We start from the raw sequence: 56612 nt of genomic DNA on the forward strand, positions 1-56612 counted from the left end.
GGCCGTTGGCGCAGTGAGTTCGAAAATGCTGAACGGAATCGGACGAATCGCAATGACCGAACTTGAGGAGCTTCGATACTTCGAGCACCAGTGCCTGGAGATGGCCAAGCAGTCGACACTGCCGGACGCTCGACGTGCGCTCCAGATCCTGGCCCGCAACTACGCTACCGCGGCCGAAATGCTCGAACGGCGTGCGCAATCCGCCAACACGGCGCTCGCCCAATTGTTTCGATGCCTGAGGCTGTGAGCCGCGACGGCCCCTGCGGCTGACGTCGATCAAGGCATGCTCGGCTACCGACACCTCACATCGCCTCAGGGTGTCAAAGAAGAACTCCCGCGCTTTGACACGCGGCCAAATAAAAGGGCCGCGTCACGTCACGGCCCCGACCGGCAAATCTGAAAACCGCGAACTGGATGGAACCAGTCTCGGTTCCGGGCTGGTAGCGTGGTTTGCGATTGAAGTGGGAAACACGCGACCACGGAATGTTCTATCGGTCGCCATCCGGGGATCGGCCCCGTCGTACTCGCCATGATGTTGAACAGGCGTTCACGAAAGTTCCGAACGTGTTCCTGCAACATGCGCGGACGTCAGCCGTTAGCACCGGTACTGGAAAGGAGGATGTCATGACGAAGCTTACTTACGCTCTTGCCGCAGCGGCGGCGCTTTCGATAGCGGCACCCACCATTGCCAGCGCGCAGGGAGTGGGCGTGTATATCGGCAGCAGCCCCGGCTATTACGGCTATCGAGATGACGGCCCGCGCGTATACCGGGAGTACGATCGCGGCTGGCACCACGGCTGGTACCATCATCGCGATTACTACCGCGACCGTGGCGTCGTCATCCGTGGTCGTGACTGGGACGACGACTAGCGAGTGGCCGGACGCATCTCGCTCTATCAAAGGGGGCCTCGCTTCGGCGAGGCCTTTTTTGTCGGCATTGCCGGCGAGCTCCGCGAAGGCACGCGCCGTCGCGCGACAACGGTTCATTAACCCGACTCACGCAACGCTGATGTTGGGCCGTCTGGATGGGCCGCTATGCAGAAGGCCGTCACGAGGTGCTCCGTGGCGGCCTTTTGCGTTCCGAGAGTGCTGAGGGAGACGACCGATGGACTACGGCGCCTTCACCGACGCCAGCCTGAAGATGATGTACGAAGCCATCCGCGGCGCGCTCAAGGCCGACGATGAATTCGAGGCCAGCGGCGAGGAGCCAAAATTCCGCGTCCGCTCGACGCCCGAGTGGAAGCGGCACGCCGGCAGTCTCGAGTCAGAGATGCTGAAGCGAGGGCTCCAGGTCGATATCATCGACTGGACGGGCGGGCAGGGCGAACTGCCGTTGTCATCGTGAACAACGTGAACTTCGATCGACGCTGATCTGGCCGCTGCGCTGGACGCGGCGCTGAAGCCAGCCCGATTGATTCCGCAGCTCTCAGGCTATCCCTTGGGAATCGGTTTCCCTCCCGCAGGGCCTATTGGCTTGGGACCGGCCAGGGGCGGCGGGCTGATGGATGGAAAAGGGATCTGATCTGATTCGTTGGTTGATTTTGCCGGTCGTGTCCTGGGGCGAACCTCATCGTCCAATGACGGACAAATCTTCTCCCAGCCGGGATCATAGGCCGTGTCCAGAAAATCGACCTGATCTGTCGCGAAGGTCTGCACAATCCGCTGCCTGCTGCAGGCGGAGACGATTGCGCTTTTTGGCTCCTTGCCCAGGGGACCTGTCAGCGAATAGCGCAGCGTTACCGGAGCGCCGCAGCGATTGACGACGGTCCACGTCTGCAACGTGCCGTCCTTCGTTTTGATGGGGCCGGTGAAGCAGTTTTGGGCATTGGCCGTTGCGGCAAGTACGCAAGGCGCGAGCCAGACTGCGACGGCCCTGGCAAGTTTCATGTGCTGGCTCCTGGCACCGCATTTTGCAGGATCGTCACGGAAATCCAAGGTTGGCGCACTGTTCACGCACGGAGAACCACGGAAACAATCCGTGTGCGCATATTTGCGCGGATTGCCGGCGCTGTTGCGGCAACGATACAGTGATACAAGCGCAACGATGCTAACCAGCCTGCATCTGAACCAGGATGGGGTGGTGTCGTGTCGGGATCTGATCAGTGGAACGGTACGAATAGTCCTTACTCGCCTGCCCAGGCGCCGCAGCTGCGCGATGAGCAGCAGCAGTTCGACCACTATCACAAGTTCGACGACGCCATCTCGCGATCCACGCAGAGTGGCTCGCGAACCGTCATCTGGGATCGCTACAACCCGCCGGTTCGTTGATCTGGCCAGCGACCGGGTGGTTTGGCGTAAGCTGTCGGAATTTGTTTGGTGAGCGCGGAGGGACTCGAACCCTCGACCCCATGATTAAAAGTCACGTGCTCTACCGCCTGAGCTACGCGCTCACTCACCTGAACATCCGATCCGGACCGAGCGGTGAAACCGCTCCGGATCATGCTCCAGCCCGCGCTGTGTAGGGGGCAGGGCCCATCGGGTCAATAGCCGAGGGGCAGTCAATTGTGCACCGTTGGGGCGGATTTGCCGTTCCGATGCCTGTGTTTAGGGCCGTTTCTTGAAGTAGCTCAGTTGTCGCGGCCGATTTCCGAGCCGACCGGCTGCGAGGGGGCGGTGACCGAGGGCAGGCTGACCGGGCGCAACCCGATCAGTTCCGCGGTGCGGATCGCGCTGTTGCGCCAGAATGCGAACTCGTTGATCCGCGAATTCTCAAGGATCGCGATCGAGACCGCCGCCAGGAACGGCAGACTCTGCAGCACCAGGACGCCGGCGAAGATGTAGATCTCCCGCACCTGCTTGTAGCCGTTGGTGACGACCAGCACGATGGCGCCGATCAGGAGCAGCACGCCGATCACAGCTTCCCAGAACGCCTGGAATTCGATCGACATCCGCGACAGGCCGCCCTTGGAGGTGCGGGCGAAGGCGAGGTGCTCGGTGATCAGGCCCTGCGCCACGGCGCGCGACACCGTCCACTGCACGCTCATCGCCGCGATCATGGCGCCCAGCATCTGGCCGGCCTTAATGTTCACGCGCAGCCGGTAGAGTGCGACGAAATGCACCAGCGAGACGGCGAAGGAGGCGATGATCGGCAGCGTCAGGATCTTGTCGGGGATCGCGATGTCGGCGAAGGCGACGATCGGGACCCAGACCAGATTGAGGATCGCGACCACGACGCCGAGGCTTTCGGCCCCGAGCCAGTTGAGCCAGCCGAGCGAGAATTCGCGGCGCTGATCGGGCGTGAGGCGGCTGGCGCCGGGCAGGAAGCGCCGCCAGTGCTTCTTGACGATCTGGAAGCCGCCATAGGCCCAGCGGTGGCGCTGCTTCTTGAACGCCTCATAGGTGTCGGGCAGCAGGCCTTCGCCGTAGCGCACGTTGGTGTAGTGCGTCAGCCAGCCCTGCTGCTGGATCGAGAGGCCGAGATCGGTGTCCTCGCAGATCGTGTCGCTGGACCAGCCGCCGGCCTTGTCCATCGCCGCGCGGCGGATCAGGCACATCGTGCCGTGCACGATGATGGCGTTGAACTCGTTGCGCTGGACCATGCCGATGTCAAAGAACCCTGCATATTCGCCGTTCATGATGTAGTGCATCAGCGAGCGATCGCCGTCGCGATGCTCCTGCGGCGCCTGCACGAGGCCGACGCGCGGATCGGCAAAGGCCGGCACGAGATCCTTGAGCCAGTCCGGATGCACGACATAGTCGGCGTCGATGATGCCGATGATCTCGGCGTCCGCCGCGGTCCGCTCCATCGCGATCCGCAGCGCGCCGGCCTTGAAGCCCTGCACCTTCTCGGCGTTGATGAACTTGAAGCGCTCGCCGAGCTGCCGGCAATGATCCTGGATCGGCCGCCAGAAGTCGGGATCGGGCGTGTTGTTGATGATGCAGACGCACTCGAAATTCGGATAGTCGAGCCGCGACACCGCATCGAGCGTCTGCTTCAGCATCTCGACCGGTTCGAAATAGGCCGGGATGTGGATCGAGACCTTGGGGAATTTGATGTCCTCGCCGATCGTGGCGGGCGCCAGCGGCTCGCTCCTTGCGATCAGCCGGCGCGGGCCGCGGCCGAACGCCACCGCCGCGATCTCCTCGATCCGCGCCATCGCGATCAGGACCAGCGGAACCAGCAGCACGAGGCCGAGGCTGAGCGCGAAGGCCGAGCCCCAGACGAAATAGTGCGTGGTCCAATACGAAAATACGGTCGCAGCCCAGGCGCCGACGCCGTTGGCCGCGGCCGACAGCAGCAGCGCCTGCATCACGGTCGGCTGGTCCAGCCGCAGGATCGGCAGCGACATGAACAGGCCGACCAGGACTGCGACCAGCGCGATCTTCCAGTAGTTCAGGTCGGTGACCGGGCCGGTCCAGGAGAATTTTGGTTCGCGGTCGGCGTTGAGGATACCCCAATAGGGACCGACGCCGCCTTCGAAGAACTTCCAAGGCTGATCGATGGCTTCGACGATGTTGTAGTCCATGCCGATGGCTTCGGCGCGGGTCACGAAGTTGCGCAGCACGGTCGCCTGCTGGAACGGACCGGGCACGGCGCTGCGCAGATTGTAGCCCTGGCTCGGCCAGCCGAATTCGGCGATCAGGATACGCTTGCCGGGGAAGGAGTCGCGCAACAAATTGTAGCGGTCGACGGCTTGATCCACCGCCTGCTTGTCGGTGAAGTTTTCCCAGTACGGCAGCACGTGCGCGGCGATGAAGTCGGACGAATTCGCAAGTTGCGGATGGTCGCGCCAGATGTTCCAGATTTCACCGGTCGTGACGGGAACGCTGACTGACTTCTTGACGCGCTGGATCACCTTGATCAGCCGGTGCACATTGCTTTCGGCAATCGCCCATTTGACGGCTTCGCCGCGCTTGTCCTCGGGCTGCGTTTCCGCGTCGTGCAGGCGCTGTGCCTCCTCGCGAAGGATCCGTTCGGATTCCTCAGGCGGCACCCCGACCTCCGGAACCGAGCCGAGGTTTTCGAGCGGGACCTGCTCGCTGCGGAACACGGTTTCGTTGCCGACCACGATGCCGATGACGTTGCTGTTGCGCTTGGCAAGGTTGATCGCGGCTTCGAGCTCGCGATTGTTGCGGTTGGCGTCCTTGTCGATCCAGGCGCCGACCGTGACCTTCATGCCGAACTCGGCGGCGACCGGCGGCACCAGTTCGTTGCCTTCGGTCGACGAATAGAGGCGCACGGCCTTTGTCAGGGTGGAGAGCTTGCGCAGGTCGGTGCGCACCTTCTCGGTGTCGGCCGCAACGTCTGCGACGGTGTGGCCTGGCTCGAACGGAGCGTAGGACAGGCTCGGCAGCGTGCCACGGAAATCGGGCGCTGCCTGCTTCTCCTGGAAGAGACCCCACAAGGCGGCGTGAGCGGCGGTGACAAGCAACAGGACGGCGACGACGGCGCGCATCGCGGTTAAACCATACGGGGCCTGAGATTGAGGACTAAGCGAACCCGTCCCCTGGGTTCGACCAACATGGCGACGGAGCGAAAGATATCTCCGCCATCCGATTTAACAACTGGTGTGCCGCGATGGCGTTTTAAGGGCGCAAGCCGTTCCAGCCGCGAAAAAAATCGCGGCCGGACCCGATCGGGCGGGGCGCTTATTTCGAAGCCGGCGCGGGTGATGCCGACGGGGTCGGCGCAGGCGCCGGCGACGCGGCCGGCGCGGGCGCGGCATTGCCGGCCGTCGATGGAGCCGGGTTGGGTGCGGCGGCGGCCGCAGCGGCCTGGGGCTGGGCGCCCGGATTGATCCAGCAGGCGTGGATGCGGCCGTCGAGGCTGCCGCGCACCTTGTCGTCGATCTGGGCGCCGAACCGGGTCAGGCAGCGGAAGGCGGCCTGGACGTGGCCGCCGGGGCAGCCGAACCGGTCGTAGAGGTCGAGATGGCGGAAGGCGGTGTCGAGGTCGTCGTTCCACATCAGGCGGACCACGCGGCGGCCGAGCCAGACGCATTCCGGATTGCCGGCCGGGCCGTTGATGGCCTGCTGGGCCTCGACGAACTCCTCGACCTTGCGCTGGTTGGCCTCCCGCGCGGCATTTGCATTGGCGTCGGCCTGTCCGGGCTGCTGTTTGGCCTGGTCCGGCGGATTCGGCGTGCCGCTCTGGGCGAACGCGCCGCCGGCTCCGGTCAGGAGCGCAAGACCTGTGACAAGGCCCGTTACGGCAAGGTGACGCAAAGCAGTGTTCTTCAACTCAAGCAGCCGTCGACGCATGTATTCCCCGATAATGTTCCTGCCCCCGCGGGATCATCCTAACGGCTCGCGTGATGCCGTCCAAATAGGTCTCCAGTGCGGCGGAGACTCTGGCGGAGTCAGATGACCGGAATTTGGTATTTTGTCCAGCAAACTCACAACTTTATCGATCCAGCGCAAAACTGTCGCAGGACAACCATGGTATTGACCTAATCCTACACTTGGCAGATGGGCTGTGACCGGCTAATTCGACGGTCCCCCGGAGGATGGAACCGATTTCGCTTCGTACGCCGCTGGCGCTTCTCCTGATCTCGCTCGCCGTGATTGCCTCTGTGTGGTGGTGGCTCGCCACGCCGATTACGCTCGCGCGCGCGCCGATCGATCCTGCCGCAAAGTTGCAATGCGTGTCCTACACGCCGTTCCGCGGCGCCCAAACGCCGCTGGACCCCACCACGCAGATTCCGGTCGAGCAGATCGAGCAGGACCTCGCCGATCTCGCCAAGGTCACCGACTGCGTGCGCACCTATTCGATCGAGAACGGGCTCGACCAGGTCCCCGGCGTCGCGGCCAAGGTCGGGTTGAAGGTGATGCAGGGCATCTGGCTTAGCAGTAACCGTTTCAAGAACCTGCAGCAGATCGCGATCGCGGTGCGGCTCGCCAAGGAATATCCGGGCGTGGTCACCTCGCTGATCGTCGGCAACGAGGTGCTGCTGCGCGGCGAGATGACGGCTGCCGATCTTGCCGGCAACATCCGCGCGGTGAAGGCTTCGGCAGGCAATCTCCCTGTCACCTATGCCGACGTCTGGGAATACTGGGTGAAGAACCGCGAGATCTATGACGCGGTCGATTTCATCACCATTCACATCCTGCCGTATTGGGAGGACATCCCGGTCAAGGCGAAGTACGCCGCCGCGCATGTCGACGAGATCCGCAAGCGGATGGCGGTGACGTTCCCCGGCAAGGAGATCCTGATCGGCGAGACCGGCTGGCCGAGCCAGGGGCGGATGCGGGAGGGCGCATTGCCGTCGCGCACCAACCAGGCGCGGGTGGTGTCGGAGATCCTCGACCTCGCCAAGCGCGAGGGTTTTCGCGTCAACCTGATCGAGGCCTATGACCAGCCCTGGAAGCGCATGCTCGAGGGCACCGTCGGCGGCAATTGGGGCCTGTTCGATTCGGTCAAGCGGCAGGTCAAGTACCCGCCGGGCGTTGCGATCACCAATTATCCAGAGTGGAAGCTGCAGATGGCGGGCGGCATGGCGCTGTCGGTCGCGACCTTCCTGGTGGCCTGGCTGACGCTGCGCCGCCGGCCGTGGACGCCGCGGCCGTCAGCCTGGATCGCGGTCGGTATTTCGGCGACCACGGCGGGGACGCTGCTCGGGATCGCCGGCGACAAGATTTACTACGAGAGCTACGGCATCAGCGGCTTTCTGCATTGGGGCGTGCTGCTCGCGGCCGCGATCGTCGCGCCGTTGCTGACCGCGCATGCGCTGATCGCCGGACGCTCGCTGCCGACCTTCCTGGAGCTGATCGGGCCGCGCGACTATCGCGGCAAGGGCGCGATAGGTGCGCTGCTGGCGATCGTGCTGGCGGTCACCACAGTCATCGCCGCCGAGACCGCGCTCGGCTTCGCCTTCGATCCGCGTTATCGCGACTTCCCGTATGCCTCGCTGACCATGGCCGTGGTGCCGTTCGCCCTGCTGACCATGCTCAACCGCCCGAAGGAAGGCATCCGGCCCATCGCGGAATCCGTGTTCGCCGGTCTGCTCGCGATCGCCGCCCTCTACACGATCTACAACGAGGGCACGATCAACTGGCAGTCGGACTGGACCTGCGCGATGTACCTCTTGCTATCAGCTACGCTGTGGCGGGCGCGGGCCGCGCAAAACCCAGGATAAACAGCCCGATCGCAAGCCCGGACAACACGACGTTGTAGAGCACGATCCCGAGCCCGGCGGCGATCAGCCCGCCGGTGAGCAGCACGATCGAGGGCCGCATCAGGTTCAGCAGCGCAATCACCAGCGCGGTGATGCCGAACACCGAGTTCTTGAACAGCACAGTCGAGAGCGCGCGTGCTTTGCAGAGCATGGTCTGCGTGCCGGCGTCGCAGGCCAGCGCGACGGGCGAGAACTCGATGGCCAGATAGCGCACGTAGAGCGCGTAACCGACGGTGACGAAGCCCACGACCATCAGGAACTGGACCTGATAGGGGGAGAGGCGGAACGGAGGTTTTGTCATCGTGGCACTATGGTCGGGAACGGGGGCTGGGACAAGGCTCGGTTGGAGCAGCGAAATCGGTTGAGAATCTGGCCGCAATCGCTTCGCCAGGCATGATTATTGGCTGTTTCGCCGGAACATCGAGGAGATCGTCGCGGGCTCCGGCTTCTTTTCCGCGGCGGCCGGTTGTGGCGGAGCGATGGTGGTGCGCTTCGGCGCCAGCCGCCGGTGCGGCTGCGCCGGCCTGGCTGCGGCGGGCGGCTCGTTCACGGCCAGCCGCTGGCCGTCATAGATCGCCGTCTCGCAGGTCCGCTGCACCAGGCTGAAACTGGCGCAGATCCTGGCGGCGGTGCCGGCGTCGTTCAGCGGTCCGGCGACCAGGCGCAGCTGCATGCCGAGCCCGTTGCTGTTTTCCTTGATGACGATGATCGGCCGCAGCGCGGCCAGCGGCGCGTTGGCCTTCGACTTCAGCAGGCCGCGCCACAGCGCGCGCAGTCCATTGACCGAATTCGCGGTGCCGAGGTCGACGCCGAACTCGGTGCGGTGGATCTGCGCCTTCGGCGCATCGTCTTCAACATCGGAGTCCGGATCCGGCGTGATCACCAGCGGAGGGATCGGCGCGGCGTTGACGTCGTTGGCGGTCGGCGGCTTGACCGCTTCGCTTGCTTTGCTCGTCGCGGGTTCGAACGATGCCAGCAGCGGCTTCTCGGCAGGCTTGTCCGCTACCGGTGCGGCCGTTTTCGTATCCTCGGCACTGGCTGCGGCGGCCGCGGCGCTCATCGGACTGGCAACGGATGGCGCGTTGGGTGAAGCCGGCAGCGGATTGTCGGATGCCGACGGCTTCTCAACGGCAGCCTGTTGCCTGGTCATGGCGGGTGCCGGCTTCTTGTCGGCCACCACGGGCTTTTCGGCCGCAACTACCGGTTTCTCGATCGGTGCCGAGACCTTGCTGTCGGCGGATGCCGGCACCTTGTCGGTCACGACCGGCTTGTCCGATGCTGCCGGCGGCGCGGTTGCGACCGCGGCAACGGCTGGTGCCGAACTGGCGGAGGCTGGCGGCGTGCCGGGCGCGACTGCCGATGGTGCTGGCGCCGGCACGAGTGCTGCCGGTTGCTTGGCGATCGTGCCGGTCACGGAGTCGAGCCCCTGTTCCAGCGTGGTCATACGCGAATAGAGCCGGTCGCGGTCGCCGTTCAGCGTATCGATCGCGGAAGCGAGCCGGCGCGTCTCGTTGTGGCTTTCCTTGGCCAGTGTCTGCAATTGCTGAGCCTGGCGCGCGATATCTGATGCTGCGACCAGGTCGCGCCGCATTGTCAGCGCCGACTGGTTGGCCATCACGGCGACTGCGACGGCGCCGACTGCAGCCACGCCCCACGAGCCGAGCCGCCACAGCATGCGGCGATCGAAAACATCCTCCTCGGCCAAAAAGCCGGAGGTGCTCTCGGTGTCGAAATCCGCCGCCAGATTGTCGCGATCTTTGGCCAAAGCCCGCTTGGCCCTCCTCAAGGCCCGCCGAATCACGAGGCAAAGATTAACAGGAAATGGACCGGGAACTTGAATCCGGAGGACCGTGAGGGCGAAACGGTTTCTTCTGCCGGGGAAAACAATTAAAGACGGCCTCGAACGAGGCGTTGCGCAGCGAGCTGCGCGAGACATCGGGGATTTTCGAATGACTGCGCGAACGAGCCTGACAGTGGTGCTTGCGGCCGGCGAAGGCACGCGGATGCGCTCGTCGCTGCCGAAAGTGCTGCACCCCGTGGCCGGGCAGGCGCTGCTGGCGCATGTGCTCAATGCCGCCGCCTCCGGCGAGGGCTCGCGACTGGCGGTCGTGATCGGCCCCGACCACGAGGCGGTCGCCGCCGAGGCCCGCCGGGTGCGGCCCGACGCGCAGACCTTCGTGCAGCGCGAGCGGCTCGGCACGGCACATGCGGTGCTTGCGACGCGCGAGGCGATCGCCCGCGGCACCGACGACCTGCTGGTCGCGTTCGGCGACACGCCGCTGATCTCGGCCGTGACCTTTGCGCGCCTGCGTGCGCCGCTGCGCGACGGTGCGACGCTTGCGGTGCTCGGCTTTAAGGCCGCCGACCCGACCGGCTACGGCCGGCTGGTGGTCGAGAACGGCAAGCTCGTTGCGATCCGCGAGCAGGCCGACGCCAGCCCCGAAGAGCGCAAGATCACGCTGTGCAATGCCGGTGTGATGGCGTTCGACGGCAGGAAGGCACTCGCGATCATCGAGAAGATCGGCAATGCCAACACCAAGGGCGAATATTACCTCACCGATGCCGTCGGCATCGTCAGGGAATTGGGACTGGAGGCGGTCGTGATCGAAACCAGCGAAGACGAAGTGCGCGGCATCAACACCAAGGCGCAGCTCGCCGAGGCGGAGGCCGTGATGCAGGCGCGGCTGCGCAAGCAGGCGCTCGAGGCCGGCGTGACCCTGATCGCGCCGGACACCGTCCATCTCGCGGCCGACACCAAGTTCGGCAAGGACGTCACGATCGAGCCTTTCGTGGTGATCGGACCGGGCGTCTCGATCGACGACGGCGCCGTGATCCATTCCTTCTCGCACATCGTCGAGGCGAAGGTCGGCAAGAAGGTGTCGGTCGGCCCCTATGCGCGGCTGCGGCCGGGCACCTCGCTCGGCGACGGCGCGCGGATCGGCAATTTCGTCGAGACCAAGGCCGCCGTGCTCGAGGCCGGCGTCAAGGTCAACCATCTCTCCTATGTCGGCGACGCCCATGTCGGCGCCAATTCCAACCTCGGCGCCGGCACCATCACCTGCAACTATGACGGCTTCCTCAAGCACAAGACGCTGATCGGCGAGGGCGCCTTCGTCGGAACCAATTCGTCGCTGGTGGCGCCGGTCACGATCGGCAAGGGCGCCTATATCGGCTCGGGCTCCGTCATCACCAAGGACGTCCCCGACGACGCCATGGCGCTCGAGCGCAGCGAGCAGTCGATCCGCGAAGGCGGCGCCGCACGCTACCGCGCGGCGAAAATGAAAGAGAAGGCGGCGAAGGGGAAGTAGCGCGAGAGCGAGCCGGCCAATCTGTGCTTGGAGACGGCCGCTTCGCGGTCTCGTCAACATGACGGCGATGGGTGTGAGCCCGCGATCTCTCCAATCGTCGTCCTGGCGAAAGCCAGGACCCATAACCACCGCATTTGGTGATGAGCGGGATCGTGGCCCCAGCGTCGCGCAACAATTGAGATTTGGGGTAATGGGTCCTGGCTTTCGCCAGGACGACACTGAGGGTATGGCGCGGCTCGTGAGTCATACGCCCGCATTCTCGCGACACATTCTCCGAGCCTTGCGTTAGGGCAGTCGCCCTGTACGCCGCGGTTCAGGCCGCGCTCTTCGCCCGGGCGGACTCGCTGGTGGTCGGCTGGACCGGTCCGAGCAGGATGCGCCGCTGCATCTCGTCGAAGGCGAGATTTGCGTTCTTCTCCCGGGTGACCAGCGACAGCAGGATCGCGACCGCAAAGGAGAGCGGCATGCTGATGATCGCCGGATTGCGCAGCGACACGAACCACCATTGGTGCTCGATCGCGGCCAGCGGCTTGCCGAGAATGTCGACCTGGATGGTGGGCGACAGATAGATCAGCACCAGCGAGCTCAGCGTGCCGACGAGGATGCTCGCCACCGCCGCGGGCGCGTGAAGCGGCGCCAGGTGATCGAGAGCACGAGCGAGGGGAAGTTCGCGGCGCAGGCGATCGAGAACGCGAGGCCCGCCATGAAGGCGACGTTCTGGCCTTCGAAGGCAATGCCAAGCATGATGGCGAACATGGAAATCACGACGGTTGCGACGCGCGCGACCTTGAGCTGCTCGGCCTCGGAAGCGGCGCCGCTCCGGATCACATTGGTCCAGACGTCGTGACAAAGCGTGGCGACGCCCGACAGCGTCAGCCCTGCGACGACGGCGAGCATGGTCGCGAACGCGACCGCGCAGATGAAGCCGAAGAACGCGTTGCCGCCGACGGTGAGCGCGAGCAGGGGCGCGGCCATGTTGCCGCCACCGCCGGCCTTGGCCACCGCGTCGGCGCCGACCAGGACCATGGCGCCAAAGCCGATGATGAAGACCATGAGATGAAACACGCCGATCAGCCGGTGGCATAGAGGATCGACAGCCGCGCGCCTTGGCATCCTTCACCGTATAGGCCCGCATCAGCACGTGCGGCATCGCGGCGGTCCCGAACATCAGGCCGAGCCCGAGCGAGATGGCATCCCATTGGCCCGAGACCACCTTCGATCCCGGCTGCAGCACCTTGGTGCCGTATTTCTCGGACGCCGCGGCGAACAGCTTCAGCGGGTTCATGTCGAAATGGGTCAACACCAGGAAGGCGAGCAGGATGCCGCCGCCCATCAGCAGCGCAGCCTTCACCACCTGCACCCAGGTCGTCGCCAGCATGCCGCCGAACAGGACGTAGACCAGCATCACGCTGCCGACCACGACGACCGACCAGGTGTAGGGCAGGCCGAACAGCAGCTTGATCAGCGATCCCGTCGCGACCATCTGGGCGATCAGGTAGAACAGGATCACGGCCAGCGTTCCGACGGCGCCGGCGACGCGCACTGGGCGCTGGCGCAGGCGATAGGCCACGACGTCGGCGAAGGTGAAACGGCCGACGTTACGCAGCGGTTCGACGATCAGGAACAGGATGATCGGCCAGCCGACCAGCCACCCGATCGAATAGATCATGCCGTCGAAGCCGTTCGAGGTGACGATCCCCGCGATGCCGAGCAGGGCGGCGGCGCTCAGGAAATCCCCCGCAAGCGCCCAGCCGTTCTGCCACGGCGTGACCTGGCCGCCGGCGGCAAAGAAATGCTCGGTGGTGCGCGTGCGCCGCGCGGCCCAATAGGTGATCCCCAGCGTCAACGCCATGAAGGCGAAGAAGAACCCGATCGAAAGCGTGCTGCTGCCCATCTTTGCCTGCCCCGTTAGCGAAGGTCGCGGATGCCGGCATCGAGCACCCGGTTCGCCCACAGCACATAGACCAGGCAGAGCACGAACGAGGAGATGATGACGAGCGGACCGAGCACGATGCAAAGCGACAGGCCCGGCATCAGGATGGTGCCGAGCAGCGGCTTGTCGAACGCGAATAGCGCCATGAAACCGAAATAGATCACGATCATTGTAACGCTGAGAACGAGCGCGACGGTCAGCCGCGTCTTGGCCAGCTTCCTGGCCAATGCGACGCCGTTCGGCGCCAGACCGGCATTGCCGGGAATAACCCTGTCCATATCGGCCCCTTAAGACTTAAGCGCGCTTTGCCTTGCGCCAATCGGACGAGCTTCAGCCGGGCCCCGACGGAAGGGAATTATGGATTTTTGCAATCTGCTGTGCGCGGCTGCGGCACGGCATCGGCCAGGGTGACCTGCATGTCGGGGTCCTGCTTCAGGGTATTTTTCAGAAAGGCGCGGACGGCGCGGATGCGCGGGGCAAATTGCAGGTCGCTGTGGACGTTGAGCCAGACCTCGCGAACGGTGCCGGCGAGGGCGGGCAGCACCGGGATCAGGTCGGGCCGCTCCCTGGTGGCAAAACTCGGCAGCATCACGATGCCGAGGCCGCCCGCCGCGGCGTTCATCTGCGCGATCATGCTGTTGGAGTGGAAGGCGATCTTCGGCTCCTCGATGACGTCGGCGAGCCAGCGCACCGAATCGACCTGGAGCAAGTCCTCTATATAGGACACGAACCAATGATCCCCGAGGTCGCGCAGGGTTTTGGGCACGCCGTGATTGTCGAGATAGTCCTGGCTCGCGAATAGGCCGAGCCGAAACTTGCCGATACGCTCCGAGATCAGGCCCGGCCCGGGTGGCCGGAAGAAGGACACGAACAGATCAGCTTCACGCTTATGGACATAGACCGTCTGGGCTGACGTGACGAGTTCGACGGAGAGTCGCGGCGCCGTGCGCCGCAGTTTGGCAAACCGCTGCGCCAGATAGAGCGAGGCGATCCCCTCCATGGTCGCGAGGCGCACGGTCCCGGCGAGCTCCTGGGTGTCGCTGGCGCTGGCCTCCTCGCGAATGGCGATCACAGCGCTTTCGACCCGCTCGGCGTGACGCAACAGCCGCTCGCCAACTTCGTTGAGCTTGAGCCCGGTGCGGTGGCGTTCGAACACCGCGATCCCGAGCGAGGCTTCCATCTGCGCGATGCGCCGGCTGACGGTGGAGTGGTCCAGCCGCAGCCGCTTTGCTGTTTGGCTCAGATTCCCGGCGCGCGCGGCACAGAGGAATACCCGCAGATCGTCCCAGTTGATCGTATCGAACATGACCTGCCTCCGGATTGCGGCCGTCGTCAGCAAAGCAATTCCCGTTCCAACGCGCGGCGGCTCCGATCCTTCGCAACCGACCTTGCGACAATTCCCATGCATGCCGGCGAGGCAAGGATGATACCGCTTCGCTCCCCCAATCCTAGCCGGGATTTTTCATATGCTTCCGCGCTTCAAGGCTGCTGCCGTCCACGCCTCGCCGGTGTTCCTCGACAGTCAGGCGACCACCGAGAAGGCGATCTCCATCATGCGCGAGGCGGCCAGGGCCGGCGCCGAGCTGATCGCGTTTCCGGAAACCTATATTCCCGCCTTTCCGGTCTGGGCGGCGCTGTGGCCTCCGATCGACAATCACGACCTGTTCGTGCGCATGGCCGAGCAATCCGTGCTGGTGGACGGGCCGGAAGTGGCGCGGCTTTGCGCCGAGGCGCGCGCCCTCGGCGTCACCTTCTCGATCGGCATCAGCGAGCGCTCGGCCGTCAGCGTTGGGGGGCTGTGGAATTCGAACCTGTTGATCGGCGAGACGGGCGAAATTCTGGTCCATCACCGCAAGCTGGTTCCGACATTCTACGAGAAGCTGGTGTGGTCATCGGGGGATGGAGCGGGCCTTTTGGTCGCACAGACACCGCAGGGCCGCATCGGCGGGTTGATCTGCGGCGAGAACACCAATCCATTGGCCCGCTTCGCGCTGATGGCGCAGGGCGAACAGGTGCACATCTCGAGCTGGCCGCCGATGTGGCCGACCCGACGCCCGGCCGGCGGCGGCAATTTCGACAACGTCGCCGCCAATCGCATCCGGGCCAGCGCCCACTGCTTCGAAGCCAAGGTGTTCGGGATCGTCACCGCCGGCTACATGGATGAGCCGATGCGCGCCTTCCTCATCGAACGCGACAGAGCCATCGCCGACGTGATCGACCGTACGCCACGTGCGGCGAGCTTCTTCGTCGATCCGACGGGGGTCGTGTTTGGCGATGAATTGCAGGATCAGGAGGGGATCGCCTACGCCGAGATCGATCTCGATCGTTGCGTCGAGCCGAAACAGTTTCACGACGTGGTCGGTTACTACAACCGCTTCGACATTTTTGGCGTGACGGTCGACCGCAGCCGGCTGACCCCGGCACGATTTCGCGATGAACAACAGCCAGGAGCGGAAGCGCAGGCGATCCTGTCCGTCGATGCCGACGCCGGATCGAACGGGCAGAGGATCGGTTAGCCCTCGATCCAGTCCTGTTGCCAACGCGCGCATGTCTGACTACGCTTTACCGGAGGTAGGACCCCAAGCGCTCTCGGCCGGACGCTCATGCCCAAATTCCTTCGCATCGGAGTCCATCAGTCGAACGTCTCCGGATACACGTCGAAGGCATGGTGCATTCGGCGGACTGGCTCGACGGTGTTCCTGAAGTGGGGCGCCGTGGAGGTCCAGGGTGCCGGAAGCGGGCGAAAGGTCTACTGGACGTTCCCTCCGCAGGAAAAGACCATTCGCTGCCGTACGGTGCAGCGTGCCCAGGATTACACCAAGGCGGCCGTCGCACGGCGGCGCAGCCATCGCTATGAACCGCTGACAGGAAATATCGCGAACCGGCGCCGAACCGCCGATCGAGGCTCGGAGCTCAAGCAGGCGCTCGCCACGATCCTGTTCGTCGATATCGTTCGATCCACCGAGAAAGCCGCCCGGCTCGGCGATTCGCGCTGGGCGACGGTGATGAACCACTATTATGCCGCCGTCCGCAGGGAGCTGAAGGCCCTGCGCGGCAAGGAAGTGGTGACGACCGGGGATGGCGTGCTGGCGACATTCGGCAAGCCGGCGGCCGGGATCCGTTGCGCGACCGCGATCCGCGAGGCCGTGCGCACGCTGGGGCTTGAGATCAGGATTGGGCTGCACGCGGGGGAGTACAAGGTGAGCGGGGCGGAGGTCATCGGTCTCGCGTTTCACATCGGCGCGCGCGTCGCGGCGAAGGCGCGGGCCGGCGAGGTGCTGGTCTCGAGCGCGGTCAAGGACCTGATGCTGGAGTCCGAAATCCGCTTCAAGGACCGCGGCGCACATCAGCTCAAGGGCGTGCCGGAGCGCTGGCGGCTGTACCGGGTCGAACATTAGGGCGCCGGAGCGACGCGTGCTCTCGTCATTCCGGGGCGCGCCTGTTGGCGCGAGCCCCCAGGTGCGCAAATGCGCACCGGGGAATGACGCTGGAGATTACGCTCAGGTGAAGGCGACCTCGATCCGGTTGTCGGCCTTGGCGGTGATCTTGCAGGCGCGCGACAGCGCGTCGGCGGCGATCGTGAGCTTGAACTGATCGGGAATCCCCGAGGTGGACAGCACCTCGATCGTCGCGGTGTCGCGCGACAGGCCGCGCACCGTGCAGTCGATCGTGGAATGGCCGGCGTTGAAGCTGATCGTGCCGGCCTTGAACACGCGCCGCGCGGTCGGCGCAATCGACGGCGCCCGGTCGACCCAGGCCAGCGCCTGATTGCGGCCGGCCTGCTTGGCGCCATACATCGCAAGGTCGGCGTTGCGCAGCACGTCGTCGAAGCAATTGCCCGGCGAGAGCACGGCGCCGCCGAGGCTGCAGGTCACGCTGACCGTGCCGGCCGGCGTCTCGATCCGTGTCGCCGCAACGGCAGCGCGCACCTTCTCGAGCACGCCCATCGCCTGGTCGAGCTTGGTGTGCGGCAGCAGGATGCCGAACTCTTCGCCGCCGAGCCGGCCGATCAAATCGGAGCCGCGCAGCGCGCCGCGCGCGGCCTCCGCCACTGCCGCCAGCACCATGTCGCCGACCGCATGGCCGTAGGTGTCGTTGACCTGTTTGAAGTGATCGACATCGAGCACCGCGCAGGAGAGCGGGCTGATATGGCGTGTCGCCAGCGCGGTCAGCCGTTCGCCTTCACCGCGGAAGGCACGCCGCGAGGAGCAACCGGTGAGGGCGTCCTGCATGGACAGGTTCCGCAGCTTCAATTCGTCGACCGCGATCTCGGCGAGATCGACCAGCATGCTGGTCGCCTCGGCGCCAAAATCATCGCGAGGGCGCGTGTCGATAGCGCACAGGCTTCCGATCACGACGCCGGACAGCTTGAGCTGTGCGCCGGCATAGAAGCGGACGAACGGTGCCCCGCGGACGAACATGTTGTCCGCGAAGCGGGCGTCGCGCAGCATGTCGGTAACGACCAGCGGCTCGTCCAGCGTGATGGTCACATTGCACGGCGCCGGCCGCCGGTCGGTTTCGCGCAGGTCAAGCCCGTCGGAGGCCTTGAACCATTGCCGGTGGCCGTCGATGAAGGTCAGCGTCGACATCGGCACGCGGAACATCTTGCGGCAAAGCGAGGTTAGCCGGTCAAACGCCTGTTCGCGCGGCGTATCGAGAATGTCGAGTTCCGCAAGCGTATCGAGGCGACGGGCCTCGCGATCATGCGCAGTGTGCATCGGGCTACCTCCGGCGGCGGCACCCTCGCCGAAAGGCGTTAATGCTGCGTTGACGCACTCGGCGGCGTTTGCCGTCGGCAGTTTCATCGCTCTTAGGCGGCGGTGGTGCAAAACACATGATGCGCAAACATGCTGCGACGGTGCTGACCGGAATCTTTTGCAGCCTGGTGACGTATTTCAGCGCCGCACGGCTCTACCAATGGGCCGAAACCGGACAGCTGGCGGTGCTGTCGCGGAAGACGCACGACCAACCCGAGTTTATTTCCTATGCCGACGATCGGCTCGGCTTCGTGCTGCTGTTCGCGCTCTATCTGTTTTTCCTCAAGAACGGACTGCACGGCATGCTGGTGACGTGCCGCGACGTCTGGGTGCGTGGTCGGGGTTGGGAACCGTGAACGACCTGATCCTTGATGTGCTCCAAGCTCTGGTCGAAACCATCTTCACAAGGACCGGTCGCGGGCTGTGGGGCCTCGTCGGCCTGCGGCCGTACAACATCGTGTCGATCATCAGCGGAATGTTATTTTGGGGCGCTGTCTTCCTGTTCGTCTACAGCAAGACTCACGGATAGCTCGCCGCGGCCTGAGCAGCAGAATCGGAGGTCTGAGTGACAAGGAAAGCGTTTCGTCAGAGCCTTGGGTCGCGCACCATCTTCACGCTGTTCGCATGCCTTCTGGCGGGCAACGTGACGATCGTGTCGGCTGCGCGCGGCGATGAAAGTTCAAGCGCTGACGCGCGCCGCGAGGCGCTTCGAGAGTGGGCCAACCTTGCCAATGGGCGTACGGATTTTGAGATCTCCGATCCGGCCATGGTGCCAAGACCGCTTGCGCTTGCGGCCGAACAATCTGGCTGCAAGTACAAGGATGACATCGAAAAGCTACCGGTTCGCTTCATGAAAGTGGCCGGCCGCCGTCTCGTGCTGATGTTCTGTCGCTTTACCGTGACGGGATCGCATCAAGCGTTCGATCTTTCCGACGTCAGCAGACCAAAACCACTGGAGTTCCCCTACATCGCGGAGCAGGGGTTCGGCACGACGGACACCCCGGGTTTCATCACGTGGAAGGATGACGCAGGCTTGTTGCAGGCCGAAACCTCATCGGACGAATGTCCCAGCTCACATCTGCGGCACGTCTATCGGCTGGGCGTGACCAATCGCGAAAGCCTTATCGTGGTTCGCGTCGAGGTCAGCGCGCCTGCGTGTGGCACGGGTCGGGAATGGACCACGATCTGGGAGGCGAAACCGTGGCCTGTGCCGGCGGGGGCTCGCTGACGCACTCTTGCCAAATTGGTTAGCCCCGATTAACCAGCCTTTCGCATCAACCTTGCCGTTTAAGACTGTCGCAATCGGCAATAATTATTGAGTATCTTGCGGCCGGCGATTCCCGTTAAGGGACCGTGTCGCCGCTTTGGCAAATTTTCGGCGATTTTTGGGGACATTGAACCGCATGTGCGGCATCGTCGGCATTCTTGGACGCGCTCCGGTCGCGGAGCAACTGGTGGATTCGCTCAAGCGGCTCGAATATCGCGGCTATGATTCCGCAGGGGTCGCTACGCTCGAGAACGGCGTGGTGGCGCGGCGTCGCGCCGAGGGCAAGCTGAGGAATCTCGAGGCCCGGCTGGAGGCCAAGCCGCTCGGCGGCCACACCGGCATCGGCCACACCCGCTGGGCCACGCACGGCCGGCCGACCGAGAACAACGCGCATCCGCACTCAACGGAACGCGTCGCCGTGGTGCATAACGGCATCATCGAGAATTTCCGCGAGCTGCGCGAGCACCTCGAAGCCAAGGGTGCGGCGTTCTCGACCGAGACCGACACCGAGGTCGTGGTGCATCTGGTCGACAATCTGCTCAAGGGCGGTGTCAAGCCGGTCGAGGCGGTGAGGGCGGTGCTATCGGAACTGCGCGGCGCGTTCGCACTCGGCTTCATCTTCGCCGGCGAGGACGATCTGATGATCGGCGCCCGCAACGGCCCGCCGCTTGCGGTCGGCCATGGCGACGGTGAGATGTATCTCGGCTCCGACGCGATCGCGCTCGGACCGTTCACCGACACGATCAGCTATCTCGAGGACGGCGACTGGGTGGTGCTGAACCGCAAGGGCGCCACCATCTTCGACAAGGACAACGCCATCGTCCATCGCGAGGCGATCAAGCACACGACGGCGACCGCGCTGGTCGACAAGGCGAATTATCGCCACTTCATGGCGAAGGAGATCCACGAGCAGCCGGAAGTGGTCGGGCACACGCTCGCCTGCTACGTCGACCTGGCGGCCGAGCGCGTCACCATGCCGGTCAAGCTGCCGTTCGACTTCAACGCCATCCAGCGCGTTTCGATCACCGCCTGCGGCACCGCGAGCTATGCCGGCTTCGTCGCCAAATACTGGATCGAGCGGCTGGCACGGTTGCCGGTCGAGCTCGATGTCGCCTCCGAGTTCCGCTACCGCGAAGCGCCGCTGCGCAAGGGCGACCTTGCGATCTTCATCTCGCAGTCGGGCGAGACCGCCGACACGCTGGCGGCGCTGCGCTACGCCAAGGCACAGGGCGCGCACACGCTGTCGGTCGTCAACGTGCCGACCTCGACGATCGCGCGCGAGAGCGAGACGGTGTTGCAAACGCTTGCCGGTCCCGAGATCGGCGTCGCTTCGACCAAGGCGTTCACTTGCCAGCTGATGGTGCTGGCCTCGCTCGCGGTTGCCGCCGGCAAGGCACGCGGCGAGCTGTCCGATGCCGACGAGGCCAGGCTGGTGCACAGCCTGGTCGAGATTCCGCGGCTGATGTCGGAAGCGCTGACCACCGAGCCGCAGATCGAGAAGCTGGCGCGCGAGATCTCGAAGTCGCGCGACGTGCTCTATCTCGGCCGCGGCACCAGCTATCCGCTGGCGCTGGAAGGCGCGCTGAAGCTGAAGGAGATCTCCTACATCCATGCCGAGGGCTACGCCGCTGGCGAGCTCAAGCACGGGCCGATCGCGCTGATCGACGAGCACATGCCGGTCGTGGTGATCGCGCCCTATGACAAGGTGTTCGAGAAGACCGTCTCCAACATGCAGGAGGTCGCCGCCCGCGGCGGCAAGATCATCCTGATGACCGACGCCAAGGGCGCCGCGGAGGCGACCATCCAGTCGCTGGTGACGATCGTGATGCCGGACATGGGGGCGACCTTCGCGCCGATGGTCTATGCCGTTCCGGTGCAGCTGCTCGCCTATCATACCGCCGTGGTGATGGGCACCGACGTCGATCAGCCCCGGAATCTGGCCAAATCGGTCACGGTCGAATAGTCGCAAGCCGGGCCGTCACGCGGCTCTTCAAAAATGCGACAGAATGGCTTAGCTGGGTGGTGGACTACGGCCGCTTCGACGACCTTGGAACCGCAATGACTTCCAACCAAGTGCCTCCCGTCACGGGTGATTTGCCCCCGGATGCCCCCCGCGGGCTGATGGCGCGTTTCCGGAACTATTTCCTGACCGGCCTGGTGGTCGCCGGGCCGGTTGCGATCACCCTGTACCTGACCTGGTGGTTCGTGAACTGGGTCGACAACCTGGTCCGACCGTTCGTGCCCACCGCCTACCGGCCGGAGACCTACCTGCCGTTCGGGCTGCCCGGTTCCGGCCTGATCGTCGCGGTCATCGCGCTCACGCTGCTCGGCTTCCTCACTGCCAACCTGATCGGGCGCACGCTGGTCGATCTCGGCGAGCGGCTGCTCGGGCGGATCCCTGCGGTGCGCGCGATCTATCGCGGCCTGAAGCAGGTGTTCGAGACGCTGTTCTCAGGCAACGGCTCGAGCTTCCGCCGCGTCGGCCTGGTCGAGTTTCCCTCGCCCGGGATGTGGTCGATCGTGCTGATCTCGCAGGCGCCGAGCGCCGAGCTGGCCGCGAGCTTCCCGGGAGAGGAGGAGCATATCTCGGTGTTCCTGCCGTGCGCCCCGAACCCGACCACCGGCTTCTTCTTCTACGTGCCGAAGAGCAAGATCATCGAGATCGAGATGAGCACCGAGGATGCCGCGACGCTGATCATGTCGGCCGGCGTGGTGCAGCCCGGCACCAACGACCAGAAGCGCGCCGCGGCGCTTGCCGGCATGGCCAATGCCGCGCGGATCGCCAACCAGGCCTCGTTGCAGCCGGCGGCGCCGGCCAAGGTCGAGGGCTGATGAGTTCCGGCGAGACGCGCGAGCCATCGGGCGAGGGCGCGCGGTTGCTCTCGCCCGACGAAGCCAGCCGCGAGCTGGAGCAAGGCGGCGTGACGCTGATCGATGTCGGCGAGCCCTGGCAGTTGCGCGAGCGCGGCACCATCGCGGGCGCGCGCAATATCAGCCACGAGGAGATCGCGGCCGTCGCGGCTTCAGATTCCGCACTCGGCGATCGCGCGCAGCCGATCATCCTGACCTGCGGCGGTGGCGGCAAGGCCAAGCGCGCCGGGCAGGCGTTGCGCGACATCGGCTTCGAGAATGTCTCAGTGATCCAGGGCGGTTGCCGCGGCTGGCAGGCCGCGGGACACGAGCTGGTGCGTGTTGCGGGGTCCGGCGACGAGACTGCCGGTAGCTCATCGTAATCCTCTCCCCGTCATTGCGAGAAGCGAAGCGACGAAGCAATCCATCGTTCCGCATTTGCGGAGCCATGGATTGCTTCGCTGCGCTCGCAATGACGGTGGGGAGGGGCCGATGATCAAACTATCAGATCAGCGTGTCGTAAAGGTCGTTCCAATCCGGGTTCAGCGCCTCGATGAGAGCGATCTTCTTTGCCCGGCTGCCGGACTTGATCTGCTTTTCCCGTGTGATCGCGTCGTACATCGTTTCGTGCAATTCGTACCACACCAGCAACTTGCAGCCGTACTTCGCCGAGAAGCCCTTCACCAAGCCCTCGCGATGTTCAAACGAACGCTTCGGCGGATTGGCGGTAACGCCCGTGTAAATGGTGCCGTGACGCTTGTTGGCAACAATGTAAACGCACGGTTGCTTCACAGCGTTCTCCCCAGCTGTACCCTATACCGTCATTGCGAGGAGCGATAGCGACGAAGCAATCCATCTGTCCCCGGGTTGAACCATGGATTGCTTCGCTGCGCTCGCAATGACGATGAGGAAGCAGCTCGCCGCTGCAACGAAGGGCGAAACCAGCTATCCCGCGCCGATCAGCGGCACGGCTTCGTCGCGTTCGTAGAGGTAGAGTAGGACGCGCAGTGCTTCGCCGCGCTCGCCTTTCAGCTTCGGATTGTCCTTCATGATCCGCAGCGCCTCGTCGCGGGCCTGCGTGATGAGCTGGCCGTGCACCTCGGAGCGGGCGATGCGGTAGCCGGGCAGGCCGCTCTGGCGGATGCCGAGCACGTCGCCTTCGCCGCGCAGCTTCAGGTCTTCCTCGGCGATCCGGAAGCCGTCCGTGGTCTCGCGGATCACCTTGAGCCGCGCCTTAGACATCTCGCCGAGCGGCTCCCTGTAGAGCAACAGGCAGGTCGAAGCCTCCGAGCCGCGGCCGATGCGGCCGCGCAATTGATGCAGTTGCGCGAGGCCAAAGCGTTCGGCGTTCTCGATCACCATAATGGTCGCCGCCGGCACGTCGACGCCGACCTCGACGACGGTCGTTGCGACCAGGAGCCCGATCTCGTGCGCGGCGAACTGCGCCATCACGCGATCCTTCTCGGCACCCTTCATCTGACCGTGCACGAGGCCGACGCGATCGCCGAACCGCTGCTGCAAGCTCTCGAAACGCTCGGTGGCGTTGGTGAGGTGCTCGGTGCCTTCGGCTTCGGATTCATCGACCAGTGGGCAGATCCAGTACACCAGCTTGCCGGCGCCGAGCGCGCGGCCGACGCCGTCCATGACGTCCTCGATGCGGCTCATCGGCACCGCGCGGGTGTCGATCGGCTGGCGGCCGGCGGGTTTTTCGCGCAACTCGGAGACGTCCATGTCGCCAAAGTAAGTCAGCACCAGCGTGCGCGGGATTGGCGTGGCGCTCAGCACTAGCACGTCGACGGCCTCGCCCTTGGAGGTCAGCGCGAGGCGCTCGCGCACGCCGAAGCGGTGCTGCTCGTCGACCACGGCGAGCGCCAGCGCCTTGTAGATCACGTCGTCCTGGATCAGCGCATGCGTGCCGACCAAAAGGTCGATCTCGCCGGCCTCGAGCTGTGCCAGCAGTTCGCGGCGCTCCTTGCCCTTCTCGCGGCCGGTGAGGATCGCAACGCGCATGCCGGCGCTCTCGGCGAGCGGCGCGATGGTCTTGATGTGCTGGCGCGCCAGGATTTCGGTCGGCGCCATCAGCGCGGCCTGCTTGCCGGCCTCGGCGACGGCGGCCGCCGCCAGCAGCGCCACCACGGTTTTGCCGGAGCCGACATCGCCCTGCACGAGGCGCAGCATGCGTACGGGTTGTTGCAGGTCCGCGATGATTGCCGCGACGGCCTTCTGCTGCGATTTGGTCAGCGCATAGGGCAGCGCATCGATGATCCGGTTGCGCAGATGGCCGTCGCCGGCATTGCGGACGCCGGCGGGACGGCGCAGCGTGGCGCGGACCAGCGCAAGCGCGAGCTGGCCCGCGAGCAATTCGTCGAACGCAAGCCGCGACCAGAACGGTCCATCGGGCAGGATGTCGGTCAGCTCGACCGGAACGTGGACGCGGGTCAGCGCCTCCCGGATCGGCGGGAAGTTGCAGCGGCGCAGCACCTCGGGGCTGATCCACTCCGGCAGATCCGGCAGCTTGGTCAGCGCCTGGGCGATGGCGCGGCGGAGCGAGCCGATCGCCAGCCCCTCGGTCAGCGGATAGACTGGGTCGATGCCGGAGAGCTTGGCAAAGCCGGCCTCGTCGACGACGCGGTCGGGATGCACGATCTGCGAGATGCCGTCATACATCGCCAGCGTACCGGAGACGTAGCGCTTCTCGCCGACTGGCAGCAGCTTCTCGACATAGCCGGGCTGGGCGCGGAAGAAGGTCAGCACCACGTCGCCGGTGTCGTCGCTGGCATAGACGAGGTAGGGCGCGCGCGAATTGCGCGGCGGCGGCGGGCGATGACGGTCGACGGTGACCTCCAGTGTCACCATGGTTCCGACCGCGGCATCGCGAATCTTCGGCCGCGCGCGGCGATCGATCACGCTCGCCGGCAAATGCAGCAGCAGATCGACGAGCCGCGGCGTCTCGCTGCGGTCGAGCAGGTAGCGCAACAGCTTGTCCTGCTTCGGGCCGACGCCCGAAAGCGTCGTGACCTGGGCAAACAGCGGATTGAGCAGGGCTGGGCGCATCGGTGCCTTTACACACGACTCACGGCATGCGCGCAAGGAAACCCCAAAAGGCGGCGAATGAGGGCTGACATCGGCCTCCGCCATCGCTATATCAAGCCCGCCCGGCACGTCCGGGCTTTTGGCGTTTGATGGATTTTGGGACATGACGGGATCGACACGATCGAGCAGTGGGCTCGATGACCGCCGCAAGCGGCTTTTGTTTCGCTGCTGGCATCGCGGCACCCGGGAGATGGACCTGATCCTCGGCCGCTTTGCCGATGCAGAGATCGCTGATCTCACCGATCAGGAGCTCGGCGAGCTCGAGCATTTGATCGAAGTGCCGGATCCCGACCTCTATGCCGCGCTGACCGGCGACAAGGTTTTGGCTGCCGAGCATCAGACCGCGCTGTTTGCCCGCATCAAGGCGTTCCGGGTCGCGGATCCCAGCGCATGAAGCAGCCGATGAAATCGCCGGCCGCGATGCTCGCGCCCGGCCGGGTGCTGACCATCGCCAACGTCGCGGAGGGCGCCGAAGGGCTGGTGATCTCCGATCTGGCGCGCGCCATCGCCGCGCAGCCGAAGCGGACTGCGGTCAGTCTCGCCGTGGTGTGCCGCGACGGCGCGCGGATGCAGCAGCTCGCCCGCGCGCTGGAGTTCTTCGCGCCCGATATCGCCGTGATGCAGGTTCCGGCTTGGGACTGCCAGCCCTATGACCGCGTCTCGCCGCATTCAGGCATCCTGGCGCAACGGCTCACCGCGCTGGCCAAGCTGTCGCGGCTGGCGGGTTCCGACAAGCCGCTGATCGTGCTGACCACGGTGAACGCGGCTGTGCAACGGGTGCCGGCGCGCGAGCAGGTCGCAGCGCAAGCGCTGTCGGTCGCGCCCGGCAACGTCGTGCCGATGGACTCGGTCGTGGCCTGGCTCGAGCACAATGGCTACACCCGCTCGTCCACGGTGCGCGAGCCCGGCGAATATGCCGTGCGCGGCGGCATCCTCGATCTGTTTCCGGCTGGCCTCGACCAGCCGGTACGGTTCGACTTCTTCGGCGACAGCCTCGAGTCGATCCGCACCTTCGATGCCGAGACCCAGCGCACGCACCTCGACATGCGCGGGCTCGACCTGGTGCCGGTCTCCGAATTCCAGCTTACCACTGAAACCATCCGCCGCTTCCGCATGGGATATGTCGCAGCGTTCGGCGCGCCGGGACGCGACGACCAGCTCTATGAAGCGGTCTCCGAGGGACGGCGCCATCCCGGCATGGAGCACTGGCTGCCGCTGTTCCAGGAGCGGATGGACACGCTGTTCGATTATCTCGACGGCGCCACGATCGCGATCGAGCCGCAGGGCGAGGACGCCGCGCGCGAACGCTTCTCGCAGATATCAGACTATTACGATGCGCGGCGCGAGGCGTTGGAGCATCCCGGCAGTGGCGCGATCTACAAGCCGTTGCCGCCGGACATGCTGTATCTGACCGAGGCCGAATGGACCAAGCTGCTCGGTGATGTGCCACTGGCGCGGCTGACGCCGTTCGCAGTCCCCGAAGGCACCGCAGATGTGTTCGACGCCGGCGCGCGGCAGGGGCGCAATTTCGCGCCGGAGCGCGCCGACAGCAACGTCAACGTATTCGAGGCCGTGGTCGGCCATATCGGCGCGCTGCAGTCGCAACGCAAGAAGGTCATCGTCGCGCTGTGGAGCGAAGGCTCGCGCGACCGCATGGGCGCGATGCTGCGCGACCACAAGCTGCTCAACACCACCAGCGTCAACACCTGGCGGATCGTGCAGGCGACGCCGCGCAACGAGACCATGCTGGCCGTGCTCGGCATGGAGTCCGGCTTCGAGACCAGCGAATTCGCCGTCATCAGCGAGCAGGATATCCTCGGCGACCGTCTGGTGCGGCCGCGCAAGGCGAGCCGCAAGCTCGACAATTTCATCTCGGAGGTGACGAGCCTTGCGACCGGCGATCTGGTTGTTCACGTCGAGCACGGCATCGGCCGCTTCGTCGGCCTGCAGACGCTGGAAGTGTCCGGCGCGCCGCACGACTGTCTCGAGCTGCATTATGCGGCCGAGACGAAACTGTTTCTGCCGGTCGAGAACATCGAGCTGCTGTCGCGCTATGGCTCGGACAGCGCCAATGTCGAGCTCGACCGTCTCGGCGGCGGCGGTTGGCAGGCCCGCAAGGCCAAGCTCAAGAACCGCATCCGTGAGATCGCCGGCGAATTGATCAAGATCGCGGCTGAGCGGCAGCTGCACGAGGCGCCGAAATTCCCGCTGCAGCGGCACGTCTATGACGAGTTCTGCGCGCGCTTCCCCTATGACGAGACCGAGGACCAGTTGGGGGCGATCAATTCGACCCTGAAGGACCTCGAGATCGGCCGCCCGATGGACCGGCTGATCTGCGGCGACGTCGGCTTCGGCAAAACCGAGGTGGCATTGCGCGCCGCGTTCGCCGTGGCGCTGGAAGGCCGGCAGGTCGCGGTCGTGGTGCCGACCACGCTGCTGGCGCGCCAGCATTCGCGCACCTTCACCGAGCGCTTCAAAGGCTTCCCGGTCAACGTCGCGCAGGCCTCGCGGCTGGTGTCGACCAAGGAGTTGAGCCAGACCAAGAAGGGGCTCGCCGACGGCAACGTCGACATCGTCGTCGGGACCCATGCGCTGCTCGGCAAGGCGATCAAGTTCAAGGACCTTGGCCTCCTGATCGTCGACGAGGAGCAGCATTTCGGCGTCAGCCACAAGGAGCGGCTGAAGCAGCTCCGCGCCCAGGTCCACGTGCTGACGCTGTCGGCGACCCCGATCCCGCGCACGCTGCAACTGGCGCTGACTGGCGTCCGCGAGCTCTCGATCATCGCATCGCCGCCGGTCGATCGCCTCGCGGTGCGCACCTTCGTCGCGCCGCACGATCCCCTGATGATCCGCGAGGCCCTGCTGCGCGAGCGCTATCGCGGCGGGCAGGCGTTCTATGTCGTGCCGCGGATCGAGGACCTCGCCGGCGTCAAGGATTTCCTCGACAAGAACGTGCCGGAGATGAAGGTCGCGGTCGCCCACGGCCAGATGCCGCCGACCGTGATCGAGGACATCATGTCCGCGTTCTACGACGGCAAATACGACATCCTGCTGTCGACCACGATCGTCGAGTCCGGTCTCGACATCCCGAACGCCAACACGCTGATCGTGCATCGCGCCGACATGTTCGGCCTTGCGCAGCTCTATCAGCTGCGCGGCCGCGTCGGCCGCTCCAAGCTGCGCGCCTATGCGCTGTTCACGCTGCCGGCGCAGCAGAAGATCACCGCGCAGGCGGAGCGGCGGCTCAAGGTGCTGCAATCGCTGGAGACGCTCGGCGCGGGCTTCCAGCTCGCCTCGCACGACCTCGACATCCGCGGCGCCGGCAATCTGCTCGGCGAGGAACAGTCCGGCCACATCAAGGAAGTCGGCTTCGAGCTGTACCAGTCGATGCTGGAGGAGGCGATCGTCAACCTCAAGGCCGGCGTCGCCGAGCCTGCTGCCGACCGCTGGTCGCCGCAGATCACGATCGGCATGCCGGTCCTGATCCCCGAAGACTACGTCAACGATCTCAGTGTGCGGCTGTCGCTCTATCGGCGGCTCGCCGATCTCGATACCGACGAGGATATCGACGCCTTCGCCGCCGAGATGCGCGACCGCTTCGGCGTGCTGCCGGATGAGGTGCGCTATCTGTTCAAGGTGGCCGCGATCAAGGCCTATTGCCGCCGCGCCAATGTCGGCAAGGTCGATGCCGGTCCGAAGGGCGCCGTGATCGCGTTCCGCGACAACAGCTTTGCGCATCCGGAGCGGCTGGTGACGTTCATCCGCCAGCACGGCCAGGCCGCCAAGGTGCGGCCGGACATGAAGGTGGTGTTCTTCCAGGAGTGGGATACGCCGGAAGAGCGGCTCGCCGGCACGACAGAGATTTTGCGCCAGCTCGCCAATCTCGCGGAAAGCAAGAAGGCGGCGTGAGACCTCGCTCGCGACGCTTGCCGGGTCGGCTCACGCTCTGACGCGGGTGTGCGCAGATCACACTTCGCTTGCTGGTCTTGTGGTGAGTGAACTGCACGATGCTGTGCGCGGTTCCGTGCACAGGCAGCGGTCATCTTCAAGCGCCTTTGGTTTCAACACAACGTCGTGTTGGATCAGGGTTTTGACTGGCAGGGGTGTTGCCGGTATGATTTGCATCTCAAGGTCGTTCGCAGTCGGTACCGAAAGCCGTAAGCAAGCACGATGCATCAACTCCGTTGCCGGTTGCTTTTCATCGGGCTTTGCCTTGCGTTGACCGTTTTGCCGATCGAGGCTTTCGCTGGTACGCGCCTGGCGCTGGTGCTCGGCAACAGCAAGTATCGGGCCGTTCCCGCCCTCGGCAATCCCGCCAATGATGCAGCCGATCTCGCGACGGCTTTGCGCGGCATGGGCTTCGACGTGATCGAAGCGCGTGACGGGACCCGCGACGCCATGGCTAACGCGGTACGCGATTTTTCCACGCGGCTGAGCGGTGCCGACGTCGCGCTGTTCTTCTACGCAGGTCACGGCCTGCAGATGAACGGTGAAAACTATCTGGTCCCAGTCGACGCGAAGATCGAAACGCCGGCGGATGTGCGCTTCAACACCGTGAACCTGACCGACATCCAGCAGGAGATGGAGGGGACGGGGCGGGCCAACATCATCATCCTCGACGCCTGCCGCAACAATCCCTTTCTGGAGAAGCTCGCGCGCGGTAGCCGCGCGGCGCCCAGTCGCGGGCTCGGCCGCGTCGACGCCAGCGGGCAGGGGTCGCTGATCGTCTATTCGACGCAGCCGAACAATGTTGCTCTCGACGGTGCCGGGCGAAATTCGCCATTCACATCAGCGCTCCTGAAACATATCGCGACACCCGGCATCGAAGTGCGGCAGATGCTGTCCAGGGTTCGCGGCGACGTGCTCGCGGCAACCGATCAGAAGCAGACGCCCTGGGACAGTTCCTCGCTGGTCGGCGACGTCTATCTGGCGGCTCCGCCGGCCCAGGTCGGCGGCGGCTCACCGCCCTCGACGTCGACGCAACCGACTAATGCGTCTCAAGCGGCAGCGGGCGGCGTGGAGCAGGTGGCCGCAGCTGCGCCGCAGGCGACGCCACCAGCTGCCGCAGATCGCGTCACATCCCCAACGCCGCAGGGTGGCGCCGGCGGCCCCGACAGCGAATGCGAGCGCGCGGCCGCGCCTGCGCCGCCGTTCGCCAGCCCTGATCAATTGAAGATCGAGAACACGCATGATTTTGCGGCCGCGGTCCCGATCTGCGAGGCGGCGGTGCGCGCCAATCCCGATCAGCCACGCTTCGAATTCCTGCTCGGCCTCGCCTACGGCGGAACGAAAAACTACCTGGCGGCGCAACGCTATCTGACCAAAGCTGCCGACGCCGGTTACGCACCGGCGCAAGGCAAGCTCGGGGTCTATTTTGCGACGGGGCGCGGGGTCGTCAAAGACATGCCGCGGGCGTTCGAGCTGTTCAGCAAGGCGGCCGCAGCGGGAGAGCCGGGCGCGATCAGCAATCTCGGCGCGATGTATTCCAACGGGAATTTCGTCAAGAAGGACGAGGCGAGAGCACTCGAGCTCTATCAGAAGGCAATCGAGGCGGGTAATCCTTTCGCCCTCGCCCAGACCGGCTTGATGTACTTTTACGGCAAGGGAACGCCGCGCGACTACGCTACGGCTGCGCAATATTTTCAGCAGGCGGCCGATCTCAACGACGGATTTTCTCTCAAATACCTTGCCGTCATGCAGGAGCGGGGATTGCTCGGCGCGCCCGATGCCGCCAAGGCCGCCGAGCTGCGGCGCAGGGCTGTCCAGGTCGATCCGGGGAGCCAGGGCCCAAACGTACCAAAGCAGCTGAATACGACCGGGCCGCGACGCTCGTCCAGCGGCCATCACGTCCGCAGAATCTACTACTACCGCTTCGTTGGCTGCAGATGGGCCTGGTGCTGAAAAGCGAAACGATCTTTCGCTTCGCGGATGCGTCGACCGCATCGTTGCCCGGACAAGCCCGGCCATGACGGCTCAGAAACATCTGTTCATCCTCAGAAACATTTCTTCGCGCAGGTGGATTCGACTCAGAGTGAACCGAAGATCCGAGGCGGGCGCGACGGTTCCACAATGTGAACAACGGGCGGGAAACGTTGAACTTTAGGCCAACTGGATCTTGACGACTTTTCGACGAATCGTAAGCTGATCGTGTTTTTAGTTCAGACCGGGTTTTATATTTTGGATGACGTAGCAACTTGAATCTGGTTCGCGTCTCGCCCGCATTTCAACTGCTCTCCAAAGCTCAGTGATCAAGAGCTCGCGCCAAGTGGATTGGCGAGGGCTTGCGGGCGTTTGATTCCGCTGTCGGCAGGCCATCGGCCAGGCTCGGCCGCGGGTCGAATTGTCGGACAGACTTATTGGATTTCGTTGAAGTCTTTTTTCGGGGGAGGGGTCTATGGGTGTGAACGTTGGCAGCGGTAGCAGCGTTTCTGTGTCCGATACGCAAAGCGGCAACACAGTCCAGGACGGCGGCACGCTCTACGTGCTGAATGGCGGGTACATCAGCAATACCCTCGATGTCGGCACCGTCGTTGTTTCCTCCGGCGGCACCGATGTCGGCGACACCGTATCCTACGATTCAAATGGTGCCGCGCAGTTGTATGTTCTCGGCACCGTCATCAGCGCCGTGATCGACGGCGGCAACGCGATCCTCGGCTTCAGTTATGTCCCTTCATACACGACCGGAGTTGGCACCGCGATCGACACCACGCCGGCGACACGGGTCAGCCAGCTGGCGCAGCCGCAGCACGCGTGAGGGCGCGAAGGATAGGCATGCGGAGCCGCCGAGATGAGGTGCCTTCGCCTGCCGGGCGATGCCCGGCAGCGATCGCAGCAACCGACAAGCGGCAAAGAGCTTGCTACGACGCCGCGCGCTCCGGTGCTGCGAACAGGCGTCCCAGCAGCGACTGAGCGGAATCACTGGGGAGTAGCGTTGCGACGCTGACGGCGGGCTCGGCCCTGACGTCGCGGCGGCCGTTCTGGGTGTGGCGCATCACGCTTGACAATCGCCGCGTGATCGCCTGCGCGTTGCGCAGGTCGGTGCCGGCGAACGCCACGACCAGCGAGCGGTCGTCATACACGGCGCCGAAATCGGCCTGGCGCATCAGCCGGCTGATGATCCGCGCGCCGTCGAATTGCGCGCGCGGTTGCGCGTTGTCGAAGGTGAAGCGGGCCACCGAGAGCGCGCCGCCGCGCTCGGCGGTGTGGTAGACGGCGGTCGCGAAGTCGCGTTCGAACGCGGCCTTGGTGAGCAGGCCGGTGCGGGGATCGATCAGGCCCTTGGCGTCGATCGCCTTGAGCATGCGGCCGAGCCGCGCTTCGAAGGCATGCTGCCGGATCATCGGCAATGCCATGTCGGCAACACGGGTCGGCCCGGCGGTGACGATCTCGAGGTTGGGCAACTCGTAGCGCGGCGTCAGGTCCCTGGATGCGACGATCACGGGCAACGGACGGAAGCGAACATCCTCGGTTAGCACCGTCAGGAACGCATCCATCACGCGCGGCGTGAATCCCTCCGCCAGCACGATGCCGTCGATGTCGCGATTGGAGAGATGCTTGGCGGCCGCCTCGATGCTCAGCGCGCCAACCACGCCGGCGCGTTCGCCGAGCGCGACCGACAGCGCCGGGTAGGCGCCGCCACGGCCGATCAGCAGCGCCGTGGCCTCTCCGACCGGATCGATATCGGACATTGCGATCGGCGCCGGAGGCACCAGGCGGCGCATCACGGTCGCGTGCAGCGCGCGAACCCGTAAGGACGCGTTGAGCCGGGCCACCAGGCGATCCGGCATGCCCTTGTGCTGGAAGAACGCGATCACGGTGTCGGGCAGGGTGGTCGCGGGATCGACCGCGATTAGCGGCAGATAGGGCGCGCGGGCAGCGGCGCGCTTGGCCAGGCCCGACAGGGTGATGAAGTCGACGCCCTCGGCGGCCGCGATGATCGCTGCCGGCTTGATCTGCTCGATGGCGCGCCCGACCTCGCTCCAGTCGGTGATGACGACCGGAAACAGCTTGGTCTCATCGAGGACCGCGGCAAACGGCGGCTTTGCCGACGCCGAGACGATGAGGACCGGACCTTGTTGAGACATTCGAACGCTCGAAACCAATGCTTAAGAACAGCAACGGCTGCGATGCTAGTTGGCATGGCTTAATGCGGCGTCAACACAATGCTAAGACTAACACAATGATAAGATTTTAAGGCGTTCCGGTGCCGTTACGGTCGCGAAATGCCTCGACCATCAATGGGTTAAGCCCAAGTTCTGTCAGGGCGTCGCGGGCCCGCGCATTGTCCTGCGCCCGTCCCGCGAGCCGGTGGCCGCTGAGGCGGTCCGGCAATGCCGTCAACAACGCGCCCTGGCCGAGCCGGCGCGACCATTCCTGCAACTCCTGGGCAAGGAAGCGGTAGCCGCCGACCGTCATGACCCCCGACGGCGGGGCCGTGACGTTGACGGCGCCGGTCACGCGGTCGAGCCGGGCGGCGTATTCAGTGTCGACGTAGTCGCGCGGCGGCGGCGCGATCAGGCTGTCGCCCGGAGGTGGCGGCGGCGCGTAGGCCGCGACCGGCACCATGGGGCCGCGCAGGCCGAGCGTGCCCTTCGGGGTCAGCAGGATCTCGCCGGCGATCGATGCGCCGGGGGCTTCGCGCGGCGCGCTGTGCGGGCCGGGCTTGATCGGGGCCGGCGATCCGTCCTCGGCAGTGCGGCGGGCGCCGAACAGCCCGGCCTCGCCGAACAGGTAGACGTCGGTCATGGTCACCCGCCGCGAGGTCCAGTGCGCACTGGAGGCAACCTGCTCCGGCGTCCGCCACAGGCCGATCACGTTGCGCAGGGTGGGCAGCCGCTCCGAGAGGCCTTGCTCGTCAAGCCGCAGTGCGAGCTGCGCCGGCGCGATCAACGTGTCGCAGGCGTGATCGTTGAACTGGGCTTCGAACGTCTCCTCGTCGAACGGGTGATGCATGACGAGCGTTCCGCCCGACAGCAACCAGGTCACCAGCGACGCGCAGATGCCGGCAAACGACATCGGCGCGAACGCCGACATGATGGTCGCGCCTTGCGGCAGGTCGCTCTCCAGCGACATCGCGAGCCCGCCGGCGATCAGGCCGAAATGCGCGCGCGGCACCGGACGGAAGCCGTCGCTGGTGACGTCGAAGGAGATCAGCGCCGGCTTGCGGCCGTCCTCGATCATGCGGCGTGTGGTCCGGGAGTCCTGCAGGATCGCCTCGTCGAGCGACGACATGCCTTCGGGCAGATCGGAGCCGAAGCCGCAGACGTGGCGGATCGAGAAGGCCTCCGCCGCGGCGTTCATGGCGATGTCGGCGTAGGAGACGCCGTCGATCTTGCTGCAAGTCACGATCGCCCGTGCCGCGGTGCGGTTGAGGACGGACGACAGCTCGGCCTGCCGCCACAGCAGCGGCATCGGCACCACCACGAGGCCGACCCGATGCGCGGCGAGCACCGTCAGGGCGAACTCGATCGTTGAGGGCAGCTGAACCGCGATCACCGTATTGGCCGGCAATCCGATCTCGACGAAATGGGCCGCGATCGCCGAGATCGCGCGATCGGCCTGCGCATAGGTCAGGCGCTTGCGGGTCTGACCGGTGATGCGCTGCTTGTTGAGCGGATCGACCAGCGCCAGCGCCTCCGGCTGCCGCGCCAGGGTGCGCTTGAACAGCGTATCGAGCGTGGGCGAGGTGATCGACTGGTTCACAGGTTCAACGTCGGTTGCATCGCTTCGATCGGACCAGGTCATGCCGCGTCGGTCCGCATCACCTGGAAAATTACTTGGCGGATCACTTGGCAGATCACTTTGATGGCGCGCCGGGCTTCTGCCACCAAGTCTCCGGCAGGTAGCCCGTCAACGCCGTGGTCGAAGGCCGTTCTATCCGATTCCACCGCGCGATCCATTGCTCTCCCAAGTTAAATAGGGGGATAGCGTAGAAGCCCGAGGTCAAGGCCCGGTCCAGCGCCCGCACCGCCGAGACGAAGGCCGGCCGCTCCCGCGCCGCCAGCAGCGCGGCAATCGTGGCGTCGATGGCCGGATCCTTGGCGCCCATGTAGTTGCGGGTGCCCGGCACGTCGGCCGCCTGGCTGCCCCAGTAGAACCACTGCTCGTTGCCCGGCGACAGCGACTGGTCCCAGCGAATGGGGATCATGTCATAGTCATAGGCGACCCGGCGCTGCTCGAACTGCACCGCGTCGACCACCCGCACCGCGGCGTCGATGCCGGCGCGCTTCAGGTCGCGCTGGTAGGCGAGGGCGATCCGCTCATGCTCGCGTGCCGTCACCAGGATCTCGATACGGAGCGGCGTCCCGGTCGCGCGCTGCTTCAGCACCGTGCCGTCGAGCGCGTAGCCCGCCTCGGACAGCAGCGCGAGCGCATCGCGGAGGATAGAGCGGTCGCGCCCCGATCCGTCGGTGACGGGGAGGTGATAGCGGCCCTCGAGGATGTCGGGCGGGATGTGCGCGAGGTACGGCTTCAACAGTTCGCGCTCGCGATCGTCGGTGGGGCGGCCATAGGCGGACAGTTCCGATCCGGCGAAATAGCCGCCCGCGCGCGAATAGAGTCCGAAATAATAGTTGCGGTTGATCCATTCGAAATCGAACAGCATCAGCAGGGCCTGCCGCACCCTGACGTCGGCAAATTTCGGCCGCCTGGTGTTGAACACCAGGAATTCAGACGGCTGCGGGGTGCCGATCTTGATGGCCTCGCGGATCACCTCACCGCTCTTCGCGGCGGGGAAATCATAGCCGTCGTGCCAGCGCAGCGGCTCGGGCTCGGTCCTGAAGTCATAGAGGCCGCGCTTGAACGCCTCGAACTGGCCATTGGCGTCGCGGTAGTAGTCGAGCCTGATCTCGTCGAAATTCCAGAGGCCGCGGTTCACCGGCAGGTCGCGTCCCCAATAGTCGGGATTGCGGGTGAAGGTCACGCTGGTGCCGGGCTTGACCGCCGTCACACGATACGGGCCGGAGCCGATCGGCGGCGCCAATGTGGTCTCCTCGAATCTGGCGACGTCGGTGGCGTGGCGCGGCAGGATCGGCATCAGGCCGAGGATCATCGGCAACTCGCGATCCGCGACGCCGCCGAAATCGAACCGCACCGTCAGTGGGTCGAGCACCTCGGTCTTTGCGACTTTCGAATAATACTGGTGATGCAGCGGACGGCCGTGATCGCGCAGCAATTCGAGCGAGAACACCACATCGTCGGCGGTGACCTCGTGCCCGTCGGAGAAGCGCGCCCGAGGATCGATATGGAATGTCACATAACTTCTGGCGTCGTCGGTCTCGACGCTGCGCGCGAGCAGGCCATAGAGCGTGAACGGCTCGTCATTGTTCCGCACCAGCAGGCTTTCGTAGACATAGCCGCGCTCATAGGCGTAGCCCCTCAGCTGCTGCACGGCGAGGCCTCGGACAATCAGGGGATTGAGGCTGTCGAAGGTGCCTTCCCGCGGGCTCAGGACCAGGCGGCCGCCCTTGGGAGCGTCGGGATTGGCATAGGGCAAATGGGTGAAATCGGCCGGCAGCGCGGGCGCGCCATGCATCGCGATCGCGTGGCTCTCGGCGGCAACCGCCGGGGCAGGTCCGCCCGCCAGCAGTGCCGGGACGAATACCAAAGCGAGCCAGATGGCGACCGATGCGGCGCGCCAACCGTGCCCGGGAACAGGTGCGTGAGGCGCCGGATTTGATTCGCGAAACGTCACGGCCGAGGTTTATCACAGGCCGCGGAAACTCGTCGTCACATAGGCGCAAATGCGCTTGTCGGCATTGATCTTTCCGCGCGCCGCTGTATTGAAGGCGTGCAATTCGAAGGCGGGAACGCCTGTCACGTATCCGCCTCAATTGACTAGGAGACAGCCGCCCAAACGGCTATGTGTCGGCGCCTGCAGCGGTTTCGGGCGCTGCCGTTCAGAAAGGGTTTTCCGCAATGAATTTCCGTATCTTGGCCGCCCCGGTCCGGCCGCATGGGCGAATTGTTGCCCTGATGGCGGCGACGGCATTCTCTGCAGCGCTCCTGGTTCCTGCCGCTCAGGCCCAGCAGCCGGCAGCGCCGGCGCCTGCGGCACCGAAGGCTGCGCCCAAGGCGGCACCCAAGGCAGCTCCGAAGGCTGCGCCGGCTCCGGCCCAGGCACCAGCCGCCCAAGCACCGGCCGCAGGTGCGCCGCCCGCTGCGGCCGCCCAGCAGCCGCCCCAGGATCAGCAGATCCAGCTCATCTACGCCCCCTGGACCAAGTTCTGCCTGAAGGGTCAGGAAGCCAACGCCAAGCAGGTCTGCTTCACCGGCAAGGACGGCCGCATCGAGTCGGGCCAGCCGGTCATCGCCGCCGTGATCATCGAGCCGGAAGGCGAGCCGAAGAAGATCCTGCGCGTCACGCTGCCGCTCGGCATGCAGCTCGTGCACGGCACCCGCATCATCGTCGACAACAACCCGCCGCAGCAGGCGCCCTATGTGATCTGCTTCCAGAACGGCTGCATGTCCGACTACGAAGCAACCCCCGAGCTGATCGCCAACATGAAGAAGGGCCAGAACCTCGTTGTTCAGGCGATCAATTCGAACGGCGCGCCGCTGACGCTGCCGCTGCCGCTCAACACCGAATTCGCCAAGGCCTTCGACGGCCCGCCGACCGATCCGAAGGTGTTCGAGGAAAACTCGAAGAAGCTGCAGGAAGAGTTGCAGAAGCGCGCCGAAGAGCAGCGCAAGAAGCTGGAAGGCGCGGGCGCTGCTGGTGCGACGCCGGCTCCGGCCAACCCGGCGGCCAAGTAAACTTTCGATCAAGCGTTCACGACATCGCGAGATCATCGCAAATCAAAAGGCGCCCGGAAGGGCGCCTTTTTTGTCATGCGATACGGACTGGCTGGTGGCAGCCTGCCGCGCTGGTGATCGTGCACATCGTGTGCGATGGTTTGCGGGGGCACATCGATCGCACCAAGTCGCATCGTCGTTTCCTTGTCCGGATAAAGTCCGGCGCCGAAGCACAATCATAAATCCGAACGGGGAGGCCAGACGAACGCGCGCAATGCGCGCTGTCGATGCGCACATGCGCGCGTGTTCTCCCGCGGACCCTGGCCGCCGTTCGCTGTCATGGAAGTCGCCGAATGTCGCAGCACGTCAACACGCAGCGGCGGGAACCGCTCTCCCGGCCCAACAACGCGGATTTGCAGCAGCCGGCCGGCGGCCCGTCGTCCGATGCGGGGGGGCGCGTCAACCAGGACAACGTCCCCGGCGCCTTTCGTCCGGGCATCGTCCATCTCGCGCTGGCGATGGGCGGCTTTGCGATCGGCATCGCCGAATTCGCGACCATGAGCCTGCTGCCGTTCTTCGCGCACGATCTACATGTCAGCGAGCCACAGGCCGGTCACGCGATCAGCGCCTACGCGCTCGGCGTCGTGGTCGGCGCGCCGGTCATCGCGGTGCTGTCGGCGCGCATGACGCGGCGAAATCTGCTGATCGCGCTGATGGGCTTCTTCGCGCTGATGAACGGCCTCTCGGGGCTCGCACCCGACTATCACACCATGCTGGCGCTGCGCTTCCTCGCCGGGCTGCCGCATGGCGCCTATTTCGGCATCGCCATGCTGGTCGCGGCCTCGCTGGTGCCGATCGATAAACGCACGGCGGCGGTCGGCCGCGTCCTGCTCGGCCTCACCATCGCGACGACGATCGGCGTGCCGCTCGCCAACGGGGTGGGGCAGGCGATCGGCTGGCGCTGGGCTTTTGCGATCGTTGCCGGCCTTGCGCTGCTCACCGCCATCCTGGTTCTGATCTTCGCGCCGCGGGACGTCGCCAACAGCAATGCGAGCCCGCTGCGTGAACTGTCGGCGCTCAGGCGCAAGCATGTCTGGCTCACGCTGGCGATCGGTGCGATCGGCTTCGGCGGGCTGTTCTCGGTCTACACCTATCTCGCATCGACCATGCTGGCGGTGACGCACGTCTCGCCGGCGCTGGTGCCGGTCACGCTATGCGTGTTCGGGGCCGGCCTCACCGCCGGTAACATCATCGTGCCGCGCTTTGCCGACCGCGCGCTGATGGCGACCGCGGGCGGGCTGTTGCTGTGGTCGGCGGCCACGCTGGCGCTGTATCCGCTGGCAGCGACGAATTTCTGGACGCTGAGCGCCGACGTGTTCCTGATCGGGCTCGGCGGCGCGCTTGCGACCGTGCTGCAGACCCGGCTGATGGATGTCGCGGGCGAGGCGCAGAGCCTGGCTGCAGCGCTCAACCATTCCGCCTTCAACGTCGCCAATGCGCTGGGGCCGTGGCTCGGCGGCATGGCGGTTGCGGCCGGCTATGGCTGGACGTCGACCGGGCTGGTCGGCGCCGGACTGGCGCTGGCGGGCTTCGTGGTCTGGGCGATTGCGGTGGTGTTGGCGAGGCGCGAGGGCGTGTGAGCGCCCGCGCCAAATGTCAGTTCAGCGACGGATTGCGCGGACGGTAGCCGCCCGACTTGTCCTTGATGAAGATCTCCGCGACCTGCGAGTGCCGGATCGGTTCGCCGGAATCATCGGGCAACAGGTTCTGCTCCGAGACATAGGCGACGTACTCGGTCTCCGAGTTTTCCGCGAGCAGGTGATAGAACGGCTGGTCCTTGTGCGGCCGCATGTCCTCGGGGATCGACAGCCACCATTCCTCGGTGTTGTTGAACTCCGGGTCGATATCAAAAATCACGCCCCGGAAGGAGAACACCCGGTGACGGACGATCTGCCCGATCTGAAACTTGGCGGTGCGCGCTTTGATCATGGTTCGTCGATAGACCAACATTGTGGCCGATGCTAGGGGCTAAGCTTCGAATTAACCCCCGGTTTACCGATTCCAGACCTGCAAAAACGCCCCGAAATCCGGCCGAGAAACTACTTTCAGAATGATCGATATCCTCAATCTGGCGTTGCCGTATTTCGGCTTGATCTTCATCGGTTATGCGTGCGGAAAAGCCAAGGGTTTGCCCGAAAGCGGGCTCGCCTGGATGAATTTCTTCCTGCTTTACGTTTCGTTGCCGGCGCTGCTGTTCGGGATCATGTCCAAGACGCCGTTTGCGGAGCTGAACAACCCGCCATTCCTGATCGTGACCACGCTCGGAACCGTGATCGCGTTCTTCCTGGCGATGGTCGCAGGCAAGCTGATGGGTTGCCTCTCGCTGCGCGAGGCGACGCTCGCGGGCCTGTCGGGTGCCTACGGCAACATCGGCTATATGGGCCCTGGCCTTGCGCTCGCCGTGCTTGGTGCCAAGGCGGCGGCGCCGACCGCGCTGATCTTCTGCTGCGACAGCATCTTCCTGTTCTCGATCGTGCCGCTCCTGATCGAGCTCACCGACCGCGATCATCCCTCGCTGCTGCACGCGCTCGGCGTGGTGCTGCGGCAAATCGTGCAGAACCCGCTGATCATGTCGGCGGTGTTCGGCGCGCTGGTCGCCGCGTTTCACATTCCGATTCCGGTCGCGCTCGACCGCACCATCCAGTTCCTGCAGAACGCCGCGGCGCCCATGGCGCTGTTCGCGCTCGGCGTCACCGTGGCGCTGCGGCCGTTCGAGCGGGTACCGTGGGAGGTGCCGGGCGTGGTTGCGATCAAGCTCCTGATCCATCCGCTGCTGGCATTCGGGCTGATGCTGCTGTTCGGCCCATTCGCGCAGCCCTGGGCGGCGACCGCGGTGCTGATGGCCTCGCTGCCGCCGGCGCTCAACGTGTTCGTGATCGCGCGGCAGAACGACACCTGGATCGAGCCGGCGTCGGTCGCGGTGCTGATCGGCACCTTCGCCTCGGTGGTCACGCTGACCAGCGTGATGTGGTTCATCCAGAGCGGACGGCTGGTGTTTCCGTAACGAACGCCGTTCTCACCGCCGCCATGACGGCGCGAGGCCCTCGCGCATCGCGAGCCGCCGCAGCGGGCCGAAGGCGCCGAGCAAATGCAGGCCGGCGGCGCGCGCGGTCTGCACGCCGAGGAAATCGCTCAGCAGCGAGCGGTTGGCGATGTCGATCGCCCAGGTCCGGCTGGCCACGTCGGGGCGCCGCGCCGCCTGGTAGCGCGCCAGCACGCTTGGCGCGCCGGGATCCTCGCCGCGGCCGATTGCCTGGCCCGTGATCTCAGCGATATCAGCGGCATCACGCAGCCCCATGTTGAGGCCCTGCGCGCCGATCGGCGGCAGCACATGGGCGGATTCCCCGACCAGCGCGATGCGGTCCCTGGCGAACTGCCGGGGCCGCTCGATCGCGAGCGGAAACACGTGTCGTCCGGGCTGCACCTCGACGCGGCCGAGAATCGAATGCGACTGGCGCTCCGCCGCGCCGGACAATTCCTCGTCGCTGAGCGCCTTGAGCCGCTCGGCCTCCTTGGGCGCCGAGACCCAAACCACGCTGCTGCGGTTGCCGCTGAGCGGCACGAACACGCAGGGGCCGTGCTCGGTATGAAACTCGGTCGAGATGTTCTGGTGCGGCCGGCTGTGGGTGATGTTGAAGGTGAGGGCGGACTGCCCGAGCGCGCGGCTCGTCACCTCGATGCCGGCAGCCTCGCGGGACAATGAATTGCGGCCGTCGGCGCCGACCACGAGCCGCGCCGTGAGTGACTGCCCCTGCCGCGTCACCACGGTGACCCCCGCATCATCCGGCTGCACCGACGCGGCCTCGTCGTCGAATCGCGTCAGCGCGGCCATCTCGCCGGCGCGGTCCTCGAGTGCTGCGACCAGCGCGCGATTGTCGATATTGAAGCCGAACTGCTCGCGGCCGATCTCGTCGGAATTGAACCGCACCTCCGGCGCGCGGATCAGGCGGCCGGTGTCGTCGACGAGGCGCATGGTCTTGAGCGCGGCGGCCTTGTCGCTGCAACGCCGCCAGACGTCGAGCCGTTCCAGGATGTCGGTCGAGGCGCCGAGCAGCGCGGTGGTGCGGTTGTCGGCATAGGGCACGCGGCGCGCCAGGAGGGCGGTCCGGGCGCCGGCATCGGCGAGGGCAATCGCGGCCGTCAATCCGGCCGGACCGCCGCCTATTACGATAACGTCATAATCCTGCGAGCTGTCGGTCATATCAGGACATTTGACATGCTTGGCCCGATTTTCAAGCCATCGGTAACCACCAAGAGTTTCCAACGCTTTGCGCGGCGGAACGCCGCAAGACTGCATATGCAAAGGTGGCCGATTCCTGATAGCACTTCGACCGATGGAGCACTCGAGCCAGCCGGATGCGTTGCCAGAACGGATGCGGACCGCCGCATTCTCCGTTCATATTTTCACGGCGCTCGGCGCCGGGGTCGCGCTGCTGGCGATGCTGGAAGCCGTGCGCGAGCACTGGGCCAACATGTTCGCCTGGCTCGGGGTCGCGCTGATCATCGACGGGATCGACGGCCCGCTGGCGCGCCGGCTCGACGTGGTGCGGCTGCAGCCGAACTGGTCGGGCGAGGTGCTCGACCTGGTGGTTGATTTCGTCACCTATGTGTTCGTGCCGGCCTATGCGATCACCGCGAGCGGCATGCTGCTGCCGCTGGCCGCGCCGATCCTCGGCATCGGCATCGTGGTTTCCAGCGCGCTGTACTTCGCCGACCGCCGCATGAAGGCCGACGACAACCATTTCCGCGGCTTCCCGGCGCTGTGGAATGCGGCGGCGTTCTATCTGTTCCTGCTGCACCTGCCGCCGGTGCTGTCGACGATCGTGGTCGCGCTGCTGATCGTGCTGACCTTCGCGCCGTTCCACGTGCTGCACCCGTTGCGGGTGGTGCGGCTGCGCTGGCTGACGCTGTGGCTGCTCGGCGCCTGGGCGCTGCTCGGCGCATACACGCTCGCCAACGATTTCGTGGTCGGCGCCCCGATCACCTTCGGTCTCTGCGCCATCGCCGTCTACATCGTCGGCAGCGACACCGTGATCCGCAGGATGAAAGCCTTCAGAGCATGATGCAATTGATCACCAGCCCGGAAGCCTGGGCTGCGCTGTTGACCCTGACTGCGCTCGAGATCGTGCTCGGCATCGACAACGTGATCTTCCTCTCGGTGATCGTGTCGCGGATTCCACCGGCGCAGGCCAAACGCGCGCGGCAGATCGGCCTGCTGCTGGCGCTGGTGTTCCGCATCCTCTTGCTGTCGATCCTGGTCTGGCTGATCGGGCTGACGCAGCCGGTGATCACCATCAGGAACGTCGCGCTGTCCTGGCGCGACATCATCCTGATCGGCGGCGGCCTGTTCCTGATCGCCAAGGCAACCCACGAGATTCATGGCGAGGTCGAAGCGCGCGAGGCGGAGACCGACGACAAGCCGAGCGCCAGTGCGTTCTTCTGGGTGATCGTGCAGATCATCGTCATCGACCTGGTGTTCTCGCTGGACTCGATCATCACCGCGATCGGCATGGCGCAGGACATCGAGATCATGATCGCGGCGGTCGTGATCGCCTGCGCGATCATGTACCTCTCGTCCGGACCGGTGGCGCGTTTCGTTGCCGAGCATCCGACCACCAAGATGCTGGCGCTGGCCTTCCTGGTGCTGATCGGCGTGGCGCTGGTGGCCGACGGCTTCAAATTCCACATCCCGCGCGGCTACATCTATTTCGCGATCGCGTTCTCGGCGGCGGTCGAGGCGTTCAACGTCATGGCCAAGCGCAACCGCAAGAAGGTCGCAAGCTAGGCCGGTTCCGGCCTGCTTGGTTGACAATGCGGGCCCGATGGCATTCGCTCGCTTGACGCGAGTTTTCTGAGGGGAGCGACGACATGACCAAGGCTGTGCGCGTGCACAAGGTTGGGGGCCCGGAAGTCCTGACCTATGAGGACGTCGAGGTCGGTCCGCCGGGGAACGGCGAGGTTCGCATCCGCCAGCATGCGGTCGGGCTGAACTTCATCGACGTCTATTTCCGCACCGGCCTCTACAAGGCGCCCGGCCTGCCGTTCATCGCCGGCAACGAGGCCGCGGGCGAGGTCCTGGCCGTCGGTCCCGGGGTGACCAATTTCCATCCCGGCGATCGCGTCGCCTATTACTACAACCTCGGCGGCTACGCCTCCGAGCGCGTCATCCCGGCCGACAAGCTCGTCAAGCTGCCCGACCACATCACCTATGAGCAGGGCGCGGTGCTGATGCTCAAGGGGCTCACGGTCTGGTACCTCCTGCACAAGACCTTCAAGGTCGAGCAGGGCCATCGCGTGCTGATCCACGCCGCGGCCGGCGGCATCGGGCTGCTCGCCTGCCAGTGGGCGCGGGCGCTCGGCGCGCATGTCATCGGCACCGTCGGCTCGAAGGCGAAGGCCGATCTCGCGCTCGCCAATGGCTGCGACCACGTCATCCTCTACAACGAGGAAAACTTCGTCGAACGCGTCAAGCAGATCAGCCGCGGCGAGCTCTGCGACGTCGTCTATGACGGCGTCGGCAAGACCACGTTCCCCGGATCATTGTCCTGCCTGCGGCCACGCGGCCTTTTCGTCTCGTTCGGCAACGCGTCGGGACCGGTGCCGCCGTTCCCGCTCGCAGAGCTCAACAACCACGGCTCGCTGTTCGCGACGCGGCCCAAGCTCAACGACTATGTCGGCACCCGCAAGGAATTGCTCGAAGGCGCCGACACGCTGTTCGCCGCCGTGATCAACGGCAAGCTGCACGTCCCGATCAACCACGCCTATGCGCTGAAGGATGCGGCGAAGGCACACGTCGACCTGGAGAGCCGGGCGACCACCGGTGCTGCGATTCTCAGGCCGTAGTTCCGGCCGTCATTGCGAGGAGCGAAGCGACGAAGCAATCCATCTTTCCTCGAGCGGGGACATGGATTGCTTCGCGGAGCCTGTCATTCGGCGGCGCTTTGCGCCGACCGGGTGGCTCGCAATGACGAGCGTGGTGACTGCTACGCCACCCGCCTTGCTGCACCGACTTTCGTCAGCACCGTATCCAGGCAATCAATCATCGAGGAGATCTCCTCCCGCGTGACATTGAGCGCAGGCATGAAGCGCAGCGTGTCCGGCTGCGGCGAGTTGACCAGCACGCCGGCCGCGAATGCCTCGGCGACGACGGCGGCGCCGATCGGCATCTTGAGATCGAGCGCGAGCAGGAGGCCGCGGCCTCTGATCTCGCCGAGCCCGTGCCGCGCCGCCAGCCGCTGCAATTCACGCTCGAGCAGCAGCCCGGTGTCGGTGACCGATTTCAGGAAATCGGGCTGGCTGATGTGATCGAGCACGACAAGCCCGGCGGCGCACATCAGCGGATTGCCGTTGAAGGTGCCGCCCTGATCGCCGTGATCGAAGCAGGACGCATGCTCTGTCGCGAGCAGCGCTGCGAGCGGCACGCCGCCGCCGATGCCCTTGCCGAGCGTCATGATGTCGGGCTCGATCCCGGCATGCTCATAGCCGAACAATTTTCCAGTCCGGCCCATGCCGGTCTGGATCTCGTCGACAATCAGCAGCAGGCCGCGCTGCTGGGTCAGCGCCCGCAACTCTCGGAGGAATGCGTCGGTCGCCGGCCAGACGCCGGCTTCGCCCTGGATCGGCTCCAGCATGACCGCGACCGTCGACGAGTTGATCAACTGCCGCACCGACTCGATGTCGTTCAGCCTGGCCTTTCTGAAGCCCGACACCTTCGGCTCGAACAGCGGCTCGAACGCCTTCTTGCCCGAGGCCGACATGGTCGCGAGCGTCCGGCCGTGGAAGCCGCCTTCGAAGGTGATGATCTCGTGTGCGCCATTCTTGTACTTGGCACCGAATTTCCGCGCCAGCTTGATCGCGCCTTCATTGGCCTCCGCGCCCGAATTGGCGAAGAACACCTGATCGAAGCAGCTGTTGTCGACCAGGAGCTTTGCCAGCTTCAGGCTCTGCTCGTTGTAGAAGGCCGGGCTCGGGGTCAGCAGCCGTCTGGCCTGTGCGGCCAGCGCGTCGGCCACGATGACCGGCGAGTGGCCGAGGGGATTGACGGCCCAGCCCTGGACGAAATCGAGATAGCGGTTGCGATTGGCGTCCCAGAGATACGAGCCTGCGCCGCGCACGAACACGACTTCGGGGCGGGCGGTGATGTCCATCAACGCGTCGAACGGATGGGCGGCGTTGGTCATATCGATCTCCTCTGGGGTCGGTGTGGGGATTGGGGGACGGGCCGAAAACAAGAAGGCCGCGCTTTGCGGGCGCGGCCTTCTCGAAAACCTTGGCTGATGTCAGCTAATCAGCGATGGCGTCGGACACGGCGCAGCCCAGCATCGTCGCGGGTGCGACGACGGCAGATGGCGCGGCGGTGGGTCCGGTTCAGCTTCATGGCGCAGGGCCATACAGCCGAAGGGGCGGCCGTGTCAAGCGCCGGCACGCCGTCATTCGACGCCGTAACGCGCGAATTCCGTGGTGATGTCGGACTGAATTGCCTGGGCGGCAATGGTGTCGGCTTGCGCCGCGTCGCCGTCGCCCTTCTTCCGCCGCGCGACGCCGCGGCCATAGAGCGAACTTGCAAGCTTCGGATTGATCTTCAACGCTGCGTCAAAATCCGCAATCGCAGCGTCAAGCTCGCCGAGCTTGAGGCGACAGATTGCACGGCTGTCGAGCGTGTAGGGATCGTCCGGATTCCATTGCAGCGACTGCTCGCAATCCGCCAGCGCCTGCTGCGCCTGGCCCAGGATCACGCGGGTCAGGCAACGCGCATTGAACGCGGCCGCGTATTTCGCATTGAACTTGATCGCGTTGCTGAAATCATCGAATGCCCGCGTGTATTCCCGCCGTTCGAGATAGAGGTTGCCGCGTGCGTAGTAGTCGCGATAGCCGGCCGGATCGAGCCGCAGCGATTGATCGAAATCGGCCAGCGCCCGGTCGACATCGCCGCGATCGCGAAACACCCGGGCGCGGTTGCCATAGGCCGCCGCATAGCGAGGATCTAGCCGCAGCGACGTATCGTAGTCGGCCAGCGCGCGTTCGAGATCGTTGCGGCCACGGTAGGCATTGCCGCGATTGTAATAGGCAAGCGCGAACTTCGGATCGAGGCGGATGGCGCGATCATAATCGGCCATCGCGCGATCAGGCTCCCTGGCGTCGATGTAGGAGTTGCCGCGATTGTTGTAGTACCAGGCATTCCCAGGGCTGAGACGGATGGCTTCGTTGTAATCGGCGATGGCGAGAGCGGGTTCGCCGCGGTCGCTGTGGGCGATACCGCGGTTGTAGCGGGCGATCTCATCCCTGGGATCGAGCGCGATGGCCTGATCGAGATCGGCGATGGCCGCATCGACATCGCCCTTGCGGCGATAGGCCTCGCCGCGGTTGGCCAGTCCCTTGCCACGCATCGGCGCGTACTTGATCACCTCCGTGAAGTCGGCGATCGCGCGATCGAGATCGTTGCTCTCGAGATAAGCGCCGCCACGGTTGAGCAAGACGCCGGCGCGTTGCTTCTCCTTCAACTTGCGCAGGGCAAGCAGAAAGCTGCAGCCACCAACGCGCTGCGCGGCGTCCTTCTTGCTGAAGCACCAGGCCTCCGCCATGGCTTCGGAGGACGGCTGAGGCGCGGCGAGGGCCGTCGTAGCGGCGAGCGCCGGCACGAGTTGGATGAGAACGGCCGCTGCCAACCGGCCGCGCGCCATTAGTCGCTTCCATGATTGCCGCAAGACCAGGCTCCGCGCGGCCGGATGGCCGCCACTGCTTTTTGTGAGCCCAGGCCGCGGCCAGGTTCATGAGAACGGACGCCGTCTGGCATCCGCGGGCCTTGGAGGATCGGACTGGAGCTAAAGCCTGATGAGTTTTGGTTGAACCGAGACCGCGCCAAGCCGATTCAACCAAAACTCATCCCGCTTTAGAACCCGGCGACGCTGCCGTGCAGATCGTATTCGTCGGAGCGCTCGATCTTCGCGGTGACGATCTCGCCGACCTTGAGCGGGCGGCGGCTGGTGAGATAGACGGCGCCGTCGATCTCGGGCGCGTCGGCCTTTGACCGGCCCTTGGCCACCGTCGGACCGACCTCGTCGATGATCACCTGCTGGCGGGTGCCGACCTTGCGCTTCAGGCGGCGCGCGGAAATCTTCTGCTGCCGCGCCATCAGCGCGTTCCAGCGCTCCTGCTTGACCTCGTCGGGCACCGCATTGGGAATCGCGTTCGATGTGGCGCCGGCGACCGGCTCGTATTTGAAGCAACCGAGGCGGTCGATCCCGGCTTCATCGAGCCAGTCGAGCAGATAGGCGAAATCGGCATCGGTCTCGCCGGGGAAGCCGACGATGAAGGTCGAGCGCAGCGTCAGCTCGGGGCACTGCTCGCGCCATTTCTGGATCCGCGCCAGCGTCTTCTCCTGCGCGGCCGGGCGCTTCATCGCGCGCAGCACGTCGGGGCTCGCATGCTGGAACGGGATGTCGAGATAGGGCAGCACCTTGCCCTCGGTCATCAGGCCGATGACCTCGTCGACATGCGGATAGGGGTAGACATATTGCAGCCGCACCCAGGCGCCGAGCTCGCCGAGCTCCTTGGCGAGGTCGAAGAACTTCGCGCGCACCGAGCGATCCTGCCACGGGCTCTCGGCGTATTTCAGGTCGACGCCATAGGCCGAAGTGTCCTGCGAGATGACCAGCAATTCCTTGACGCCGGCCTTCACCAGCTTCTCGGCCTCGCGCAGCACGTCATTGGCCGGCCGCGACACCAGATCGCCGCGCAGTTTCGGGATGATGCAGAAGCTGCAGCGGTTGTTGCAGCCTTCGGAAATCTTCAGATAGGCGTAGTGCCGCGGCGTCAGCTTGACGCCCTGTGGCGGCACCAGGTCGAGATGCGGATTGTGCGCCGGCGGCAGCGCGCGATGCACGGCGTCCAGCACGCTCTCATATTGCTGCGGCCCGGTGATCGAGAGCACGCCGGGATAGGCGGCCTCGATCTGCTCCGGCTCGGCGCCCATGCAGCCGGTGACGATGACCTTGCCGTTCTCGGCCATGGCGTCGCCGATCGCCGCGAGCGATTCCTGCTTGGCACTGTCGAGGAAGCCGCAGGTGTTGACGATGACGATGTCGGCGCCATCATGCTTGCGCGCGAGCTCATAGCCCTCCGCGCGCAGCCGGGTGATGATGCGCTCGGAATCGACCAGCGCCTTGGGGCAGCCGAGACTAACGAACGAGATATGGGGCGCTCTTTCCATGTGGTCGCCTGGAGCCTGATCTGAATTGTTCGGGTATGCGATCCAACTAATTGATCTGATGGAAAAATTCAACCGTTGCGAAGGATGCGGACTGAAAGTTTCTGATGGGCGGAAGCTGGTCCCATTGGCGAGCCAGCAACGCCGGCGGCACGGATGGAAGGGCACCGGCTTCTCACAAGCCGTCGCATCAAATCAGCGATCGCCGGTGGGGGTTTGTCGTAGGATGGTGACCTGCCGCGCGGAGCCGGCTGATAAGCGGCTCTGATCCGTTCATCTTCGCGAAGGTCAACTCTGCGTCGCTGACACCGGTAAATCCTACAAACAGGACTCTTCCCGATGGGAGAGAAAATTCATGGGGGACGTGCTCGGGCTCGACCACGATCAGATTGCGGACTTCACAGTCAGCTTGGCCATTCAAGGGCCCTCCGAGTGGTATCCGATCATGAAGCGAAAACGGCTGTCTATTTCGGAAGCGGCCCGCGCCGAGCAGAAGATCGAAGGCCAACATCGACTGGAGCGTCTCTACCGCCCAATCGCCTTGCTCCGATACTGCAAAAGTAAACTCAACCCCGAAACCTGGCTCACCCGTGGGATCATAAGCCGCCGGTTCTTCGTTCCAGGAGTTGGAGTATCCAGACGTGACATAAAGCCATGAACTTCGTTCGGGCGTAGGCGGAAATTCGAATACGCCAAGGAATAGCCATCGAGGATCCACATCTCGCTCGCCGAAACGCTTGCTGAACAGCTCTTGCGTCAGAGGGAAAATCCCTCGACCGACTGGACCGAATAGTGTCGGATAGATCGCTTCCTCACGTAGCCGCCACACTTCCTCGAGATCCATGAGATTTCCTGTCGTCACCGCCAGCTAGGCTTTGATGCCCAATGTTGCAGGAAGCGCGAGGTCCCGAACAGTCGGCTTCCTGTCCAAACCGCAATGAGGACACAAACCTCACTTTCAGCGCGGCGGCCCTCTTGCATATCTCTGAATCTGCCTGATTGATGGGCAGGGGCTAGTCCCAATTGCCGAGAATTACAACCCTTTCCGAGCGCTCCCGGCGTGATATGGATGCATCTTGCCGGGCTTTAAGAGTGGTCGATGAGCGCTGAATCGTCTCCCAAGATCGTCATTGTCGACGAGAGCCCGATCCGGGCGGCCATCCTGGAGGAGGGACTGCGGGAGGCCGGTTATACGGACGTGGTCCATATCAGCGAGATGCAGAGCCTGCTCTCGCGGATCTATGCGCTCGATCCCGAGATCATCGTCATCGACCTCGAGAACCCCAGCCGCGACGTGCTGGAACAGATGTTCCAGGTCAGCCGTGCCGTCCGCCGGCCGATCGCGATGTTCGTCGACCAGAGCGACGCCGCCTCGATCCAGGCCTCGGTGGAGGCGGGCGTCTCCGCCTACATCGTCGACGGCCTCAAGAAGGAGCGCATGAAGCCGATCCTCGATCTCTGCGTGTCCCGCTTCAATGCCTTCGCCAAGCTGCAGGATGAGCTCGACCGCACCAAGCATGCGCTGGAGGAGCGCAAGGTGATCGACCGCGCCAAGGGTATCCTGATGAAGGTGAAGGGGCTGACCGAGGAGGAGGCCTACGTGCTGATGCGCTCGACCGCGATGCGCGAGAAAAAGAAGATCGGCGAGATCGCGCAATCGATCCTGACGGCGTCGGAGTTGCTGAAATGACCACACCCCTGCACGCCGGGTTCATTCCGCTGGTGGACGCAGCCGCATTGATCGTCGCTGTCGACAAGGGATTTGCCGCAGCCGAAGGTCTCGACGTCACTCTGGTGCGGGAAGTGTCGTGGTCAAACGTCCGCGACAAGCTCAATATCGGCCTGTTCGACGCGGCCCATCTGCTGGCGCCGGTCGCGATCGCTTCACACCTCGGGCTCGGCCACGTCAAGGTGCCGATTGCGGCGCCGTTCAACCTCGGGCTCAACGGCAACGCCATCACGGTATCGCCGGCGCTGCATGCCGCGCTGATGGAAGAGATCGACGGCGACCGCTTCGATCCGATGGCGACCGCACAGGCGCTCGCGCGGGTGGTCGCAAAGCGGCGCAAGAGCGGGGCCGAGCCGCTGACCTTCGGCATGACGTTCCCGTTCTCGACCCACAATTATCAATTGCGGTTCTGGATGGCTGCGGGCGGCGTCGATCCCGATGAGGACGTCCAGCTGGTGGTGCTGCCGCCGCCCTACATGGTCGACAGTCTCGCCAACGGCCACGTCGATGCATTCTGCGTCGGCGCGCCCTGGAATTCGATCGCGGTCGACCTCGGCATCGGCCACATCCTGCATTTCGTCTCCGACATCCTACTCAGCGCGGTGGAAAAGGTGCTGGCGGTGCGCCAGAGCTGGGCGGACAAGCATCCCGATGTCGTTGCCTCGCTGGTGCGCGCGCATCTGCGCGCTGCGGAGTTCATCGAGCAACCGGAGAACCGGCTCGAGGTCGCGCGGATGCTGGCGCAGCCCGAGCGGCTCGGCGTCGATGCCAGCGTCATCCAGCGCACGCTCGATGGCCGGCTGAAGATCTCGCCCGACGGCACCATGCGTGAGAGCAACCGCTATTTGCTGGTCGGGCGCGAGGCAGCCGCGCGGCCGGACCCCGGGCAGGCGGCATGGCTGTACGCCCAGATGGTGCGCTGGGGCCAGACGCCGTACCGGCCGGAGGCGCTGAAGGCGGCCATGGCCGTGTTCAGGCCCGATCTCTACGACGCCGCATCCGGGCGCCCGGCAGGCGCCTCCAACGCCATTGGCGCGTTCGCCGGTCCGCCGTTCGACCCCGCCGACGTTCCGGGCCATCTGGCGGCGTTCAGGATCGGGCGCTGGAAGCCCTGAATGCGCCGTGGCGGCCACCTCCGGCTCCTTTGCATGGGGTTGTTTTCGATATTTTCGGATGGTGCGGGACTGGCGCGGGTTCCCGTCGCATCGAATTGCAACGAATAAAATTCTCGGGTGAATCCGCGAGGCAGAATATTCCTCTCGGAACCGTGTTCCCGAAGGCGGCAGCGTCGCTATTTTTGCCACCCGCTTGAATTGCGGCGCGAACGATATTCCATATGCCCGAGAATGGGGCGTTGGAGATCGACCATGCGCGAGCTATCGGCGGAAGCCCGCCTGCACTTTTACGCGCGACAAATTTCAAGGAAGTCCGGGGCCGGAATTCACACTGCGGCGCTGTACAGCGCCTTTGCCGTGATCGCGGCGATCGTGTTCGGCACGCTGTCGGTCCACCCGTTCTGAGACCTTCGGAAAATTCAAAAGCCGCCGTCTGATGCGATCAGGCAGCGGCTTTGTGTTGGCTGGATAGAGATGGCTCAGTAGCGGCCGTAACCGTATCCGTAGCCGCCGCCGCAGGTGTTGCAGGTCTGCTGAACCGGCGCGTAGTAGGAATAGCCCGGCGAGACCATTTCGGTGCGCTCCTGCGTGGCGTATTGCGGCGCGATCCGCTCATAGGCGACGCCTTCGGGCGCGACCATCACGGTCCTCGGCACCATCACGGTACGATACTGCGCTGGCGTGCGATGCGCGACGACGCGGCCCGGCGCCACCATCACGGTTTCCTGCACCGTGCGATATTGCGGCGGCACCGTCTGCACCTGATAGCAGGTCGTGCAGGGCTGGGGCGGCGGCGTATAGCAGCTGTAGCAGCCGGCAGATGCCGCGCTGGTGAAGGCGGCCGTTGCAACCGCGGCAATTGCGAGGGAGAGGCTGGTGCGGAACATGCTTTGGTACCCAATTTCCTGAGAGGACAATCAGAGGCTCGGAAGCTGCACCTAGCAATCAAACGGCAAGTTTGGGTTTAAGAAGACTCTTAACGGAATCTAAAGGGCCGGCGTGATGGCCGGCCCCTTCCGAATCGATACGCGCGCGGCTCAGTGCGCGGTCTTGAACGGCGCAACCGTGATGCCGGCCTGCTTCAGCGCTGCGCGCAGATCGCGCGCAATTTCGACCGCGCCATGCGTGTCGCCGTGGATGCAGACGGTGTCGGTCTGCATCTTGATCACCTTGCCGGTGACCGAGACGACCGCGCCATCCTGCACCATCCGCACCACGCGATCGGCGATCGCCTTGGGATCATGCAGCACCGCGCCGGGCTTCTTGCGCGACACCAGATTGCCGTCATCCTCATAGGCGCGGTCGGCGAATACTTCATGCGCCATCCGCAGATTGGCGGCTTCACCGGCGCGTACCAGCTTCGAATTCGCGAGCACCACGAACACGAGGCTCGGATCGACCGCCTTGATCGCATTGGCGATCGCCCGCGCGGTCATGTCGTCCTCGCAGGCGACGTTGGAAATCGCACCATGCGCCTTCACATGGGTGACCTTGTGGCCGGCCGCGGTTGCGATCGCCTGCAAGGCGCCGATCTGGTAGGCGATCAGGTTCTCGATCTCCGAGGATGTCAGCCCCGGCATCGGACGGCGGCCAAAGCCATGCAGGTCGCGATAGCCGGGATGGGCGCCGACGCTGACACCGCGCGCTTTCGCGAGCTCGACTGTCTTGCGCATGATGTCGGCATCGCCGGCATGAAAGCCGCAGGCGACATTGACCGAGGTCGCAAGCTCGATCATCGCGGCGTCATTGCCCATTTCCCAGGGGCCAAAGCTTTCGCCGAGATCGCAATTGAGGTCGACAGTTTTGGTCATGACGATCGATCCGTTTGTTGTTGGTGGCTCTCTTGTTTGAGCGTCGTCTTATCGGAAAACCGCTTCGTACTTTTTTCGGACGATGCTCTAGGGTACCGCAACTTGCCAGGTCGACACATCGACGGCGCTGACCGCCTGGCCTGCGACATTCGCATCCCGCAGCGCCTCGATGTTGAGGCCAAGATCCTCGATGCCGCGGAGGCGGTCGGGCAGCGAACGCAGCAGCTCGTGGAACTTGATCGCCTCGGCCTGCGCTTCGGCCATCGTCACCGCCTTGAAGCGGAACGGCCGGCCGGCCGAGATCTGCGCGAAGCGGCCGAAATCGGCTGTAATCACGGTCGCGATCTTCGGATAGCCGCCGCTGGTGCCGCGGTCAGGCATCAGCACGATCGGCTGGCCGTTGCCGGGCACCTGGATGCTGCCGGTCACGGTGCCGTCGGAGACGATGTTGTGGCCATCGAGATGCCTGATGACGGGGCCTTCGAGCCGGTAGCCCATGCGGTCGCTGGTGGCCGAGATCTTCCATTCGCTCTCGATGAACAGCTTCTTGCTGTCCTCGGCGAACTCGTCGTCCTGCGGACCGAACACGATGCGGATCGGCGCGTCGGCGGCGACAGGCAATTCGATGCGGCGCTCGGCGGCGCCGCTCGCGGCCTGCGTCTTCAGTTCGTCGCCGCTTTGCAAAGGCCGCGGATAGGGGCTGCCGAGCCCGGCGCGGGCATTGACGGCGAGGCTGCCGAACATCGGCTCGCCTTCGATGCCGTGCTCGATCGCGAGATAGCTGAACGAGCCGCCGCGCGCGAAGCCGAGATTGAGCGTCTCGCCCTCGGCGAGCGTCGCCGAACTGTCGAACGCGACAGGCCGGCCACCGATGTCAGCGTTGCGCGATGCGCCGGCGAGCCCGACGCGCACCGCGCCGCCGCGGGCGGTGAAGGCGGCGCCGAACGGACCGATCTCGACCGCGGCAGCGAGCAGCTCGTTGCCGACCAGCGTGTTGGCGGCCGCCAGCGAAAGCCGGTCCATGGCGCCGCTCGGCACCAGGCCATAGCGCTGCGAGCCCGGGCGTCCGCCGTCCTGCACCGAGCTTGCCGGGCCGATCGAGGTGACGACGAGCTTGCTCATGGCGTCACCAGTTCTGCGACGAATGCGCCGGCCTCGGCGGCGCGGTCCTGTTCGGCAAAGGTCTTGGCGTCGATCGCCGTGAAGGTGATGGCGTCGCCCGGCTCGAGCAGGAAGGTCGGATCGCGATGCAATTGATAGGTTCGCACCGGGGTGCGGCCGAGCAGGTGCCAGCCGCTCGGGCCGGCCAGGCACTGCACGCCGGTCTGGATGCCGCCGATCGAGATGGTTCCGGCCGGGGTTAGGAGCCGCGGGTCCTTGCGCCGGGGCATATGCAGGAACGTCTCCAGCCCGCTGAGATAGGACCAGCCCGGCGTGAAGCCGATCATGGCGACGCGATAGTCGCCGGCGACATGGCGGGCGACGATTTCATCGGGCGTGGTCTGGAGCGCCTTTGCGACATCCTCGAGGTCGATGCCGTGCTCGCCGCCATAGGTGACGGGGATGCGCCAGCGCCGCGTTCCAGTCTCGGTCGGCAGCGCCTTGGCGGCGCGCGCCAGAATCCGCTCGCCGAGCGCATCAAAGCTGATCTGCACGGGATCGTAATGCACGAGCAGCGACCGGTAGGTCGGTACGGTCTCGGTGATCCCTGCGATCGGCTCGGCCGCGATCAGGCGGTCGAGCGCGAGCACCCGCCGGTTGGCGGCGTCATCGATGGTGCGGCTGAATTCCACCGTGATGGCGGCATCGCCGCTCGGCAAAAGGCGGGGAGGACTTAAGGGTTCGGCCATCTGGATCAAGCGGACTTCGTTGGCCATCAAGCTAGCGTGTTTCGATCAAAAACGGAATTCGCTTCGTGCAAAATGATGCAGCAACTTCAATAAATTAATCGGCATGCCGGTGATAAATTTAGCTGATCGCAGCATTTTCGCACAGCCCTTGACGCACGGCCTTTGCGCGGCAACATGCGCCGGTCTTTTCCTCCCATCGGAGCAAGCTTTCGAGATGTCACTGTCCGCCGAAGCGATCGCGACGCTGTCGCACGTGTCCACCGCCACCATCACCACGGTCCTGCTCAAGAAGGGCCTGCGCAACATCTGGATGCGCGGCACCAAGCCCCTGAAGCCAGGGCAGAAGCGGCTGGTCGGCCCGGCGTTCACGCTGCGCTTCGTGCCGGCCCGCGAGGATCTGGCGACGCCGGAATCCTGGTCGTCGCCGATCTCGACCCGCACCGCGATCGAGGCGATGCCGTCGGGCTGCATCGCCGTTGTCGATGCGATGGGCATCACCGATGCCGGCATTTTCGGCGACATCCTCTGCGCGCGCATGGTCAAGCGCGGGGTGACGGCGCTGATCACCGACGGCGTGGTGCGCGACGTCGAGGGCGTGCTCGGCACCGGCCTGCCGGTGTGGTGCGACGGCTACGCCGCGCCGCCGTCCGTTGCGGGTCTGACCTTCGTCGGCTGGGGCGAACCGATCGGCTGCGGCGGCGTTGCGGTGTTTCCGAACGATGTGGTGGTGGCGGACCAGGACGGCGCGGTGCTGATCCCGCAGGCATTCCTCGATCACGTGCTGGCC

Annotated in this window: 51 protein-coding genes, 1 tRNA gene and 1 pseudogene (1 of these 53 running past the window's edge); 28 read left to right on the top strand and 25 right to left on the bottom strand. The window is 65.1% G+C overall.

Annotated elements, in window-relative coordinates:
* From AKN84_RS27225 to AKN84_RS27235, 3 genes are all read left to right on the top strand, one after another.
* The coding region (locus AKN84_RS27225) for a hypothetical protein (protein WP_210168520.1) at window positions 1–247 on the top strand (247 nt) is incomplete at its 5' end.
* Between the two features lie 377 nt (window positions 248–624).
* Complete coding sequence (locus AKN84_RS46070; RefSeq protein ID WP_128971204.1) at window positions 625–870, top strand: hypothetical protein; 246 nt, start codon at window positions 625–627, stop codon at window positions 868–870.
* 235 nt (window positions 871–1105) lie between these two features.
* On the top strand, window positions 1106–1345 hold the full coding sequence (locus AKN84_RS27235; RefSeq protein ID WP_050423643.1) for a hypothetical protein: 240 nt from the start codon (window positions 1106–1108) through the stop codon (window positions 1343–1345).
* Between the two features lie 86 nt (window positions 1346–1431).
* On the opposite strand, the gene AKN84_RS46075 is transcribed toward AKN84_RS27235, so the two are convergent.
* A complete protein-coding gene (locus AKN84_RS46075) occupies window positions 1432–1887 on the bottom strand; it encodes a hypothetical protein (protein WP_128971205.1) in 456 nt (151 codons plus the stop codon).
* A 198-nt stretch (window positions 1888–2085) separates the two neighbouring features.
* Here AKN84_RS46075 and AKN84_RS46080 point away from each other — a divergent pair, with 198 nt between their 5' ends.
* Entirely contained in the window at window positions 2086–2268 is a 183-nt protein-coding gene (locus AKN84_RS46080) for a hypothetical protein (protein ID WP_128971206.1), read from the top strand.
* A gap of 46 nt (window positions 2269–2314) precedes the next feature.
* Here AKN84_RS46080 and AKN84_RS27240 read toward each other — a convergent pair.
* The 3 genes from AKN84_RS27240 to AKN84_RS27250 form a co-directional block, all read right to left on the bottom strand.
* A tRNA-Lys gene (locus tag AKN84_RS27240) sits at window positions 2315–2390 on the bottom strand.
* A 177-nt stretch (window positions 2391–2567) separates the two neighbouring features.
* Window positions 2568–5396 (bottom strand): glycosyltransferase, encoded by a 2829-nt coding sequence (locus AKN84_RS27245; protein ID WP_050423644.1) that lies wholly within the window; start codon window positions 5394–5396, stop codon window positions 2568–2570.
* A gap of 193 nt (window positions 5397–5589) precedes the next feature.
* On the bottom strand, window positions 5590–6201 hold the full coding sequence (locus tag AKN84_RS27250) for a hypothetical protein (protein ID WP_050423645.1): 612 nt from the start codon (window positions 6199–6201) through the stop codon (window positions 5590–5592).
* Window positions 6202–6446: 245 nt separating this feature from the next.
* Between AKN84_RS27250 and AKN84_RS27255 the strand changes: the two genes are divergently transcribed.
* Complete coding sequence (locus AKN84_RS27255) at window positions 6447–8075, top strand: glycoside hydrolase family 17 protein (RefSeq protein ID WP_050423646.1); 1629 nt, start codon at window positions 6447–6449, stop codon at window positions 8073–8075.
* Here the strand turns inward: AKN84_RS27255 and AKN84_RS27260 are convergent.
* Complete coding sequence (locus AKN84_RS27260; RefSeq protein ID WP_021081300.1) at window positions 8035–8415, bottom strand: hypothetical protein; 381 nt, start codon at window positions 8413–8415, stop codon at window positions 8035–8037. The two genes, AKN84_RS27255 and AKN84_RS27260, sit on opposite strands and share 41 nt — an antisense overlap.
* A 96-nt stretch (window positions 8416–8511) precedes the next feature.
* Window positions 8512–9879 (bottom strand): hypothetical protein, encoded by a 1368-nt coding sequence (locus AKN84_RS27265; RefSeq protein ID WP_050423647.1) that lies wholly within the window; start codon window positions 9877–9879, stop codon window positions 8512–8514.
* 184 nt (window positions 9880–10063) lie between these two features.
* Between AKN84_RS27265 and glmU the strand changes: the two genes are divergently transcribed.
* Entirely contained in the window at window positions 10064–11422 is a 1359-nt protein-coding gene (gene glmU, locus AKN84_RS27270; RefSeq protein WP_050423648.1) for a bifunctional UDP-N-acetylglucosamine diphosphorylase/glucosamine-1-phosphate N-acetyltransferase GlmU, read from the top strand.
* 313 nt (window positions 11423–11735) lie between these two features.
* On the opposite strand, the pseudogene AKN84_RS50460 reads toward glmU, so the two are convergent.
* From AKN84_RS50460 to AKN84_RS27285, 3 genes and pseudogenes are all read right to left on the bottom strand, one after another.
* Window positions 11736–13316, bottom strand: a pseudogene (locus tag AKN84_RS50460) (solute symporter family protein).
* A gap of 14 nt (window positions 13317–13330) precedes the next feature.
* A complete protein-coding gene (locus AKN84_RS27280; RefSeq protein WP_050423649.1) occupies window positions 13331–13633 on the bottom strand; it encodes a DUF485 domain-containing protein in 303 nt (100 codons plus the stop codon).
* A 77-nt stretch (window positions 13634–13710) separates the two neighbouring features.
* Window positions 13711–14661: a LysR family transcriptional regulator gene (locus tag AKN84_RS27285; protein ID WP_050423697.1), complete on the bottom strand. Its 951-nt coding sequence runs from the start codon at window positions 14659–14661 to the stop codon at window positions 13711–13713.
* A 160-nt stretch (window positions 14662–14821) separates the two neighbouring features.
* Between AKN84_RS27285 and AKN84_RS27290 the strand changes: the two genes are divergently transcribed.
* Both AKN84_RS27290 and AKN84_RS27295 read left to right on the top strand, forming a co-directional pair.
* Entirely contained in the window at window positions 14822–15871 is a 1050-nt protein-coding gene (locus AKN84_RS27290) for a carbon-nitrogen hydrolase family protein (RefSeq protein WP_050423650.1), read from the top strand.
* A gap of 87 nt (window positions 15872–15958) precedes the next feature.
* The gene (locus AKN84_RS27295) at window positions 15959–16753 is read left to right on the top strand and encodes an adenylate/guanylate cyclase domain-containing protein (protein ID WP_050423651.1); all 795 of its coding nucleotides are present in this window, start codon (window positions 15959–15961) and stop codon (window positions 16751–16753) included.
* Between the two features lie 102 nt (window positions 16754–16855).
* On the opposite strand, the gene AKN84_RS27300 is transcribed toward AKN84_RS27295, so the two are convergent.
* A complete protein-coding gene (locus tag AKN84_RS27300; RefSeq protein WP_050423698.1) occupies window positions 16856–18073 on the bottom strand; it encodes a GGDEF domain-containing protein in 1218 nt (405 codons plus the stop codon).
* A 116-nt stretch (window positions 18074–18189) separates the two neighbouring features.
* Here AKN84_RS27300 and AKN84_RS27305 point away from each other — a divergent pair, with 116 nt between their 5' ends.
* The 6 genes from AKN84_RS27305 to AKN84_RS27325 all read left to right on the top strand — a co-directional run bounded on the left by AKN84_RS27305 (window position 18190) and on the right by AKN84_RS27325 (window position 22612).
* On the top strand, window positions 18190–18468 hold the full coding sequence (locus AKN84_RS27305; RefSeq protein ID WP_050423652.1) for a hypothetical protein: 279 nt from the start codon (window positions 18190–18192) through the stop codon (window positions 18466–18468).
* The gene (locus AKN84_RS47480; RefSeq protein ID WP_157863341.1) at window positions 18465–18641 is read left to right on the top strand and encodes a hypothetical protein; all 177 of its coding nucleotides are present in this window, start codon (window positions 18465–18467) and stop codon (window positions 18639–18641) included. The genes AKN84_RS27305 and AKN84_RS47480 overlap by 4 nt, the downstream gene beginning before the upstream one ends.
* Before the next feature lie 36 nt (window positions 18642–18677).
* A complete protein-coding gene (locus AKN84_RS27310; RefSeq protein WP_050423653.1) occupies window positions 18678–19340 on the top strand; it encodes a hypothetical protein in 663 nt (220 codons plus the stop codon).
* Window positions 19341–19515: 175 nt separating this feature from the next.
* Complete coding sequence (gene glmS / locus AKN84_RS27315) at window positions 19516–21342, top strand: glutamine--fructose-6-phosphate transaminase (isomerizing) (protein ID WP_050423654.1); 1827 nt, start codon at window positions 19516–19518, stop codon at window positions 21340–21342.
* 95 nt (window positions 21343–21437) lie between these two features.
* Entirely contained in the window at window positions 21438–22211 is a 774-nt protein-coding gene (locus AKN84_RS27320) for a DUF502 domain-containing protein (RefSeq protein ID WP_050423699.1), read from the top strand.
* The gene (locus AKN84_RS27325) at window positions 22211–22612 is read left to right on the top strand and encodes a rhodanese-like domain-containing protein (protein WP_050423655.1); all 402 of its coding nucleotides are present in this window, start codon (window positions 22211–22213) and stop codon (window positions 22610–22612) included. The genes AKN84_RS27320 and AKN84_RS27325 overlap by 1 nt, the downstream gene beginning before the upstream one ends.
* 121 nt (window positions 22613–22733) lie before the next feature.
* Here AKN84_RS27325 and AKN84_RS27330 read toward each other — a convergent pair whose 3' ends face one another.
* Together AKN84_RS27330 and recG are read right to left on the bottom strand one after the other, a co-directional pair.
* Window positions 22734–23021, bottom strand: a complete 288-nt coding sequence (locus tag AKN84_RS27330) for a GIY-YIG nuclease family protein (RefSeq protein WP_050423656.1) — start codon at window positions 23019–23021, stop codon at window positions 22734–22736.
* Between the two features lie 153 nt (window positions 23022–23174).
* Complete coding sequence (recG, locus tag AKN84_RS27335) at window positions 23175–25283, bottom strand: ATP-dependent DNA helicase RecG (RefSeq protein ID WP_050423657.1); 2109 nt, start codon at window positions 25281–25283, stop codon at window positions 23175–23177.
* A gap of 142 nt (window positions 25284–25425) precedes the next feature.
* Here recG and AKN84_RS27340 point away from each other — a divergent pair, with 142 nt between their 5' ends.
* The 4 genes from AKN84_RS27340 (at window position 25426) to AKN84_RS27355 (ending at window position 32076) form a co-directional block, all read left to right on the top strand.
* Window positions 25426–25716, top strand: coding sequence for an FAD assembly factor SdhE (locus AKN84_RS27340; RefSeq protein ID WP_050423658.1), 291 nt, complete (start codon window positions 25426–25428; stop codon window positions 25714–25716).
* On the top strand, window positions 25713–29231 hold the full coding sequence (gene mfd / locus AKN84_RS27345) for a transcription-repair coupling factor (protein WP_050423659.1): 3519 nt from the start codon (window positions 25713–25715) through the stop codon (window positions 29229–29231). Before AKN84_RS27340 ends, mfd begins: the two co-directional genes overlap by 4 nt.
* 309 nt (window positions 29232–29540) lie before the next feature.
* Entirely contained in the window at window positions 29541–31223 is a 1683-nt protein-coding gene (locus AKN84_RS27350; protein WP_162240908.1) for a caspase family protein, read from the top strand.
* 493 nt (window positions 31224–31716) lie between these two features.
* Window positions 31717–32076 carry a hypothetical protein gene (locus AKN84_RS27355; RefSeq protein ID WP_050423661.1) on the top strand — a complete coding sequence of 120 codons (360 nt, stop codon included), beginning with the start codon at window positions 31717–31719 and terminating at the stop codon, window positions 32074–32076.
* Between the two features lie 103 nt (window positions 32077–32179).
* Here the strand turns inward: AKN84_RS27355 and AKN84_RS27360 are convergent, their stop codons facing one another.
* From AKN84_RS27360 to AKN84_RS27370, 3 genes are all read right to left on the bottom strand, one after another.
* Window positions 32180–33406, bottom strand: coding sequence for a hypothetical protein (locus AKN84_RS27360; protein ID WP_050423662.1), 1227 nt, complete (start codon window positions 33404–33406; stop codon window positions 32180–32182).
* 106 nt (window positions 33407–33512) lie between these two features.
* Window positions 33513–35066, bottom strand: coding sequence for an AMP-binding protein (locus AKN84_RS27365; RefSeq protein ID WP_128971208.1), 1554 nt, complete (start codon window positions 35064–35066; stop codon window positions 33513–33515).
* A 52-nt stretch (window positions 35067–35118) separates the two neighbouring features.
* On the bottom strand, window positions 35119–36855 hold the full coding sequence (locus AKN84_RS27370; protein WP_162240910.1) for an extracellular solute-binding protein: 1737 nt from the start codon (window positions 36853–36855) through the stop codon (window positions 35119–35121).
* 383 nt (window positions 36856–37238) lie between these two features.
* On the opposite strand from AKN84_RS27370, the gene AKN84_RS27375 reads away from it, so the two are divergent.
* A complete protein-coding gene (locus AKN84_RS27375) occupies window positions 37239–38075 on the top strand; it encodes an invasion associated locus B family protein (RefSeq protein ID WP_050423663.1) in 837 nt (278 codons plus the stop codon).
* Between the two features lie 332 nt (window positions 38076–38407).
* Window positions 38408–39694 (top strand): MFS transporter, encoded by a 1287-nt coding sequence (locus AKN84_RS27380; protein WP_202814706.1) that lies wholly within the window; start codon window positions 38408–38410, stop codon window positions 39692–39694.
* A gap of 16 nt (window positions 39695–39710) precedes the next feature.
* Here AKN84_RS27380 and hspQ read toward each other — a convergent pair whose 3' ends face one another.
* Window positions 39711–40043 carry a heat shock protein HspQ gene (gene hspQ, locus AKN84_RS27385; protein WP_050406639.1) on the bottom strand — a complete coding sequence of 111 codons (333 nt, stop codon included), beginning with the start codon at window positions 40041–40043 and terminating at the stop codon, window positions 39711–39713.
* A 121-nt stretch (window positions 40044–40164) separates the two neighbouring features.
* On the opposite strand from hspQ, the gene AKN84_RS27390 reads away from it, so the two are divergent.
* Window positions 40165–41118: an AEC family transporter gene (locus tag AKN84_RS27390; protein ID WP_050423664.1), complete on the top strand. Its 954-nt coding sequence runs from the start codon at window positions 40165–40167 to the stop codon at window positions 41116–41118.
* Between the two features lie 12 nt (window positions 41119–41130).
* Here the strand turns inward: AKN84_RS27390 and AKN84_RS27395 are convergent, their stop codons facing one another.
* Window positions 41131–42315, bottom strand: coding sequence for a UbiH/UbiF family hydroxylase (locus AKN84_RS27395; protein WP_050423665.1), 1185 nt, complete (start codon window positions 42313–42315; stop codon window positions 41131–41133).
* Window positions 42316–42448: 133 nt separating this feature from the next.
* On the opposite strand from AKN84_RS27395, the gene pcsA reads away from it, so the two are divergent.
* The 3 genes from pcsA (at window position 42449) to AKN84_RS27410 (ending at window position 44957) form a co-directional block, all read left to right on the top strand.
* The gene (pcsA, locus tag AKN84_RS27400) at window positions 42449–43177 is read left to right on the top strand and encodes a phosphatidylcholine synthase (RefSeq protein ID WP_050423666.1); all 729 of its coding nucleotides are present in this window, start codon (window positions 42449–42451) and stop codon (window positions 43175–43177) included.
* A complete protein-coding gene (locus tag AKN84_RS27405; protein ID WP_050423667.1) occupies window positions 43174–43899 on the top strand; it encodes a TerC family protein in 726 nt (241 codons plus the stop codon). Before pcsA ends, AKN84_RS27405 begins: the two co-directional genes overlap by 4 nt.
* 83 nt (window positions 43900–43982) lie before the next feature.
* Window positions 43983–44957: a quinone oxidoreductase family protein gene (locus tag AKN84_RS27410; RefSeq protein ID WP_050423668.1), complete on the top strand. Its 975-nt coding sequence runs from the start codon at window positions 43983–43985 to the stop codon at window positions 44955–44957.
* Between the two features lie 140 nt (window positions 44958–45097).
* On the opposite strand, the gene AKN84_RS27415 is transcribed toward AKN84_RS27410, so the two are convergent.
* The 4 genes from AKN84_RS27415 to AKN84_RS46085 form a co-directional block, all read right to left on the bottom strand.
* Entirely contained in the window at window positions 45098–46294 is a 1197-nt protein-coding gene (locus tag AKN84_RS27415; protein ID WP_050423669.1) for an acetylornithine transaminase, read from the bottom strand.
* Between the two features lie 249 nt (window positions 46295–46543).
* Complete coding sequence (locus AKN84_RS27420; protein ID WP_050423670.1) at window positions 46544–47794, bottom strand: tetratricopeptide repeat protein; 1251 nt, start codon at window positions 47792–47794, stop codon at window positions 46544–46546.
* A 209-nt stretch (window positions 47795–48003) separates the two neighbouring features.
* Window positions 48004–49323, bottom strand: coding sequence for a 30S ribosomal protein S12 methylthiotransferase RimO (rimO, locus tag AKN84_RS27425; protein WP_050423671.1), 1320 nt, complete (start codon window positions 49321–49323; stop codon window positions 48004–48006).
* Between the two features lie 187 nt (window positions 49324–49510).
* On the bottom strand, window positions 49511–50164 hold the full coding sequence (locus AKN84_RS46085) for a suppressor of fused domain protein (protein WP_128971209.1): 654 nt from the start codon (window positions 50162–50164) through the stop codon (window positions 49511–49513).
* A 255-nt stretch (window positions 50165–50419) separates the two neighbouring features.
* Here AKN84_RS46085 and AKN84_RS27435 point away from each other — a divergent pair, with 255 nt between their 5' ends.
* The 3 genes from AKN84_RS27435 (at window position 50420) to AKN84_RS48185 (ending at window position 52569) form a co-directional block, all read left to right on the top strand.
* Window positions 50420–51010 (top strand): ANTAR domain-containing response regulator, encoded by a 591-nt coding sequence (locus AKN84_RS27435; protein WP_028332037.1) that lies wholly within the window; start codon window positions 50420–50422, stop codon window positions 51008–51010.
* Window positions 51007–52164, top strand: coding sequence for a CmpA/NrtA family ABC transporter substrate-binding protein (locus AKN84_RS27440; protein ID WP_050423673.1), 1158 nt, complete (start codon window positions 51007–51009; stop codon window positions 52162–52164). The genes AKN84_RS27435 and AKN84_RS27440 overlap by 4 nt, the downstream gene beginning before the upstream one ends.
* 252 nt (window positions 52165–52416) lie before the next feature.
* Entirely contained in the window at window positions 52417–52569 is a 153-nt protein-coding gene (locus AKN84_RS48185) for a hypothetical protein (RefSeq protein WP_167351881.1), read from the top strand.
* Between the two features lie 74 nt (window positions 52570–52643).
* On the opposite strand, the gene AKN84_RS27445 is transcribed toward AKN84_RS48185, so the two are convergent.
* From AKN84_RS27445 to pxpB, 4 genes are all read right to left on the bottom strand, one after another.
* Window positions 52644–53051, bottom strand: coding sequence for a hypothetical protein (locus AKN84_RS27445; RefSeq protein WP_050423674.1), 408 nt, complete (start codon window positions 53049–53051; stop codon window positions 52644–52646).
* A gap of 150 nt (window positions 53052–53201) precedes the next feature.
* Entirely contained in the window at window positions 53202–53975 is a 774-nt protein-coding gene (locus AKN84_RS27450) for a LamB/YcsF family protein (protein ID WP_050423675.1), read from the bottom strand.
* An 87-nt stretch (window positions 53976–54062) separates the two neighbouring features.
* Complete coding sequence (locus AKN84_RS27455) at window positions 54063–55097, bottom strand: 5-oxoprolinase subunit C family protein (protein WP_050423676.1); 1035 nt, start codon at window positions 55095–55097, stop codon at window positions 54063–54065.
* Window positions 55094–55825, bottom strand: a complete 732-nt coding sequence (gene pxpB / locus AKN84_RS27460; RefSeq protein ID WP_050423703.1) for a 5-oxoprolinase subunit PxpB — start codon at window positions 55823–55825, stop codon at window positions 55094–55096. Before pxpB ends, AKN84_RS27455 begins: the two co-directional genes overlap by 4 nt.
* 214 nt (window positions 55826–56039) lie before the next feature.
* On the opposite strand from pxpB, the gene AKN84_RS27465 reads away from it, so the two are divergent.
* Window positions 56040–56612, top strand: the 5' portion of a protein-coding gene (locus AKN84_RS27465; RefSeq protein ID WP_050423677.1) for a ribonuclease activity regulator RraA. 126 nt of this gene lie beyond the right edge of the window; the window shows 573 of its 699 coding nt (coding positions 1–573); the start codon lies at window positions 56040–56042; the stop codon falls past the right edge of the window.

The organism is Bradyrhizobium tropiciagri (assembly GCF_001189845.1).
GTDB lineage: Bacteria > Pseudomonadota > Alphaproteobacteria > Rhizobiales > Xanthobacteraceae > Bradyrhizobium > Bradyrhizobium tropiciagri.

Bases quoted from the DNA above. Each gene is read 5' to 3' on its own strand.
- AKN84_RS46070 (WP_128971204.1), top strand. From the start codon at position 625: ATGACGAAGCTTACTTACGCTCTTGCCGCAGCGGCGGCGCTTTCGATA.
- AKN84_RS27235 (WP_050423643.1), top strand. From the start codon at position 1,106: ATGGACTACGGCGCCTTCACCGACGCCAGCCTGAAGATGATGTACGAA.
- AKN84_RS46075 (WP_128971205.1), bottom strand. From the start codon at position 1,887: ATGAAACTTGCCAGGGCCGTCGCAGTCTGGCTCGCGCCTTGCGTACTT.
- AKN84_RS27245 (WP_050423644.1), bottom strand. From the start codon at position 5,396: ATGCGCGCCGTCGTCGCCGTCCTGTTGCTTGTCACCGCCGCTCACGCC.
- AKN84_RS27250 (WP_050423645.1), bottom strand. From the start codon at position 6,201: ATGCGTCGACGGCTGCTTGAGTTGAAGAACACTGCTTTGCGTCACCTT.
- AKN84_RS27255 (WP_050423646.1), top strand. From the start codon at position 6,447: ATGGAACCGATTTCGCTTCGTACGCCGCTGGCGCTTCTCCTGATCTCG.
- AKN84_RS27260 (WP_021081300.1), bottom strand. From the start codon at position 8,415: ATGACAAAACCTCCGTTCCGCCTCTCCCCCTATCAGGTCCAGTTCCTG.
- glmU (WP_050423648.1), top strand. From the start codon at position 10,064: ATGACTGCGCGAACGAGCCTGACAGTGGTGCTTGCGGCCGGCGAAGGC.
- AKN84_RS27280 (WP_050423649.1), bottom strand. From the start codon at position 13,633: ATGGACAGGGTTATTCCCGGCAATGCCGGTCTGGCGCCGAACGGCGTC.
- AKN84_RS27285 (WP_050423697.1), bottom strand. From the start codon at position 14,661: ATGTTCGATACGATCAACTGGGACGATCTGCGGGTATTCCTCTGTGCC.
- AKN84_RS27290 (WP_050423650.1), top strand. From the start codon at position 14,822: ATGCTTCCGCGCTTCAAGGCTGCTGCCGTCCACGCCTCGCCGGTGTTC.
- AKN84_RS27295 (WP_050423651.1), top strand. From the start codon at position 15,959: ATGCCCAAATTCCTTCGCATCGGAGTCCATCAGTCGAACGTCTCCGGA.
- AKN84_RS27300 (WP_050423698.1), bottom strand. From the start codon at position 18,073: ATGCACACTGCGCATGATCGCGAGGCCCGTCGCCTCGATACGCTTGCG.
- AKN84_RS27305 (WP_050423652.1), top strand. From the start codon at position 18,190: ATGATGCGCAAACATGCTGCGACGGTGCTGACCGGAATCTTTTGCAGC.
- glmS (WP_050423654.1), top strand. From the start codon at position 19,516: ATGTGCGGCATCGTCGGCATTCTTGGACGCGCTCCGGTCGCGGAGCAA.
- AKN84_RS27320 (WP_050423699.1), top strand. From the start codon at position 21,438: ATGACTTCCAACCAAGTGCCTCCCGTCACGGGTGATTTGCCCCCGGAT.
- AKN84_RS27325 (WP_050423655.1), top strand. From the start codon at position 22,211: ATGAGTTCCGGCGAGACGCGCGAGCCATCGGGCGAGGGCGCGCGGTTG.
- recG (WP_050423657.1), bottom strand. From the start codon at position 25,283: ATGCGCCCAGCCCTGCTCAATCCGCTGTTTGCCCAGGTCACGACGCTT.
- AKN84_RS27340 (WP_050423658.1), top strand. From the start codon at position 25,426: ATGACGGGATCGACACGATCGAGCAGTGGGCTCGATGACCGCCGCAAG.
- mfd (WP_050423659.1), top strand. From the start codon at position 25,713: ATGAAGCAGCCGATGAAATCGCCGGCCGCGATGCTCGCGCCCGGCCGG.
- AKN84_RS27355 (WP_050423661.1), top strand. From the start codon at position 31,717: ATGGGTGTGAACGTTGGCAGCGGTAGCAGCGTTTCTGTGTCCGATACG.
- AKN84_RS27360 (WP_050423662.1), bottom strand. From the start codon at position 33,406: ATGTCTCAACAAGGTCCGGTCCTCATCGTCTCGGCGTCGGCAAAGCCG.
- AKN84_RS27365 (WP_128971208.1), bottom strand. From the start codon at position 35,066: ATGACCTGGTCCGATCGAAGCGATGCAACCGACGTTGAACCTGTGAAC.
- AKN84_RS27370 (WP_162240910.1), bottom strand. From the start codon at position 36,855: ATGCATGGCGCGCCCGCGCTGCCGGCCGATTTCACCCATTTGCCCTAT.
- AKN84_RS27375 (WP_050423663.1), top strand. From the start codon at position 37,239: ATGAATTTCCGTATCTTGGCCGCCCCGGTCCGGCCGCATGGGCGAATT.
- AKN84_RS27380 (WP_202814706.1), top strand. From the start codon at position 38,408: ATGTCGCAGCACGTCAACACGCAGCGGCGGGAACCGCTCTCCCGGCCC.
- hspQ (WP_050406639.1), bottom strand. From the start codon at position 40,043: ATGATCAAAGCGCGCACCGCCAAGTTTCAGATCGGGCAGATCGTCCGT.
- AKN84_RS27390 (WP_050423664.1), top strand. From the start codon at position 40,165: ATGATCGATATCCTCAATCTGGCGTTGCCGTATTTCGGCTTGATCTTC.
- AKN84_RS27395 (WP_050423665.1), bottom strand. From the start codon at position 42,315: ATGACCGACAGCTCGCAGGATTATGACGTTATCGTAATAGGCGGCGGT.
- pcsA (WP_050423666.1), top strand. From the start codon at position 42,449: ATGGAGCACTCGAGCCAGCCGGATGCGTTGCCAGAACGGATGCGGACC.
- AKN84_RS27405 (WP_050423667.1), top strand. From the start codon at position 43,174: ATGATGCAATTGATCACCAGCCCGGAAGCCTGGGCTGCGCTGTTGACC.
- AKN84_RS27410 (WP_050423668.1), top strand. From the start codon at position 43,983: ATGACCAAGGCTGTGCGCGTGCACAAGGTTGGGGGCCCGGAAGTCCTG.
- AKN84_RS27415 (WP_050423669.1), bottom strand. From the start codon at position 46,294: ATGACCAACGCCGCCCATCCGTTCGACGCGTTGATGGACATCACCGCC.
- AKN84_RS27420 (WP_050423670.1), bottom strand. From the start codon at position 47,794: ATGGCGCGCGGCCGGTTGGCAGCGGCCGTTCTCATCCAACTCGTGCCG.
- rimO (WP_050423671.1), bottom strand. From the start codon at position 49,323: ATGGAAAGAGCGCCCCATATCTCGTTCGTTAGTCTCGGCTGCCCCAAG.
- AKN84_RS46085 (WP_128971209.1), bottom strand. From the start codon at position 50,164: ATGGATCTCGAGGAAGTGTGGCGGCTACGTGAGGAAGCGATCTATCCG.
- AKN84_RS27435 (WP_028332037.1), top strand. From the start codon at position 50,420: ATGAGCGCTGAATCGTCTCCCAAGATCGTCATTGTCGACGAGAGCCCG.
- AKN84_RS27440 (WP_050423673.1), top strand. From the start codon at position 51,007: ATGACCACACCCCTGCACGCCGGGTTCATTCCGCTGGTGGACGCAGCC.
- AKN84_RS48185 (WP_167351881.1), top strand. From the start codon at position 52,417: ATGCGCGAGCTATCGGCGGAAGCCCGCCTGCACTTTTACGCGCGACAA.
- AKN84_RS27445 (WP_050423674.1), bottom strand. From the start codon at position 53,051: ATGTTCCGCACCAGCCTCTCCCTCGCAATTGCCGCGGTTGCAACGGCC.
- AKN84_RS27450 (WP_050423675.1), bottom strand. From the start codon at position 53,975: ATGACCAAAACTGTCGACCTCAATTGCGATCTCGGCGAAAGCTTTGGC.
- AKN84_RS27455 (WP_050423676.1), bottom strand. From the start codon at position 55,097: ATGAGCAAGCTCGTCGTCACCTCGATCGGCCCGGCAAGCTCGGTGCAG.
- pxpB (WP_050423703.1), bottom strand. From the start codon at position 55,825: ATGGCCGAACCCTTAAGTCCTCCCCGCCTTTTGCCGAGCGGCGATGCC.